The following is a 56,993-nucleotide window of genomic DNA, read 5'->3' as shown; positions in this document are numbered from 1 at the left end:
GATCCTGTGCGGCGTCCTCGCCGTGGCCGCGGGCGTGGGCTGGATCAGCGCCACCGGCGCCGCGATGATGCCGCAGGCGATCATGGCCTTCGCCGGTGCCGTCGTGTTCGGCACCTTCGGCGTCCGGTCCGGGCTCAAGCTCCGCGGCCTCAACCGCGTCCAGCTGCCGGCCACCCCGGCCGGCCCGCCCCCGCTGCCGCCCGCCGGGTCGGTGGCGCGCGAGCCGATGGAACGGCTGGCCGAGGGCGAGGCGTCGCTGTTCGAGCTGCTGCGCCAGCTGTCGGTGCCGTCCTCGGTGGGCACGATGCCGGTGTCCGAAGTGTCCGTCGCGGACGCCCGCCAGACGGCCGACCAAGCCGCGGCCGCCCTGCGCGGCCTGGCGGCTCGCATCCAGGCGATCGAACGCGGCCGCAACGCCGCCCCCGCCCGCGAGCGCGCGGCGCTCGACGCGGCGGTCGCCAAGCTCCGCGAGCAGCTCGACGACGGCCTCGAAGGCTACGGCGGCCTGGTCGCCGCGGCCGGCCACACCGTCGCCGCCGCGGGCGACGGCCTGATCACGTCCAAACAGGCCCTCACCGACGCCACGGACCGCCTGGCCGGCCTGGCCATGGCCCTCCGCGAACTCTCCTGACGGGACACCACCCGCACCCCACGTGATCCGCCGCGCAACCCACGTGACCAGCCCCGTAACCAGCGTGCTGGAACCCGTAACTCGCGTGATCCAGCCCGGAACTCGCGTGATCAGGCCCGTGACTCGCGAGTTCCGGCCCCAATCACGCGAGTCCCGTCTCTAGTCACGCGAGACTCGGGTTGCAGCACGCGAGCCGACCTTCCAGGTACGCGAGCCGACTGTCTGGGTGCGCGAGTCGACCCTCCAGGTCGCGTGTCGACCGTCCACACACGCGAGTCGACTGTCCACTCACGCGTGTTGACCCTCCCGTCACACGTGCCGGCGCGCCGATCACGCGAAAACGGCTCGCGCTGAGCCGTTCAGGTGCCCCGCTCTGCCATCCGGGTGCCGTCGTCCGGCTCCGGACCCGTCCGGTCACGCGGCGTGCGTGATCGTGCGTTTCACCCCGGCGTCGCCGCCTGTTCACCCCTTGGTCCCGAAACACGCGCGTAATCGGAAACCGGTAGCGACGGAAACGTGCACGACCTAACGTTTCTGTCATGCAAGCAGTGGTGGCACCCGACGGAAGGCCCGCCGTGCTCTGAGGTTCGCCGGCGCCGACCGTACACAGTGGACTTTCTCGCTTTCCGCCGAGGGAAGGACGCCCCGTGAACACGCTCCCGCCGGAACCGGACCCCGTCCCGACCACCCCACCCAGCGCGACCCAGCGCGTCATCGCGGCCTTCGAGCGCGTCTCCGAGGTCGATCGCCCCGAGCTTTGGACCACCCTGCGCGCCATCGAGGACGTCCTCGTCGACGCGAAGGCGGTCGACGAACGGGTGAAGGCGGGTGAAGTCCTGCCCTTGGCGGGCACCGTCGTCGCCGTCAAGGACGTGATCGACGTCGCCGGGCAGCCCACCACCGCGGGGTGCCCGTCGTTCGCCCGGGTCCCGGAGACCTCCGCCACCGTCGTCGCCCGGCTCACCGCGGCCGGCGCGGTCGTGCTCGGCAAGACCAACCTGGACCAGTTCGGCTACGGCCTCACCGGTACCCGCAGTCCGTACGGCGCGGTGACCGCGGCGTGGGACCGGACGAAGGTCGCCGGCGGCTCCAGCTGCGGCTCGGCCGTCGCCGTCGCGCTCGGCATCGTCGACCTGGCGCTGGGCACCGACACCGCGGGCTCCGGCCGGATCCCGGCCGCGCTGAACGCCGTCGTCGGGCTGAAGCCGACGCTCGGTCTGCTCCCGATGACCGGCGTCCTGCCGACGTCGCGCTCCTACGACAGCGTCTCGGTGTTCGCGACCGGCCTGGCCGCCGGCCGCCACGCGCTCGCCCTGATGACCGGCCCGGACGGCGTCGATCCCGGCACGCGCCCTTGGCCCGCCGACGTCCGCCTCGGCGCCGGCGACCACCCGCGGATCGCGATCCCGGACAAGGCCGGCCTGGCCCCGCTGAGCGCCGCGGCCCGGCTCGCGTTCGAGGACACCGTGACGCGGCTGGCCGTGACGGGCGCGATCGTCGAACCGATCGCCTTCGACGCCTTCCGCGAAGCCGGCGAACTGGTCTACACCGGCTCGCTCGACGCCGAGAGCTACGCCGTGATCGGGGAGTTCCTCGGCAAGGACCCGGCCGACTCCGACCCGACGGTCGCCACCCTGATCCACGCGGCCGGCGGCCACACCGCGCACGCGTTCGCCGCCGACAAACACCGGCTCGCCGAGCTGAAAGTCCGGGCCGCGCGGGCGCTCGACGGGTTCGACGCGCTCCTCGTGCCGACCGTGCCGGACCACCCGGACCTCGCCGAAGCACTGGCCGACCCGATCGGCGTGAGCCACCGCCTGGCCACCTACAGCTCGTTCGTGAACGTGCTCGACCTGGCCGCGGTCACCGTCCCGGTGCTGCCGGGCGACCGCCGCCCGTTCGGCGTCACCTTCGTGACGCGCGCGTTCGAGGACCAGATCGCCCTCGACCTCGCCACCGTCTGCACGGACGAGCCGATGACGCACTACCCGGAGCCCGGCGAGGACCTCGTCGTGTTCGGCGCGCACCTGCGCGGCCAGCCGCTCAACTCCCGGCTCACCGAGCTCGGCGCCCGGTTCACCGGCCCGGTCCGGACCGCCGAGCGGTACCGGATGGTGCTGCTGGCCACCGAACCGCCGCAGCCGGGCGTGCTCGAAGACGTCGACGGCCGTGGCCTGGACGGCGAGCGCTGGCGGCTGTCCCCGGCCGCACTGGGCCGGTTCGCCGCCACGCTGCCGGAGCCGTTCGTGCTGGCCCGCGTCGAGCTGGAGGACGGGTCCAAGGTCCTGGCCGTCCGGTGCGAAAAGGACGCGACGACGGCGGCACCGGGCCTGGAACGCTACGAGTCCTGGCGCGGCTACGTGCGCTTCACGTCTACCGTCGGGCCGCGAGGCCACGGCTGACGCGGCGCACCAGACCCGGCCCGTGCAGCGCGAACCCGGTGTAGAGCTGCACGAGTGACGCGCCGGCGTCCACCAGCCGGACGGCGTCGTCCGGGCCGAGGATGCCGCCGACGCCGATGATCGGCAGGCTCCCGCCGGTGTGGTCGTGCACGAAGCGCACGACCTCGGCCGCGCGGGTGGTCAGCGGCCGGCCGGACAGCCCTCCCGCCTGTCCGGCCAGGCCGCTCTCCGCGGCCGCGATGCCGTCGCGGGACAAGGTCGTGTTGGTGGCGATGATCCCGGCGACGCCGTGCTCGAGGCTGACCTCGAGCAGCTCGGCCAGCGCGTCGTCGGTCAGGTCCGGGGCGACCTTCACCAGCACCGGCGTCGGCGCGGCGCCACCGGCCAGCTCCACGGACGTCGACCGCAGCTCGCCGAGCAGCTCGGCCAGCGCCGCGCGGTCCTGCAGCTGACGCAGCCCCGGCGTGTTCGGCGAGCTGACGTTGATCGCGAAGTAGTCGGCGTACGGGTGCAGCGCACGCAGCGAGAACCGGTAGTCCTCGACGGCGTCCTCGAGCGGCGTGACCTTGGACTTCCCGATGCTGATCCCGAGTGGCACGCCCGGTTTGCCCTCTCGGGCGAGCTTTGCCGCGAGCGCCTCGGCGCCGTCGTTGTTGAAGCCCATGCGGTTGATGACCGCGTTGGTCTGGGGGAGGGTGAACAGCCGCGGCTTCGGGTTGCCCGGCTGCGCCAGCCGCGTCACGGTGCCGACCTCGACGAAACCGAAGCCGAGCCCGGCCCACGCGGGCAGCGCGCGGCCGTTCTTGTCCATCCCGGCGGCGAGGCCGACGCGGTTCGGGAAGCGCAGGCCCAGCACCGTCACCGGGTCGTCGACGCGGCTGACGCGGCTCAGCACGGAGGCGGCCTTGCCGAGGCGGGAGAGGACGCCGATCGTGCGCTCGTGCACCAGCTCGGGGTCGTGGTAGGACAGCCGGTACAGCGCCGGGCGGACGATCTTGTCGAAGAACACGCCCTCATGCTGCCAAATCGCCCGGAGCGCGCGACCGGAGCGTCACCTCGACGTGAACGAGCCCACTACTCGCGGTCCTTCCACTCGTTCTCGAGCATCGCGAAGACGAGCTCGTCGGTCCACTCGCCCTTGACGATCTCGTTCTCCCGCAGCCGCGCTTCCTCGCGCATGCCGAGGCGCTGCATGAGCGCGGCGGAGGCGGTGTTGCGACCGTCGCAGCGGCCGATGATCCGGTGCAGCCCCAGGTCTTCGAAGCCCAGGCGCAGCAGCTCGGTGGCGGCTTCGGCGGCCAGGCCCTTGCCGTGGTGGTCGGGGTGGAAGACGAACCCGATCTCGCCCTGGCGGTGCTCGCTGCTGAGCCACTCGAGGTTCAGGTCGCCGATCAGCTGCCCGGTCTCGGCCAGCTCGACCGCGACGGCCAGGAACTGCCCCTCGTTCGTCAACGTCGAGCTGTGCACCCGTTTCGCGAGCGCGGCGGCCGATTCGGCGCGGCTGCGCGGGCCCCAGTACAGGTAGCGGGCGACGTCGGAGCGGGACTGGAAGGAGTTCAGCGCGTCGAGGTCGTCGGGCGTGAACGGGCGCAGGAGCAGGCGTTCCGTGGTGATCGGGTAGTCGGGCCTGAGCATGGTTCCAGGCTAGCGACGGTTGACCCGTTCGGGGGACAGAACGGCGAAACCGGATCGGCGAAGACGGAGGTCGGATCGCCGGGCGGTCATCGACCGCCGATCGGCGGGATGACCTGCGCAAATGAGCGGTATTGGGGGTACCCCCAGGGGGTCTCTCGAACGCCGTCAAACGCTCGAGCCCGGGCCGGACCGGTGCCCGGGAACCCTGGGGGCCCGGTGACTGCCTGGTATTCGCTATCAGGCAAACACGGGAAGCAGGCGATGAGCCGAAGGTGGCTCCGTTGTATCGCTGCTCAAAGTCCCATCTCGTGCCATCCGCTAGCGGACAGTCACCTCACGAGTCCTGTTGGAATACAACTTAGGACCACCTCCTCTCTCGTGTACCGCCACGCTAAACGAAGTTCCCGCGACCCGGCAACGTCATTTGCCGGATCTCACTTTTCAGGAGAGCTTTCCGCACGTCACCGAGGAAGGACGCGTCGCGGAGCGCGAACACGAGGGTCTCCGCGCCGGCCTTGGTGCCCAGCGCGTGGACGGCTCAGGGAGCGAGGTCGCCGCGTTCGCTGCCGGTCCCGTGGAGCGGGGGCTTGAACGACGTCACGGGGTCGGCTCAGCGCGCGGGAGCGGGGCCGGACTGGCACTTCGGGCAGAACCACGTCGGCCGCTGCCGGACGTCGTGGCCCTGCGTGCGCACCAGGGTGGGGCCGCCGCACCGGAAGCAGCCCTGGCGGGTGCGCTCGTAGACCCAGTTCTTCCGGTTGCGGTCGAGGTGGCCGGTGGTGCTCTGGTCGAACCGCCCGGAGACGGCGTTGGCCAGCAGCAGCTTCCGGCCGAGCGCGACCGTCCGCGCGGCGTCCACTTCGGACACCGGCGTCCACGGCGTCACGCCGAGCAGGAAGCACATCTCGCACTTGTACAGGTTTCCGACGCCCGCCATCACGCGCTGGTCGAGCAGCGCCAGCCCCAGCTCGCGGGCCGGCTCGGCGGCCAGCGCGGCCGTCGCCCGGGCCGCGTGCTCGTCCGTCCACTGTGGATCGAGCAGGTCCGGGCCGAGGTGGGCGACGAGGTCGCGTTCCTTCGCCGCGGGCACGAGCTTGAGGTCGTGGACGCGGAACCCGATCACCTGGACGTCGGCCGCGGTCAGGACCACGCGGGCGTGGTGCCCGGGCCGGCGCCACTTCGCGCCGGCCGCGTAGACGTCCCACATGCCGTCCATCATCAGGTGCGAGTGCAGGGTCAGGTCGCCGGAGAAGCGCGTGAACAGGTGCTTGCCGACCGTGCCGACGCCGAGCACGTCCCGCCCGGCGAGGTCCACAGTGGCCAGTTGCGGCACGCGGAACTGGCCGCGCAGCAACGTCTTCCCGGCCAGTGCGCGGTCGAAGCGCTTCCCGACGAGGTAGACGGTGTCACCTTCGGGCACGGCTCACCCCGCGGATTCGGACACCTCGGCCGGGGCCGCCTCGGTCTCCGGCGCCGGACCTTCGGGCCAGTCGGGACCCTCGGGCTCCTCGCCGTGGACGCGGTGGCGCCCGGCGCGGTTGGAGCGCAGGATCTTCGCCAGCACCATGTTGAACGTCAGCGCGATCTCCTGCGCGCCGGGGGAGTGCCACTCGTGGATCGGGCTGCACGCGCCCTGGGCCTGCTGCACGGCCAGCCGGTCGGTGATCGCCGTCGGCATCACCAGCGGGCCGAAGTTCTCGCGCAGCTCGGCGATCCGGAACTGGTGCTCGTAGGAGCGCACGCGCAGCTTGTTGACCAGCACACCGATCGGGCGCAGGTCCGGGTTGAGCTCCTTGCGGATGTTCTCGATGGCTTCCAGGGCCCGGCGGGCGCCGGCGACGGCGTACATCGTCGGCTCGGTGACGATCAGCGCGCTGTCCGCGGCGACCAGCGCCGACTTCGTCAGCCGGCCCAGCGACGGCGGGCAGTCGAGGATCACCAGCTCGTACGGCGTCTCGCGCAGCGGCTCGCGGTGCAGCTCGTCGAGCGCGCGGGAGAAGTTCGCCAGCCGGTCGCTGTCGGCGTCCGGGTCGTTGAGCAGCTCCAGCTCCTCGGTGCCGACGAGGACGTCGACGTCCTCACTCCACACGCTCGGCGCGATCGCGCGCTCGAGTGTCGCGCGGGTGGGGTCCTCGAGCACGTCGGCGAGGGTGGCGTCGGTGTAGGGCGGGTCGAGCGAGGTCGTGGCGTTGCCCTGCGGGTCCAGGTCGACCACCAGGGTCCGCGTGCCCCTACGCAGGGCGGCGGAGGCCACACCGAGGGCGACCGTCGTCTTGCCGACGCCCCCCTTGAGGCTGAGTACGGCGACCGTGTGCACGACGACCAGCCTACGGGTGGTGGCCAGCGGGGCCACCGGGCCAGGCGTCGTGACTCCGGTTCACCCGAAGGGACCAGCCGGGAGAAAAGCCGGACCGGGCACTACTCTGTGCGACATGAAGACGGACACCGTGGCCGCCCGGGGTTCGGGCGCCGTTCGCCGGGTGCTCGAGGCCGAGATCGAGGCCGCCCGCGCCCGGGGCGCCGAGCACCCCGGCGTCGTCGACGTGGGCGGCGGCAGTGGCGGCTGGGCGGTGCCGTTCGCGGCGGCCGGCTGCCAGGTGACCGTCGTGGAGCCGAGCCCCAACGCGCTCGCGACGCTGAAGCGCCGGGCCGAGGAGAAAGGCGTCTCCGATCGGATCACGGTGATCGCCGACGACGCCGACGCGCTGGGCCGCCACATCCCGGCCGGCTCGGCCGACCTCGTGCTGGCGCACGGCCTCCTGGAGATCGTCGACGACCCGGCCGCGGTGCTGGCCGCCCTCGCGGCGGCGGTCGCCCCGGGCGGAGCGGTGTCGGTGCTGGTGGCCAACCGCCACGCGGCGGTGCTGCACCGGGCCCTGGCGGGCCGGGTGGCGGCAGCGCAGCAGCTGCTGACGAGCGTCGACGGCATCGCCCCGGGCGACACGGTCCTGCGCCGCTTCGACGGCGACGGCCTCAAGGCCCAGCTGGAAGCGGCGGGCCTCGAGGTGACCCTGCTGCAGGGCGACCGCGTGATCGCGGACCTGGTCCCGGGCGGCGTCCGCGACGAGGACCTGGCGGCGTTCGAGCAGACGGCGGCCTCGTCCCCGGCACTGCGGAACATCGCGGGCCGCCTCCACGCGCTGGCCCGCCACCCGGCCTGACGCCCTGGCGCGCGGGTTTCGGACGGCGCGCTCGGGTCACACCGTGGTGCCCGCCTCGCCCGCCCGGAACTGTCGGGGGTGGGCGGTAGCGTCCTCCTCGTGGGGCGAAACGCTGAACTTCCCGGCGGCATGGGCCGGTTCCGGGTCCGGCCGGGGGAACCGCTGCCGGACGACGCCGGCTGCGGAATGCTGCATGTCGACATGGATGCTTTCTTCGTGTCCGTCGAGCTGCGGACGCGGCCCGAGCTGGCCAGCAGGCCCGTCGTCGTGTCCGGGGGTGGCCCGCGGGCCGTCGTGGCCGCCGCGAACTACCCGGCGCGCAAGTTCGGCGTGCGCTCGGCGATGCCGTTCTCGACCGCGAAACGCCTCTGCCCGCACCTGATCAACATCCCGCCGACCGCGGGCCTCTACGGCGAGGTCTCCCGTGGCGTGATGGGCATCTTCCGCGACCTCACCCCGCTGGTCGAACCGCTCAGCCTCGACGAAGCCTTCCTGGACGTCAGCGGCGCGCTACGCCGCCTCGGCGCGACACCGGCCCAGCTCGGCGCGCGGATCCGCGGCCGCGTCGCGGCCGAACACGGCATCACCTGCTCGGTCGGCGTCGCGAAGGTCAAGTTCGTCGCGAAGCTGGCTTCGGGCATGGCGAAGCCGGACGGCATGGTCGTCGTGCCCGCCGCGGAGACCCTCGCGTTCCTGCACCCGCTGCCCGTCTCGGCGCTGTGGGGCGTCGGCGCCCGCACCGAGGAGCACCTGCGGCGGCTCGGCCTGGACACCATCGCCGACGTCGCCGCGTTCCCGCCCGACCGGCTGCGCAAGTCGCTCGGCGTCGCGGCCGGCGAGCACCTCTACCGGCTGGCCCGCGGCATCGACGAACGCGAGGTCGTCACCGAGTCGCCGGACAAGTCGATCGGCGCCGAGCACACCTTCGACGTCGACCGGCACGACCGCGCCGAGGTCGGCCTCGAGCTGCTGCGCCTGGCCGAGCGGGTCGGCGCCACGCTGCGCGGGCGGGAGGTGCGCGGCCGGACCGTCTCGATCAAGGTGCGGTTCGCGGACTTCCGGACCATCACCCGGGCCCGCACGCTCGTCTCGGCCACCGACGTCGCCCGCGAGATCCACGCCGTCGCCGTGGCGTTGCTCACGGAGCACGCGCCGACCGGCGCCGTCCGGCTGATCGGCGTCCGGGTCGAAGGGCTCGAAACCGGCGAAGCGGGCGAGCAGCTCGTGTTCGATTCACCGGCGCCGCGGTGGCGGGACGCCGAGGTCGCGGCCGACGTCGCCCGCTCGAAGTTCGGCTCCGCGGCCATCCGGCCGGCCTCACTCCTGGCGCCGCGGGAGCCCTGAACCGGTCACGATCGGCGATCGTGACGGTCCGTCAGCCCCCTCGGCCCGGATTTACCCCAATTCGATCCCTTCTGGATGCGGGATCGGGTAGTCGTCCGGGCGCGGGCCTCGTATCCTGGACAGTGCCACCCCGCCTGGGGTTGGCTGTTGGGTCCAGAACGTTGCGCGGCCCGGCGCCCGCGACAGCTGTGCCGGAGGAGGAAAGATGCCACTCTCCGAGCATGAGCAGCGGCTGCTCGATCAGATCGAGCGCGAGCTCTATGCCGAGGACCCCAAGTTCGCATCCACGGTGCGTGGCACCCGGTTGCGTCGCCCCGCTCGCCGACGGCGTATTCAGGGCATCGCCCTGTTCGTAGTGGGCGTGGCCCTGCTGGTGCTGGGCGTGGTGGTGCCGCAGTTCCGGGTGGCCGACATCCCGCTGATCAGCGTGCTCGGGTTCCTCGTGATGTTCTTCGGGGTCATGTTGGCCGTCACATCGATCCGGCACGGCGCCGAATCGGACGGCAAGGGCGGTGGACCGGGCTCACGAGGCGGCAAGCAGCAAGGCCGCCGCAGCTCGTTCACCCAGCGGATGGAGGAGCGCTTCCGCCAGCGCTTCGAAGAGCAGTAGCGCCGCAAGACCACGAGATCCGCGTCCCGCCCGCCCGGTGGGACGCGGATCTTCTTGTGTGCTCAGCTACGTTTGAGGACCGGTTCGCCGCCGCGGTGACCGTCGGTGACCCCCCGGACGGGTGAGCCCCACGTGCCCCGCTCCGCGACCCGCGTGACCAGCCCCGGATCCCGTGTGAGCGGAACCGGATCCCGCGTGATCAGGGGCGAAACTCACGTGATTCCCGGCGGATCTCGCGTGATTCCCGGCGGATCTCGCGTGCTGCCTGGAACGGTCAGTCGCGGTTGCGGAAGATCGAGCGCGGGAAGAGGCGGCCCTTCCAGGACAGCGGGGCGTTGCGGTGCAGGCTCCGGCGCAGGTGGTCGAACGCCGAGGGGAGCGTCGGGTCGCTTTCGCCGTCCTGGCCGTACCAGGAGCGCTCCACGACCCCGATGACCGTGCGCAGGCCTTCGCGGCCTTCGTCGTCGAGGTGGTGCTTCTTCGCCAGCTTCTGCCCGGCCACCCGGACCGTGTCGCCCGGCGGGATGGGCAGCCCGCGGTCGGCGCACTCGGCCCGCAGCTCCGACCACGCCGCGTCCGCCGCGCCCGGCCGTTGCCCGACGATCTCCTGCAGCCGTCGCCGCCGGCCGACGTCGCGGGCCGCCGACGGGCCGAGCAACGCGGCCAGCAGCAGCACCACGATCAAGCCGAACCACCACGACAGCAGCGACGAGAGCACGCCCAGCACGGCCACCCACAGCACCGTGGTGATCAGCGGCATCCAGTTCGTCAGCACCGCCCCGAGCCCGGTCCGGGCCGGCGCGCTCTCCGGCGTGACCCCCGGCCGTCTCCGGTAGAGGATTCCGCCGACGACCACCAGCAGGGTCGCCAGGATCGCGAAGCCGGCCAGCACGTACACCAGGATCCACGCCCAGGCGGGCGTGCCGTCGTCGGTCTGCTGGGTGTCCTGGGCCTGTGCGTTCGGCCCGGTGTCGCGGGGCACGCCGGTCGGCGCGGCGCTCGACTGCACCGTGCTCGGCGCGACCTGCGTGTCGTCCGGCTGGTCGCCGTTCTCGCCGCCGGCCTGCAGGTACGACGGGGTGATGCCGCGGCCGTCGGACAGCGGGGTCGGGTCGAACGTGACCCAGCCCTTGTCGCCGAAGTACACCTCGACCCACGCGTGCGCGTCCTGGGTGGTGATCGACAGGTAGTCGTTGACCGGGACGCCCGGGGTGAAGCCGATCGCCACCCGCGACGGGATGTTCGCCACCCGCAGCATCACGGCCATCGCCGAGGCGAACTGCTCGCAGAAGCCCCGCTTGCCCTTGAGGATGAAGTCGGCGAGGGCGTCGGCGTCGTTGGCCGGCGCGGTCTGCGTGTCGTAGACGAAGCCGTTCTGCGCGGTGAAGTACTGCCAGATCGCGCTGGCCCGGTCGAAGTCGTTGGACTTGCCCGCGATCAGCTGGTCGGTCTTCGCGCGGACGCGGTCGTCGACCCGCTCGAGCTGGGTGTAGCGCGGCGGGAGGTCGTCGACCTTGTCGGTGACACGCAGCTCCTGCGCCGTCGGCTCCTTCAGCGACGCGTATTCGGTGTAGGACGGCGGGACCTCGCTGCGCGTGGTGAACACCGTGCCGCTGACCTGGTCGTAGAGGTAGCCGCTGCCCGCGCCGTCGATCGCGCGCGGCGCGCCGTAGACCGGCAGCCAGTTGTCGCGCCAGCTCGTCGGCTCGACGTCGACCCGCCGGGCCGGGCCGGCGCCGTCGTCGCCCGGGGCGGGCGGCAGCTGCGGCGTGATCGGGATGCCCTGCTGCGACCGGCCGTCGTCGTGGATGCCCCAGCCCTTGTTGGGGTAGTAGGTGTCGAGCGTCATCGCGCGCAGCAGCCGCCGGTCGGTGCCGAGGCCGCGGACCTTGAACAGCTCCCGGTTCGCGCCCTGGTCGAGCATGCCGCGCAGCTCGGTGAACGGCTGGATGCCGAACCCGCCGGCGCCCGCGCCCGGGCCGTCGCCACCGTTGCCGAACGGGATCCGCCCGACCGTGCCGACCCAGGTGATCGCCCCGCCGAAGAGGCCGAGCACGACCGCCGCGGCCACGACCGCGACCGGCGCCGACAGCACACCCGGCTTGCCGCTGCGCCCGGGGGCGTCGCGGGTGCGCCAGCGCTGGTGCCGGTGGTTGCCGTCGACGGCGAGCAGGCCGGCGAACGCGGCCCCGCCGAGCAGGAACGTCCACCAGGGCAGCATGTCCTCGGACAGCGCGGCCGGCACGGCGTAGACGCAGAGCAGCACGAGCCCGGTCGCGGCGGGCGCCGCGGCGGCCACCGTCAGCGTGTCGACCAGGACGGCGACCAGGCCGATCAGGATCGTGATGAGACAGAGGATCGGCTGGCTGCCCTCGACCGGCGGCAGCCCGACGCGGATCTGCTCGGCCGCCGCCGAGAGCGTGTTCCCGAGCTCGGTGAAGGCGTCCGGGCCCGGCACGACCAGCAGGATCCCGTGCGTGGTGAAGGCGCCGGTGATGAGGAAGAGCAGGACCAGCAGCTGGCCGAGACCGACCAGCACGGTCGGCACCTGCAGCGAGCGCAGCGCGAGCCCGGTCGCGCCGATCAGCAGGACGGCGACGAACAGGTAGCCGAACCAGGCCAGGCCGGCCACGACGCTGGTCACCGACGTCGCCGCGCACAGCGTCGCGATCGCGGCGCAGGCCGGGGCGAGCAGGCTGGCGCGCCACGCGGAGAGCGGGTGCTGGGAGGACGGACGCCGGGGCGGGGTGGCCGACGGGCGCGGCGGGGCGGCGGTGCTCATCGGTTCCCGCCGATCAGGGTGCCGCGGCGGGCGCCGGCCTGGCAGAGCTCGGCCCACACCTGCGGCATCGGCGAGCCGGGTCCGGCGATCACCACGCCCCAGCCGGCGGCGCGCAGCAGCGCGGCCGAGTCCTCGGTGGCGGCGGCCCGCTGCTCGGGCGCGCTCACCCCGGCCGACCACGTGGGCGTGTCGAGCAGGACGGCGAGGCTGCGGATGCCGCGCGGGCGGAACTGGGTCAGCTCGTGGACGGCTTCGGTGCTGACGGTGCCGAGCACGGCGATCAGCTCCTGGCCGTCGGCCGGGTCGCGGGCCAGCGTGATGTCGCGCTGGTGCGCCGGCTGCAGCGCGGCGAGCGCGTCGAGCACGATGTGGTCGTAGTGGTCGCCGCCGTCGCCGGGGGTGTCGGCCAGCGTGACGCCGTGCTCGCTGACCAGCCGGACGCGGTGCCCGGCGCGGCGCAGGTGCAGCGCGGCCGACGCGGTGAACGACACCGCCCACTCCAGGCTGGCGGCGGGACCGGAGCCGTGGTGCGCGGCGGCGCGGTTGTCGAGCAGCACCGTGGTGCCGCCGCGCCAGGGCCGTTCCTCGACGCGGACCATGATCTCGTCGCGGCGGGCGGTCGAGCGCCAGTGCACCTTCCGCAGGTCGTCGCCCTGGCGGTACTGCCGGACGATGACGTCGGCCTCGCCCTGCCCGGCGTGCAGCCGGACGGTGCCGTCGTCGCCGACGCCGATGCCCGCGCCGCTCGGCAGCCCCCACAGCGCGACAACGCGGGGGACGACGACCAGCCGCGAGTGCCCGATCAGCTCGCGCTCGAACTCGCACAGCCCGAACGGGTCGGTGATCGTCGCGCGCAGCGGCCCGACCTGCTGGATCCCGCGCAGCACCGGCTGCAGCGGGTAGCGCAGCGCGACGCGCCTGTCGTGCGGGAGCCGTTCGACGACGAACCGCGGCCGCGAGCCCAGCGCGTACGGCACGCCGTCCTCGAGCAGGATCTCGCCGGCCGGCAGCCGCCCGCTGCGCCACAGCTCGAGCTGCACCTCGCCGTTCGCGCCGACCGCGACGCGCTGGGGGTGCAGCGCCCGGGTGGCGCCGATCCGCAGCCGGGTCGCCGAGATGAACACGGCGACCAGCAGCGGCAGGGCCACCACGAAGACGGCGACCCGCAGCAGGTCGCGTTCGTTGAGGACGAACGAGCACACCGCGGCCGCGAGCCCCGCGGCCAGCAGGCATCGGCCGCGGGTGGTCAGGCCGGACAGGGCACGCAGCATGCGGTTCTCTTCACCTTCGCCGAAGGGACTACTGGCGCGGGCCGGAGCCCTGGGGCACCGGGACGCGGTGCAGGACCGCCCGCACGACGTCGGTCGCCGAGCGGCGGGCCGCGTGGGCCTCGGTGGTGAGCATGAGACGGTGCGCCAGCACGGGGACCGCGACGGTGTGCAGGTCGTCCGGGACGACGTAGTCGCGGCCCGACAGCGCCGCCTGGGCGCGCGCCGCGCGGACCAGGTGCAGCGTCGCGCGCGGGGACGCGCCGAGCCGGATCTCCGGCAGCTGCCGCGTCGTCGCGACGAGGTCGACCGCGTAGCGGCGGACCTCGGGGGCCAGGTGCACGCCGCGGACCGTCTCGATCAGCCGGTGCACGGTCTCGCCGTCGGAGACCGGCTGCAGGTCCTCGATCGGGTTGTGCCCGGCGTGCTCGTCGACCATGGCCAGCTCGGCCTGCTGGTCGGGGTAGCCGATGGAGACCCGCGCGGTGAAGCGGTCGCGCTGGGCTTCGGGCAGCGCGTACGTGCCTTCCATCTCGATCGGGTTCTGCGTCGCGATCACCATGAACGGCTCTTCGAGCTTGTAGGTCGAGGTGTCGACGGTGACCTGGTGCTCTTCCATGCACTCCAGCAGCGCCGACTGCGTCTTCGGCGAGGCGCGGTTGATCTCGTCGCCCACCACGATGTTCGCGAACACCGGGCCGGGGCGGAAGTCGAACTCGCCGGACTGGCGGTTGTAGATGGAGACGCCGGTGACGTCGCTCGGCAGCAGGTCCGGGGTGAACTGGATGCGGCTGACCGTGCAGTCGATGGACCGGGCCAGCGCCTTGGCCAGCGACGTCTTCCCGACGCCGGGCACGTCCTCGACCAGCAGGTGGCCTTCGGCGAGCAGGGTGACCAGTGCGATCCGGATGACGTCGGGTTTGCCGACCAGCACCCGTTCGACGTTGGCGGCGATCTTCCGGGCGGCCTCGTGCAGTTCGTCCAGCGACACTCTGCCCGGCCGGGCGTTCACCCGGCCGTTGCCCGAGGCGTCCGCCGGATAAGGCGGTCGCCCGGATGCCTGCTCGCCCGATCCGGGCGTCGCAGACTGGATTCTCGACGTCACTCGACCTCCTGGTGGCGCATGGCTGGGCGCGGAGTGCGCACCAGCCGGGCCGGTCGGCCCCCTGGCTGCTGTCCGCGCAGCGACCAGCCTTCCATCCAGTGTGTCAAACCCGGGCGAACCGAGGGGCGGAACCCCGCGAAGCCGCCGGCCGGACAGTCGCGATGGCGGTCGATGACACTGCGCAAGCAGGGACGATACTCCGATCGGGTGCAGTGTCACCCGATTCCGGGTGCTCCTGCTGACGCCCTGCACTGTCGTACGCTCTTCTTGTCAGAGGTCGCCCGACTGTTTCCGCTTTCGGAGAGGCGCAACCGCTTATGAGCGAGGTGCGAACGCAGCCGCCGTTCGACGTCCGCGGGTTCGCGGTCGCGCCCGAGCTGGCGACCGACGCCTACGCGAAGCTCGGCCAGCTGCAGGACGTCGTCGGCGAGATGGTCCGCGAGGCCAAGGTGCTCGGCCGCAGCGTTCCGCTGGGCGGCGGGTACGCCGGGGAGATCGGCAAGTTCATGGCCGAGTACGGCATCGGCGGGCAGGGCTCGGCCGTGCAGCAGCTGACCGCGTTCGGCAAGGAGCTCGAGACGCTCAAGCACCGGATCGGCCAGGCGCTGGCGAAGTACCAGCACGCCGACGAGACGGCGGCGGACGGCGTGGACTGCACGGGTGGCTGACAGCGTGCACAAGAAGTATCTGTGGGCGCCGGCCCTCTTGCTGCTCGCCGCTTGCGGGCAGCAACCCGCGCTGCCGGCCGTCGCGGGCGGCGCCTCCACCGTGGCGCCGTCGACGTCGCGGCCCCCGGCCGAGCCCGGCACGCTGGCCGCGCTCGACCCCTGCACGCTCCTCTCGCCGCAGGACCGCTCGGCGGCCGGGGTGAGCGTGCTCGGCAAGCCGAAGGACATCGCCGGCGCGCGGGCGTGCGACTGGACGGTGCCCGCGAGCTTCGGCGTCACCGTGACCCTCGACGAGCGCAACGGCCTGGCCGACCTCGCCGTCGCGAAGAAGACGGCCACCAGGACCACGGTCGGCGCCCACCCGGCGCTGCGCGTCTCGGACAAGAAGGCCGCCGACGGCACCTGCGCCGTGCTGCTCGGGGTGGGGGACTCCGGCAGCGTCCAGGTCGACGTCAGCAACTCCGGCTTCACCGACACCACGCTCGCGTGCCGCCGCGCGGGCACGGTGGCCGGGCTGGTCGAACCCAAGCTGCCCTGACCCGACGACCGGAAGGTGTGCCGTGCCCGACGCCGAACCCCCCGTCCCCGCCGCGCGGTACGAGTCCTACAGCCACGAGGCGATGGCCGCCGAGGTCGAGCGGGACAACGACCCGGTCGCCGCGGGCGAGGTGGGCGCCCGCTGGGACGGGCTCGCGAAGCGGCTGCACGAGTCGACCGCCGACTTGGCCGCGTTGATCGCCGGCACGCACGAGACCTGGCAGGGGCCGGGCGGTGACGCGGCGCGCGCTTCGCTCGGCCGGGCCGCGCAGTGGCTGTCGCACTCCGCCGCCGTGTCGGCGTCGGTCGGCACCGCGGTCGGCGCGCAGGCGGACGCGGCCGCGCGGGCCCGGGCCGACATGCCGCCGCCGGTGACCTACGACCCGGCGGCGATGATCCGCGACGCCGCCGGCGCCGGCAACATCCTCGTGCTGGCCGGGCTGGCCGACGAGATGGAGGCGCGCCGCGCCGAGGCGGAAGCCGCGCGGCAGAAGGCGATCGATGTCCTCCGGACCCGGGACACGGCCCTGCACGGGCACGTCCCGGCCGAGACGTTCGCGGCCCCGCCGGCGCTGGGGCAGGCTTGATCCGCGTCTCCGCGTCGGCGTTCGACATCCTCTGGACGGACCTCGGCCACGACCGGCCGCCGGAGCCGCTCGGCGTGCGCAGCGTCGGCGGCACCGACGAGGAGCGCGAAGGGGTCCGCAAGGCGGTCTACGAGAACCTCGCCGGGCGCGGGCTCTACGACGGGACCCGGCTGGAGCCCGCGCTGGCGCACCGGCTGGAGCTGCTCGCGGCGGGGGAGGTGTTCGTCGCCTGCGAAGCACTGGCCGACATGACGGCGGCGGTGCCGTTCCGCGCGGTGGCGGCGGTCCGCGGCCGCCGCGGCGTGCTGGCGACCCAGCCGGAGCAGACGATCAGCCTGGACGGCATCCGCGAAAGCGAGCTGTGCACGGCGATCGTCGACGTCCTGCCGGAGCTGACGGCGGGCCCGGGCTACGGCGTCAGCCTCGCCGCGGCCGCGCTCGCCACCGGCGTCGAAGACCCGGTGTTCGCCGAGCGCGGCGCGCGCTCGGCGGCGTCGTCGGCCCAGCTGCGGGAGGTGCTGGCGATCCAGGCCCGCCCGGTGTACGCGGCGGGCCAGTTCAGCGTCAGCCGCCGGGCCGCGTCGGGCCGGGTCGAGCGCACGGGCGGCTTGACGTGGTTCGACACCGACGTCGGCGCCTACTGCGCGACGAAGACCGCGGGCCGCGGCGGGCAGGAGTGGGTGACCGTCACCCCGGTCGACAGCGCCCGCCTCGCGTCCCGCGTCGCCGCCCTGCTCACCCCCGAAGCCTGACCCGGGTGCCCGAAGGGGCACGAACCGTGGCCGGACGGGCAGTCCCGGTGACCAAGCCCGGGACCCGCGTGATCGACGGCGGAAGTCACGTGACCGGAGCCGTGACTCGCGTGATCGAGGGCGGAACTCGCGAGTTACGGGTCCCGTCACGCGAATGGCGGCTGCAGTCACGCGAGTTCCGGGTTCCGTCACGTCGGTGTGCTGGTCACCCGGGTTCCCCGCTTCGCGCCACCCGCGTCCCCACCGGACCCCACCCGGATCCCCACCGCACCCCACCGGAGTCCCCACCCGGCCCCACGGCGGGTGGTACTGGTTCTTTCGCGGCCGTTATGCGGACGTTTCGGGGGCAGCTGAGGTTGCTTTGGTCCACCACCGCGGGGGATCTTGGCCACGGTGCCCCACCGCACCCCCCACTCACCCCCACCTTGCTGACCAGCGCAAACGGGAGACACGACGGAGTGAGACGCGGTTTTGTCGCGTTGACTGTGGTGAAAAGTGGGGTACGGTGGTGGCCAGTGGGGCGGAAGGGAAGCCCCGGAGCCGCAGCCAGTGGTCCGCCACCGGATGCGGTAGGGAGGTGGAGGCCGTGTTCCTCGGCACCCACACCCCGAAGCTGGACGACAAAGGGCGGCTCGCGCTGCCCGCGAAGTTCCGCGACGCCTTGGCCGGCGGGCTGATGCTCACGAAGGGGCAGGACCACTGTCTCTTCGTCTTCCCCCGCGCCGAGTTCGAGCAGATGGCGCGCAAGGTCGCCGAGGCCCCGTTCACGAACGAGGCCGTCCGGGCCTACCAGCGTTACCTGTTCGCCGGGACGGACGAGCAACGCCCTGACGGGCAGGGGCGCATCAGCATCGCGCCCGAGCTCCGCCGCTACGCGGGGCTCAGCAAGGAATGTGTGGTGATCGGGGCGATCACCAGGCTGGAGATCTGGGACGCCGAAGCGTGGCAGGGGTACCTGGAGGAACACGAAGACAGCTACGCGAAGGCTCGAGAGGAAGTACTGCCGGGCGTCTTCTAGGCGCGTGGTCGCGGTGCACCCACGTCGTCGGGGGACGGGGGTACGCCACCGCCCGCGCACCGTGGAGACGCCCACCCGGATGCCGTGAGGCCTCTGTCCGCTCAATGGCCCTGGTGCACCTTCCCCGGTACCAGGTCAGCAGCGGGCGGACAGGGACCTGACGGCATCCGCTGCATTTCCCCCCGAGTCGCCCACGGAAAACGGGCACCGAGAAAGGGGGAGGGGACATGACGGCACCCGAGCACGTCCCGGTGCTGCTCGATCGCATCGTCGAGCTGTTCGCTCCCGTGTTCGCCGACCGCGACGCGATCCTCGTGGACGCGACCGTCGGGCTCGGCGGGCACTCCGACGCCATCCTCGAAGCCTTCCCGCGCCTGCGGCTGGTCGCCCTGGACCGCGACCCCGCCGCGCTGGAGAAGTCCGCCGAACGCCTGGCCCGCCACGGCGACCGCGTCGACTTCGTGCACACGATCTACGACGAGCTGCCCGAGGCACTGGCCGGGCTGGGACTGTCCCGTGTGGACGGCATCCTGTTCGACCTCGGCGTCTCCTCGATGCAGCTGGACCGCGCCGAGCGCGGGTTCGCCTACTCGAAGGACGCGCCGCTCGACATGCGGATGGACCCGACGACCGGGTTCACCGCCGCCGACGTCCTCAACACCTACGCCCCCGGCGAGCTGATCCGGATCCTGCGCGACTACGGCGAGGAACGGTTCGCGCAGCGGATCGTCCGGTCGGTCGTGAACGCCCGCGAGAAGGAGCCGTTCACGATGAGCGGGCGCCTGGTCGAGCTGCTCTACGACGCCGTCCCGGCGGCGAGCAGGCGGACCGGCGGGCACCCGGCCAAGCGGACGTTCCAGGCGCTGCGGATCGAGGTCAACGGCGAGCTCGAAGTGCTGCGCCGGGCCATGCCCGCGGCGCTGCGCGCGCTCGCCGTCGGCGGCCGGATCGTCGTCGAGTCCTACCAGTCACTGGAAGACCGGCTGGTCAAGCAGGCACTGGCCGAGCTCGCGAAGTCCCGCACGCCGGAAGGACTTCCCGTGGAGCTGCCGGGGCACGGACCGGAGCTGAAGCTCCTGACCCGAGGGGCCGAAAAGGCCGGCGAAGAGGAGACCGAACACAACCCGCGCGCCGCTTCGGTGCGGTTGCGGGCCGCCGAGAGGATCGGAGAGCCGCGATGACCGCTCCCACGAAGCGCCGGGCCGGCGGGCCCGCGACGCGCAAGCGTGACAGTAGTGTCGCGCGCGGGACCACCGTCGAGGTGGAAACCGAGCCGAAGACCGACGAGCCGGGCCAGGCCGCGCCCCGGCGCGCGTCGCGCGGGCGGACGTCCGCGGCCGAGCGCGCCTACGCCCGCCGCGCCCAGCGCGCCGACCTGCTGAAGGAGCGCGAGCCCCGCACCGCGCCGAAGGCGAAGCCGGCGGAGCGCCGGGAGGACGTGCCCAAGCCCAAGCTGAAGCTCCGGCTGCCGAAGTCGCGGGCGTCGTTCGTGCTGCTCATGATGGCGCTGCTGGCCGCCGGCGTGGCGACCACGCTGTGGCTGACCACGCAGGCGATCGCCGACTCCTACCGCCTCGAGCAGCTGCGCACCACCAACTCGAACCTGGCGGAGACGAAGGAGCAGCTGCAGCGCGACGTCGCCAAGGCCGAGTCGCCCGCGTCGCTGGCCCCCGCCGCCCAGCAGCTGGGCATGGTGCCCGGTGGCGACCCGGCGCGGATCCTCGTCGGGCCCGACGGGAAGACGTCGCTGGTCGGCGAGCCCAAGAAGGCCAAGGCGGACACCCCGGCGGTGCCGGCCGCGCCGCCGGCCGCCCCCGCCGCGGGCACGCAGTCGCAGCAGGGCGCGCCGATCGAGGGTGACCAGCCCGCGGTGCCCGCCGAAGACCAGCCGGCGCCGCCGCCGGCCCAGCCCGGGGGTCAGTGATGGCCGCGAGCCGGGGCGGCCAGGCCCGGGCGCGCAACGCGGGCAGCGCGCGGCGGACCTACGCCGCCGGGACCCGGAGCGCGGCCGCGAGCCGGGGCAACGGCGGCCACCGCAGCCGGTTCTCCGCGGTGCGCCTCATCCTGGTCGCCGTGCTCGTCGTCGCGGGCGCGAAACTGGTGCAGGTGCAGTGGTTCGAGGCCGGCGAGCTGTCGCTGGCCGCGGAGAAGCAGCGCACCCAGACCATCGACATCCCGGCCCAGCGCGGGTCCATTGTGGACCGCAACGGCGCCAAGCTCGCGTTCAGCGTCGAGGTCCGCACGCTGTCGGTGAACCTCAAGGCGTTCCACAAGAGCATGGACGACCTGGCCGTGAAGACCCCCGGCACGAAGAAGACGTTCGACACCGAGACCGCCGCGGCCGCGAAGTACATCGCCGCGAAGGTGCCGAGCCAGCTCACCGAGCAGCAGCTGCTGGACCTGTTCCACAAGCAGGCGTCCTTCACCTACCTGGAGAACAACGTCGAGCCGTCGGTCGCCGCCGACATCGTCAAGCAGTTCCCCTGGATCGGCGTCGAGAAGCGCGCGCTGCGCGAGTACCCGGGCGGCAGCCTCGCCTCCAACATCGTCGGCGCCGCGAACTGGCGCTCCGACGACCCGGTCGTCTCCAAGCACAACCTGCACGGCCTGGTCGGGCTGGAACTGGTCCGCGACAACGACCTGGCGGGCACGCCGGGGCGGATGCTGGTCAACACCAAGAACGGCAGCGACAACGTCGTCATCCCGGGTACCGAGCGCGACCTGCAGGCCGCCGTCCCGGGGTCGGACCTCGAGCTGACCATCGACTCCGACCTGCAGTACGAGGTGCAGCGGCAGCTGACGGACTACGTCCAGCAGTCGCACGCCAAGGGCGGGCAGGCCGTGGTCATGGACGCGAAGACCGGCGAGGTCTACGCGCTGGCCAACGACAAGTCGTTCGACCCCAACGACCAGTCGACGTGGACGACCGACGACCTGGCCAACCCCGCGGTCACCACGCCGTTCGAACCCGGCTCGGTGAACAAGATCGTCACCGCCACCGGGGCGATCGAGTACGGCGTCGCGACGCCGGAGTCGACCACCGCGGTGCCCGGCGCGCTGCAGATCGCCGACAAGACGGTGCACGACGCCTGGACCCACGGCACGCAGAACTTCACCACCGCCGGGATCTTCGCCAAGTCGTCCAACATCGGGACGCTGCTGCTGGCGCAGAAGATCGGCCCGGACCGCTACTCGGACCTGCTCAAGAAGTTCGGGCTCGGCCAGCGCACCGGCGTCGGCCTGCCCGGCGAGAGCGCGGGTGTGGTGCCGGCGCAGAGCCAGTGGTCGGCGACCACGTTCGGCAACCTGCCGATCGGGCAGGGCCTGTCGATGACCGTGCTGCAGATGGCCGGGATGTACCAGGCGATCGCGAACGACGGCCTGCGCGTCGAACCGCGGATCGTCAAGGCGAAGGTGAACCCGGACGGCACCACGGTGCCCGAGCCGGCGCCGAAGTCGGTGCAGGTGGTTCCCGCGCCGACGGCGAAGACGGTGCGCGACATGATGCGCGCGGTCGCGCAGAACGGCAAGGGCCTGCAGAAGGGCACCGCGCCGACGGCGGCGGTCGAGGGGTACCAGATCTCCGGCAAGACCGGCACCGGCCAGCAGGTCGACCCGCGGACGAAGGCCTACAGCGACCACCTCTACAACATCACCTTCGCCGGCATCCTGCCCGCCGACCACCCGCGGTTCGTCGTCGGCATCCGGCTGGACGCGCCGGACACCACGCTGCCGGTGGGCCACTCCGCCGCGCCGCTGTTCCACACCATCGCCTCGTACCTGACGCAGCGGTTCCAGATCCCGCTGTCCGACGGCCCGGCGCCGGAGGTCCCGCTCATCGAACCGTGAGCCGAACCGTGAGCACGGTCCGTGAAAGCCCCCTCACCGCGGTGAGGGGGCTTTCCGTGCTCACCGTCCACATCGGCCCCGCGCGTGCGGGAAACTGTTGCGCCGCAAGAGGGTCTGCCGGCGCGTCTAGCACATGTGCCGGGCGCGCACGCAATCGCCGTACCGCGTGAGGGCCCCCGAACCGGCCGCCGGTAGCCTCTTGGCCGTGTCCGTGTCCTCGTCCAGTTCCCCGGTGCCGGAAAGCCCGGTGAAAGCGGTCCCCGCACCGCCGCGCCCGGCGCGCATCGTCCCGGTCCCGCTGGCGACGCTGCTCGCCAGGGCGGACGCCCGCCTGATCGCCGGCTCGCCCGACGCCGCCGACCTCACCGTCACCGGCACCACGCTGCGGGCCCAGCACGTGCTGCCCGGCGACCTGTTCGCCGCGCTGCCCGGCGCCCGCGCGCACGGCGCCGACTTCAGCGACCAGGCCGTCGCCGCCGGGGCCGTCGCGGTCCTCACCGACGCCGCGGGCGCCGAACGGCCCGCGCTGCGCGACGCCGGCGTCCCGATCCTCGTGCACGCCGACCCGCGCGCCGCCCTCGGCGAGATCGCCGCCTGGATCTACGGCGAGCCGTCGCTGCGGCTGTCCGTGCTCGGCGTCACCGGCACCTCCGGCAAGACCACGACGTCCTACCTGGTCGACGCCGGGCTCGAGGCCGCCGGGCTGACCACCGGCATGATCGGCACCGTCGAGACCCGGATCGCCGGCGAACGGCTGGTCAGCGGGTTCACCACGCCGGAGGCCCCGGACCTGCAGGCGCTGCTCGCGGTGATGCTGGAGCGCGGCGTGACGCACGTGGCGATGGAGGTCTCCAGCCACGCGCTCGCGCTCGGCCGGGCCAACGGCACCCGGTTCACCGTCGGCGCGTTCACCAACCTCTCCCAGGACCACCTGGACTTCCACAAGGACATGCAGGAGTACTTCGCCGCGAAGGCGCTGCTGTTCGACGGCCGCTCGACCACCGAGGTCGTCGTGGTCGACAGCGCGTGGGGACAGGCCCTGCTCACGCCGCAGACGGTCACCGTGACCACGGATCCCGGCACCGACGCCGCGTGGAAGGCCACCGACCTCGAAGCCACCCCGCACGGCGAGCAGACGTTCACCCTGCACGGCCCGGACGGCGTCAGCGCGCCCGCCCGGATCCCGCTGCCGGGCGAGTTCAACGTCGCCAACGCCGTGCTCGCCGCCGCGATCCTGAGCACCGCCGGGGTGAGCCTGGAACACATCGTCGCCGGGCTCGCCCGGGTGCAGGTGCCGGGCCGGATGGAGCGGGTGCACGTCGGCCAGGAGTTCACCGCCGTCGTCGACTACGCCCACAAGCCGGCCGCGGTCGCGCAGGGCCTGGACGCGCTGCGCGCCCGCACCGACGGCCGGATCATCACCGTGCTCGGCTGCGGCGGCGACCGGGACACCGCGAAGCGCCCGATGATGGGCGAGGCGGCGGCCCGCCGCAGCGACGTCCTGATCGTCACCGACGACAACCCGCGCTCCGAGGACCCCGCGGCCATCCGCGCGGCGATGCTGGCCGGCGCCCGCGGGGTCGGCCCGGCCGAGGGCGGCGAGATCGCCGAGATCGGCGACCGCCGCGAGGCCATCGCGCGCGCCGTCGCGCTCGCCGGCCCGGGCGACATCGTTTTCCTCGCCGGCAAGGGGCACGAGACCGGCCAGGAGGCCGGCGGCGTCGTGCACCCGTTCTCCGACCGCGACGAGCTGGCCGCGGCCATCCGCAACAAACTCGAGGTGAGTGTGTGATCGTGCTCAGCCTGGCCGAGATCGCCGACGTCGTCGGCGGCCGGCTGCACCGCGCCGACCCGGGCGCCCAGGTGACCGGCAGCGTGGAGTTCGACACCCGGAAGCTCGTCCCCGGCGGCCTGTTCGTCGCCCTGCCGGGGGAGAAGGTCGACGGCCACGACTTCGCGGCGAAGGCCGTCGAGTCCGGTGCCGTCGCCGTGCTGGCCGCCCGGGAGGTCGACGCGCCCGCGATCGTCGTGCCTCCATTGGGGGCGGGGGAGGCCCACGAGCGGTCGGTCGCGCTGACCGGCGACCAGGACGGCTCCGGCGCGGCGGTGCTGGGCGCGCTCGCGAAGCTCGCCCGCCACGTCGTGCAGCGCCTGGCCGAAGGGAACCTGACCGTCGTCGGCGTCACGGGCTCGTCGGGCAAGACGTCCACCAAGGACGTCATCGCGCAGCTGCTCGAGCCGCTCGGCCCGACCGTCGCGCCGCCCGGGTCGTTCAACAACGAGCTGGGCCACCCCTGGACCGCCCTGCGGGCCGACGCGAGCACCCGGCACCTGGTGCTGGAACTGTCCGCGCGCGGGCCGGGGCACATCGCCCACCTCGCCGAGATCGCCCCGCCGAAGATCGGCGTGGTGCTCAACGTCGGCTCCGCGCACGTCGGCGAGTTCGGCTCCCGCGAAGGCATCGCGAAGACCAAGGGCGAGCTGGTCGAGGCGCTGCCCGAAGACGGCGTCGCGGTCCTCAACCTGGACGACCCGCTGGTCGCGGCCATGGCGAGCCGGACGAAGGCCCGCGTGGTGTTCGTCGGCGAGACCGCGTCCGCCCACATCCGCGCGGAGCGCATCACCCTCGACGACGAGGCCCGCGCTTCCTTCCGGCTGGTCACCCCGGCCGGCGACGCCGACGTCACGCTCCCGCTGCACGGCGAGCACCACGTCGGCAACGCGCTGTCCGCCGCGGCGGTCGCCCTCGAACTGGGCGCGACCCCGGCGGCGATCGCCGCGGGGCTGTCGTCGCTCGAACGGCGGTCCGCGCGGCGCATGGAGGTCGTCACCCGCGCCGACGGCGTCACGGTCCTCAACGACTCCTTCAACGCCAACCCCGAGTCGATGCGGGCCGGCCTGAAGGCCCTGGCGGCGATGACGCGCGAGAGCGGCCGCCGGTCCTGGGCCGTGCTCGGCGTGATGGGCGAGCTCGGCGCGGACACGATCCCCGCGCACGACGAGATCGGCCGGCTCGTCGTGCGGCTCAACATCGCCAAGCTCGTCGTGATCGGACCCGAGGCGGCGGCCATGCACCAGGGGGCCACCCAGGAGGGCTCCTGGGGCGAGGAAGCGAAGCTGGTACCCGACGTCGAGGCCGCCGCCGCCCTGCTGCATGATCAGCTCCGTCCCGGGGACGTGGTGCTGGTCAAGGCCTCCAAAGCCGCCGGTCTCTGGCGGGTGGCCGAAGCTCTGCTCGACCCCGGGAACTCCCCCCAAGACAACCGAGAACGCTCGAACGGTGGTGACGCGTGATCAGCATCCTGATCGCGGCCGCTGCGGGCCTGCTGGTCTCCATCCTGCTCACGCCCTACCTGATCCGGGTCTTCTCCCGGCAGGGCTTCGGCCAGGAGATCCGCGAGGAAGGCCCCCAGGGACACAAGTCCAAGCGCGGTACCCCGACCATGGGCGGTGTCGCGATCATCATCGCGATGGTCGTCGGGTACTTCGCCGCGCACCTGATCAACTGGATGTTCAACGCCCGCAGCGGCGCGCCGACGGTCTCCGGGCTGCTCGTGCTGATGCTCGCGGTCGGCCTGGGCGTCGTCGGGTTCCTCGACGACTTCATCAAGATCCGCAAGCAGCGCAACCTCGGGCTGAACAAGACCGCGAAGCTGGTCGGCCAGCTCGTCGTCACCATCGCCTTCGCGGTCCTGGCCCTGAACTTCCCGAACGAGCAGGGCATCACGCCGGCGTCGGAGAGCCTCTCCTACGCCCGTGACCTCGCGCTGATCACCTTCCCGTCGGTGATCTTCGTGATCTTCTGCTACATCGTGATCTCCGGCTGGTCGAACGCGGTGAACTTCACCGACGGCCTCGACGGCCTGGCCGGCGGCGCGGCGGCGATGGTGCTGGCCACCTACGTGGTCATCTCGTTCTGGCAGGAGCGGCTCTCCTGCGCGAACGGCCCGGCGGCCGCCTGTTACGACGTCCGAGATCCACTCGACCTGGCGGTGGTCGCCGCGGCGGCGGCCGGCGCGTGCGTCGGGTTCCTCTGGTGGAACGCGGCCCCGGCGAAGATCTTCATGGGCGACACCGGCTCGCTGGCCCTCGGCGGCCTGGTCGCCGGGCTGTCGATGACCACCCGCACCGAGCTGCTCGCCATCGTCATCGGCGGCCTGTTCATGGTCGAGATGATCTCGGTGGTCGCGCAGATCGCGGTGTTCCGGACCACCCGGCGAAGACTGTTCCGGATGGCCCCCTTCCACCACCACTTCGAACTGGCCGGGTGGGCCGAAACCACGGTGATCATCCGGTTCTGGCTGTTGTCGGCGATCTGCTGCATGTTCGGCCTCGGCCTGTTCTACAGCGAGCAGCTCGGAGGCTGACGTGGAGATCGACGGTCGTCACGTCCTGGTCGCCGGTGCCGGTGTGACCGGCAAGTCGATCGTTCCCGTGCTGGTCGAGCTGGGCGCGCGCGTCACCGTCACGGACGGCAACGCCGAGCGCCTGGCCGAGCTCGAGGGCCTGGGCGCCGAGCTGGTGCCCGGGCTGACCGAGCCGCCGTCCGACGTCGTCCTCGTCGTCACCAGCCCCGGCTGGCGCCCGACGTCGCCGCTGCTGGTGGCCGCGGCCGAGGCGGGCGTCGAGGTGATCGGCGACGTCGAGCTGGCCTGGCGGGTCGGGCAGCTGCGCGAGCACCCGCCGTCGTGGCTGGTCGTCACCGGCACCAACGGCAAGACGACCACCGCGGGCATGCTCGAGTCGATCCTGCGGGCCGCCGGCGCCCACGCCGTGGCCTGCGGGAACATCGGCTACGCGGCGCTCGACGCCGTCCAGGCCGGGTACACCGTGCTGGCCGTGGAGCTGTCGAGCTTCCAGCTGCACTGGTCCTCGACCCTCGCCCCGGACGCCGCCGTCGTGCTGAACCTCGCCGAGGACCACATCGACTGGCACGGCTCGATGGGCGACTACGGCGCCGCCAAGGGCCGCGCGTACGCCAACGCCAAGGTCGTGGTGCACAACGCCGACGACGAGTGGTCGAAGCGGCTCGCCGGCGAGCACGCGCCCGAGAGCGCCCGCCGCGTCGCGTTCCGGCTGGACACGCCGTTCGCCGGCGAGCTCGGCCTGGTCGAGGACCTGCTGGTCGACCGCGCCTTCACCGCCGACCCGGCGGTCAGCGCCGAGGAGCTGGCCACGATCGCCGACGTCCGCCCGGCCGGCCCGCACAACGTCTCGAACGCGCTGGCCGCGGCCGCGCTGGCCCGCGCCCACGGCGTCACGTCCGACGCCGTGCTGAAGGGCCTGCGCGACTACCAGCCGGCGCCGCACCGGGCCGTCGAGGTCGCCGAGGTCGCCGGCATCCGGTACGTCAACGACTCGAAGGCGACCAACCCGCACGCGGCCGCCGGGTCGCTGCGCGCGCACGAGAGCATCGTGTGGATCGCCGGCGGCCAGCTCAAGGGCGCCTCGGTGGACGAACTGGTGAGCAGCATCGCAGGCCGCCTGCGCGGAGTTGTGCTACTCGGAGTGGATTCACCCGTGATCGCCGCCGCGGTTGCGCGACACGCGCCGGATGTCCCGGTGAACAGCCTCCATCCGGGTGACCATGAACCCATGACTGCGGCGGTGAGTGCGGCCAGCGCGATGGCCCGGCCAGGTGACGTGGTGCTGCTCGCACCCGCCGCGGCGTCGTTGGACATGTTCCGCAATTACGGTGAGCGCGGCGACGCGTTCGCCGCCGCGGTGCGCGTCCTCCACGACGACGCAGCGGGGGCGCCGAGTGACGGCAGTTGAGCAGGCCAAGAAGCGGCAGCCACCGCCGAAGCGGCCGCGCCGGGAGCGCAAGGAGAGCGGCTTCGTCGTCTTCCGGACCGCGCTGACCGCGTGGCTCTCGCGCCCGCTGGCGTCCTTCCACCTCGTGCTCGCCCTCACCGGCGTGCTCACCGTGATCGGCATCGTCATGGTGCTCTCGGCGTCGTCGGTCGGCTCGTACGACCCGAAGACCGGCAGCGGCGTGTACGCGCTGTTCACCAAGCACCTGGTCTTCGTCGCGCTCGGCGGTGTCGTGTTCTGGGTGGGCATGCGGGTCAAGCTCGAGCGGATCCGGCGGATGTCGGCCACCGCCACGGTCGTCTGCCTCGGCCTGCTGGTCCTGGTGCTGACCCCGCTGGGCTCGACCGTGAACGGCTCGCAGGGCTGGTTCCGGATCGGCGACTTCACCTTCCAGCCGGTCGAGGCCGCGAAGGTCGCGCTCGCGTTCTGGGGCGCGCACATCCTGGTGATCAAGTACAACGTGATCCACCAGTGGCGGCACCTGCTGGTGCCCGTGGTGCCGATCGCGCTGCTGATGTTCGCCCTGGTCATGCTGCAGCCCGACCTCGGCGGCACGGTCACCCTCGCCGTGGTGCTGCTGGCCCTGCTGTGGTTCGCCGGCGCGCCGAAACGGCTGTTCGGCGTCATCCTCGCGGGCGGCCTGGCCGGCGTCCTCGTGCTGGCGCTGATCGCGCCCTACCGCCTCGCGCGCGTCATGTCGTTCCTCTCGCCGGACCCCGACACCAGCGCCGCCGGCTTCCAGGCCAACCAGGCCAAGCTCGCGCTCGCCGACGGCGGGTTCCTCGGCAAGGGGCTCGGCCAGGGCGCGTCCAACTGGGGCTACCTGCCGAACGTGCAGAACGACTTCATCTTCGCCCTGATCGGCGAGGAGCTCGGGCTGGTCGGCTGCGTCGTCGTGCTCGCCCTGTTCGGCGGGGTCGCCGTCGTGGGCCTGCGGATCGCCACCCGCAACATCGACCCGTGGATCCGGATCGTCTCCGGCACGCTGACCGTGTTCCTCGTGGCGCAGGCCGGCATCAACATCGGCTACGTCGTCGGCCTGCTGCCGGTCACCGGCGTCACGCTGCCGCTGATCTCCTACGGCGGCACCTCGCTGGTGATCACCATGCTCATCATGGGCGTGCTCGCGAACGCCGCCCGGCACGAACCGGAGGCGGTGGCCGCGCTGCGGACACAGGGGCCGGGTAAATTCGGACGTCTGCTGCGGCTGCCCGCGCCCGACCCGTACCGCCCGCCCGCCACGCGCAAGGGGGCGGCGCGCGCCGGGGCGAAGGCGGCCAGGCCCGCGCCCCGTGCGGCGCGGCCCGCCCCGGCGCAGGAACGGCGCAAGTCGGTCCGCGAGCCGGTGCGCCGCAGCGCGGCACGGACGAGCACGGCCACGTCTCGCGGGGCCGCGCGGACAACAGCGAGCCGTGGTACCCGGAGTACCGCGAACCGGAGAGGTCATTGGTGAGTAAGCCCGTCAAGGGAACCGAGCGAGCCGCCGCGGGCAGGGCGCCCGTGGTCGTGGTCGCCGGTGGTGGCACCGCAGGACACATCGAACCCGCCCTCGCCCTGGCCGACGCCGTCATGCGGCTGCGCCCGGACGCGACGGTCGTCGCGCTCGGCACCGAGCGCGGCCTGGAGAACAAGCTCGTCCCGGCCCGCGGGTACACCCTCGAGCTGATCCCGCCGGTCCCGCTGCCCCGCAAGCCCACGCCGGAGCTGCTGCGGCTGCCCCTGAAGGTCCGCGACTCGGTGCGCAAGACCCGCGAGGTGCTGGAGCGGGTCGGCGCGGACGTCGTCGTCGGCTTCGGCGGGTACGTCGCCCTCCCGGCCTACCTGGCCGCGCGCGGGCGCACCCCGATCGTCGTGCACGAGGCCAACCAGTCGCCGGGCCTGGCCAACAAGGTCGGCGCGCGGTTCGCCGCGCGCGTCGCGGTCGCCGTCCCCGGCACGCCGCTGCCCAAGGCCGAGGTCGTCGGGATCCCGCTGCGGCGGTCGATCACCTCCCTCGACCGCGCCGCGCTGCGCGCCGAAGCCCGCGAGTACTTCGGGCTGGACCCGGACGCGCCGACGCTGCTGGTGTTCGGCGGTTCGCAGGGCGCGCAGTCGATCAACAGCGCGGTGTCCGGCGCGGCGAAGGAGCTGGCCGACGCCGGCATCGGCGTGCTGCACGCGCACGGCCCGAAGAACACTCTGGTCGTGCAGGAGTTCCCGGGGAAGCCGGCGTACGTGCCGGTGCCCTACCTGGAGCGGATGGACCTGGCCTACGCGGCGGCCGACGTCGCCGTGTGCCGCTCGGGCGCGATGACCGTCGCCGAGGTGACGGCGGTCGGGCTGCCCGCGGTGTTCGTCCCGCTGCCGCACGGCAACGGCGAGCAGGCGACCAACGCCCGCCCCGCCGTCACGGCCGGCGCGGCGCTGATGGTCGAGGACGCCGACCTCACCGCGGCGAAGATCGCCGAGCTGGTCGTCCCGCTGACCGTCGACGCCGACCGGGTCGCCAAGATGGGCGCCGCCGCGGTCGGCATGGGCCACCGCGAGGCCGACGAGCTGCTCGCCAAGATCGTCCTGGAGGCCGCAGGTGCCTGAGCTCCCCGAAGAACTGCGTCGCGCGCACCTGATCGGGATCGGCGGTGCCGGCATGTCCGGGATCGCGCGGATCCTGCTGGCCCGCGGGGCTTTCGTGTCCGGTTCGGACGCCAAGGAGTCGCGCGCGCTGCTGTCGCTGCGGGCCCAGGGCGCCGAGCTGTTCATCGGCCAGGCCGCGTCGAACCTCGACGAGCTGGCCGAACGGCCGTCCGCGGTCGTCGTCTCGACGGCGATCAAGGAGACCAACCCCGAGCTGGCCGCGGCCCGCGCCGCCGGCATCCCGGTGCTGCACCGGGCGCAGGCGCTGGCCGGGCTGATGGAAGGCCACCGCGTCGCCTGCATCGCGGGCACGCACGGCAAGACGTCGACGACGTCGATGCTCACCGTGGCGCTGCAGCACTGCCGGCTCGACCCGTCGTTCGCCATCGGCGGCGACCTCAACGAGTCCGGCGCCAACGCCCACCACGGCGAGGGCGGCGTCTTCGTCGCCGAGGCCGACGAGAGCGACGGCTCGTTCCTGACCTACTCGCCGTCGGTCGCCGTCGTGACCAACGTCGAGCCGGACCACCTGGACCACCACGGCACCGCCGAGGCCTACACCAAGGTGTTCACCGAGTTCGTCGGCCGGATCGTGCCGGGCGGGCTGCTGATCGTCTGCGGTGACGACGCCGCGGCCGACGAGCTGGGCGACCAGGCCGCGGAGCTGGGCGTCCGCGTCCGGCGCTACGGCCGCACGGTCACCGGCGAGGGCGACGCCCGCATCCTCGACTACACGCCGGCCCCGGACGGCGGCGTCGTCCGCCTGGATCTGGACGGTGCGGAGCTGTCCGTCCGGGTCGCGGTGCCGGGGGAGCACATGGCGCTCAACGCGGTCGCCGCGCTGCTCGCCGGGCTGGAGCTGGGCGCCCCCGCGGCCGAACTGGCCGACGGGCTCGCCGCGTTCGGCGGCGTGCGCCGCCGGTTCGAGTTCAAGGGCCGCTCCGGCGACGTCCGCGTCTACGACGACTACGCCCACCACCCGACCGAGGTGGCCGCGCAGCTGCGCGCGGTGCGGACCGCGGCCGGGACAGGCCGGGTCGTCGTCGTGTTCCAGCCGCACCTGTACTCGCGGACCAAGCTGTTCTCGGCGGAGTTCGCTTCGGCTTTGTCCCTGGCGGACGAAGTGGTCGTGCTGGACGTCTACGGCGCGCGCGAAGAGCCGGAGCCGGGTGTCAACGGCGCGCTGATCGCGGACGCCGTGACGGTGCCGGTGCACTACGAGCCCGCGTTCGACGTCGCGGCCGAACTGGTCGCCGGGCTGGTGAAGGGCCACGACCTCGTCGTCACCATGGGCGCCGGCGACGTCACGCAGCTGGGCCCGGAGATCCTCGCCGAGCTGGACAAGCGCTGACGCCATGAGTTCGACCAGCCAGCGCCGCCGTCCGTCCGAAGAGGACGAGCGGGATCGCGCTGCCCTGGCCCGGGAGCGGCGCGGCCGGCGGTCCGAAGAGGAACGCCGCCGGACCCGCGCCGCCTCCACGCGGCCGCAGGCCCGGGCCCGCGCCACCCGCCCGAACCGGCGCGTCGAGATCCGGCGCCGCTGGGTCGCGCTGCTGAGCGTGCTGACGTTGGTCGCGCTGGTCTACCTGCTGTTCTTCAGCTCGATGCTCGGCGCGAAGGACGTCTCGGTGACGGGCTCGCGCACGGTGACGGCCGACCAGATCCGCGCGATGGCGGCGGTCCCGCTCGACAAGCCCCTGCTGCGGCTGAGCACCGACGAGATCCGCGACCGGGTGGCGGGCATGCCGGGCATCGCCACGGTCGAGGTGTCGCGCTCGTGGCCGAACACGGTCGACATCACGGTGACCGAGCGCACGGCGATCGCGTTCTTCGACAGCGGCCCGGGCGGCGACGGCGTCCACCTGGTCGACGGCGGCGGAGTCGTCTTCAAGACTGTCCCGGCCCGCCCGGCGGGCCTGCCGGAACTGAAGCTGCCCAAGGTCTCGGCGGACGACCCGGTGACCCGGGCGGTGACGGCGGTCCTGGGCGTGATCCCGGAGCAGCTGCTGAAGCAGGTGACAACGGCGACGGCCAAGACCCCGGCGAGCGTGGAGTTCACGCTGTCGAGCGGCAAGATCGTCCGCTGGGGGACCGCGGAGCAGACGGACCGCAAGGCCAAGGTCCTGGCGGCGCTGCTCACCCAAGAGGGCAAGGTCTACGACGTCGCGGCACCCGAGCTGCCGACGATCACGTCCTGATTTCCGCTCGACCTCTTCCCCGAAACTCATGTGCCCTGAGTTCTCGTATGCCGTACGATTTCGTACGGCATACGAGAACGAGGAGGGCATCATGACGATCCTGGTGACCGGCGCGACCGGCAGCGTCGGGCGGCTGGTCGTGGACGAGCTGCTGGCGGCCGGTGCGGACGTGCGCGCGCTGACCGTCGATCCCGGGCGGGCTGCCCTCCCGGAGGAGGCCGAGGTGGTCGTCGGCTCCTTGGCCAGGCCGGACGAGCTGCCGCTGAAGGGCGTCGACGCCGTGTACCTGGCTCCGATGGCTCGGACCGTGCGGCGGTTCTGCGAGCTGGCGGCCGGCGCGGGCATCGAGCGGGTCGTCGCGCTGTCCGGCAGCAGCATCGGCGATGGGCACGCGGCTTCCAGCGGCAACGCCTACGCCGCCGCCGAAGCGGCGGTCGAGCAGGCCGGGTTCGCGCGGACCTTCCTGCGGCCCGGGTCCTTCATGAACAACACCCTCGACTGGGCCGGCATGGTGCGCGGGAGCGAGGTCGCCATGGCCTACGGCGATTCGACGCAGACGCCGATCGACCTCGGTGACATCGCCGCGGTCGCCGCGCGTGTGCTGACCACCGACGGGCACGTCGGCGCCACCTATGTCCTCAGTGGACCCGAGGCGATCAGCCTGCGCCGGCAGGTCGCGACGCTCGAAGCCGTGCTGGGCAGGGAGATCCGGTTCCGCGAGCTGACTCCCGGCGAGCAACGCGCGCGGTGGCTCGGCTTCGGCGTCCCGGAAGAGGTCGCCGACTGGCTGCTGACCGGCTTCGAAGCGACCACGCGCACCCCGGAGGTGCCGACCGGCGTCGTCGAAGAACTGCTGGGGCGCCCGGGAACGACCTACGCGGAATGGGTCGCCGCGCGCCGGGAGCACTTCGCCTGACGGAAACCCGCTCAGATCCAGCCGCGTTCCTTGGCCAGCAACGCGGTCTGGAACCGGTTGGCCGCACCGAGTTTGGCCATCACGTCGGCGACGTGCTTGCGGAACGTCCGCACCGACACGCCCATCTCGCGCGCGCCGAGCTCGTCCTTGTCCGCTTGGCAGAGGATCGCCAGCACCTGCTTCTCGGTGGTGCTCAGGCCGGCGCGCGCGGTCGGGTCGGCGGCGCCCACCGGCGTCGCCTGCCGCCAGACGCGTTCGAACAAGCTCACCATGGTCGCCACCTGCCCCGGCTGCGACACGACGACGGCGCCGCGCTTGCTGTCCTTGACGTCGATCGGGGCGACGAAGACCGCGCGGTCGAACAGGATCAGCCGTTCGAGCCGGCCGCCTTCGGCCGTGCGGACCTCGGCGCCGTGCGCGCACAGGTCGAGCAGGTAGGACCGGGTCCGCTCGTCGTCGAGGATCTCGGCTCGCACCACCGTGCGCATCCGGACGCCGCGGCGCAGGCAGCGCAGGTCGAGCGGCCGCGCGGCCGAGATCGTCTCGGGGCTCCACGGCCCGCTCGGCTGCAGGTCCATGATTTCCCTGCGGGCGAAGAAGGCCAGCTCGTCGAGCTTCTCCCGGACGCGGTCGAGACCCTGGACGTGCTGGACGTCCGGCCGGGTCCCGCGGGGCGCGGCGGCGGTGAAGTCCTCGCACAGCGGGCCGATCCGGCTCCGGCACGCGTCGAGCCGGCCGACCTGGTCCCGCAGCCGGGCGATCTCGAGCGAGATCAGGTTCTCCAGGGCGATCGCCGGGTCGAGCCCCTCGAACGTCTGCGCGTCGACCTGCCGGACCAGCCCGAGCCGGACGAGCTCGCGGACGATCCCGGCGGTTTCCGCGCGGTCGAGGTGCAGGGCTTCGGCGAGACCGGCGGCGGTCATCGTCTTGTCCCGCAGGCAATGGCGGTACGCGCGCTCGGCGGTGGCGTCGAGCCCGAGGTCCGCGAGGGTCATGGATCGCTCCCCTGGGTAGCAGCCCAAGGGCGTACGGTAGCAGTTTCGCGATACCCGGACAGCGGCCATGCGCTGACAAGAACGGGGGAAATTCGCCGGGCTGCGGTGACTTTGCGTCAGCGCCGGGTGCGGGTCATCCCGGCGAGGGCGAGCAGCGGCAGCACCCCGGCGAACACGGCGACCGCCGTCCAGCCGCCGAGGTGGTAGGCGATCGAGCCGGCCTGCGAACCGATGGCGCCGCCGACGAAGAACGTCGCCAGGTAGATGCTGTTGATCCGGGCACGCGCCGACGGGTCGAGCTGGTAGATCGTGTGCTGGCCGACGACCAGGGTGGCCTGCACCGCCGCGTCGATCGCGATCGCGGCGATGGCCAGCAGGACGACGCTGTGCGCGCCGAGCCCGGCGACCGCGAACGCGGCTGCGCACACGATGAACGCGATCGTGGTGAGCCGGGCGCCGTGCCCGTGGTCGGCCCAGCGCCCGGCGAGCGGGGCGATCAGCGCGCCACCGGCACCGGCGAGGGCGAAGAGGCCGACGCCCAGCTGGGAGTAGTTGAACGGCGGGGCGGTCAGCACGAACGCGATCGTCGTCCAGAAGGCGCTGAACGCGCCGTACATCGCCGACTGGAAGAGCGCGCGGTGGCGCAGCGCGGGGTGTTTCCGCACCATCGCCAGGGTCGATCGGATCAGCTGCCCGTAGCCGACGTCGGTCTTGGGCGCCCGCTTCGGCAGGCTGAACCGCAGCACGACGGCGAGCACGGCCATCGCCACGGCGGAGATGAGGAACACCACGCGCCAGCTGGTGACCTCCGCGAGCAGGCTGGCGATCACGCGCGAGAGCAGGATGCCGAACACGAGCCCGCTCACCACGCGTCCGACGATCCGCCCGCGGATGGCGTCGGGGGCCAGGTCGGCGGCGAACGGGATGAGGATCTGCACGACCACCGACGTCGCCCCGACGAGCAGGGAAGCCAGCAGCAGCACGGCGAACCCGGGTGCGAAGCCGGTGCCGACGAGCCCCGCGCAGGTGACGGCGAGCAGCGACGAGACGAGCGTGCGGTTCTCCAGCCGGTCGCCGAGCGGGACGAGCAGGAGCATGCCCGCGGCGTACCCGATCTGCGTTGCGGTGACGATCCCGCCGGCGGCGGCCTCGCCGACCCCGAAGGTGTGCCGCAGCTCGGCGAGCAGCGGCTGGGCGTAGTACAGGTTGGCGACCGTCAGTCCACAGGAGACGGCCAGCAACAGCACCAGCCAGCCGGGCGGTGCTTCCTGCTGCGGCTTCGTCTCGGTCATCGTCACCCCTCGGGAACCGGTTTGATCGGTTCCCGGACGGTACCAGTCAAACCGGTTCCCGAGGTATGGTGACGTGCATGACAGAGCGGTTCCGGTCGGGCGCGGGCAGGTTGTGCCTCGATTTCGTGCGCACGCTGCGGTATCGAGGCACGTCGGATGCTACGGAGGAGCTGCCGGACGGCGCTTCCTTGCGTGCGTGGATCGAGGAGTTCGGCAAGTTCGGAGAGGCCGTCGTGCCGGAGGAGTCGGTCCGCGACGCCCGGGTGCTGCGCGAGGCGATCCACGAGCTGGTCTCGGACGGCGCCGCATCGTGCCGCCCGGCGACCCGTCAGCGCCTGAACCGCTTCGCGGCGGCACCGGTCCCGGCGCCGGCGCTGACCCCGTCGGGCGAACTCCGCTGGCGCGCCGGGGATCCCGCGTCGGCGATGCTCGCGGTGCTGGCCCGCGACGCCCTGGACCTGGTGACCTCCCCGGCGTTCGACCGGATCCGCCACTGCGCGGGCGCGCGGTGCGGAGCGCTGTTCCTGGACACGTCGAGGCCGGGAACGCGCCGGTGGTGCTCGATGGACGTCTGCGGGAACCAGGCGAAGAAGTCGACTTATCGAGCCAAAGCCGCCCACTGACGGCGAACGGCCGCCCCGCCGGAGCGGGACGGCCGTTGCGCTGGGAAACCTCAGACGAGTGCCGCGTCCAGGGTGATCGTCGTGCCCGCGAGGGCCTTCGACACCGGGCACGTCTTCTCCGCCGTCTCCGCGTACTCCGCGAACTTCTCCGCGCTCACGCCGGGCAGGGCCGCGCGCAGCGTGATCGCGATGCCGCTGATCTCGAAGCCGCCGCCGGCGGCCGGGCCGAGGGTGACCTCCGCGCTGACGTCGATCGAGTCCGCCGTCAGCTGCTCGGCCTCCAGCACGCCCGACAGGTTCATCGCGAGGCACGACGAGTGCGCCGCGGCGATGAGCTCTTCGGGGCTCGTCTGGCCGTCCGGGTTGCCCGCGCGGGTCGGGAACGAGACGGAGAACGTGCCGGCGTTGGACGAGTCCAGCGTGACCTCGCCCTTCCCCTTCTGCAGTCCGCCGGTCCAGTGGGTGGTCGCGTCACGGCTGGGCATGGGTGCCTCCAGGTGGGTACGCGGCGGCCGACTCCGTCAGCCGCCGCAGGGTTTCGATCAGCTGTCGCCGCTCGGTGTCGTCGAGGCCCAGTGCGCAGCCGATGGCCGGGGGGACGCCGGTGGCGCGCTCGCGCATCGACCGGCCCTCCTCGGTCAGGCCGACCACCACGGTGCGTTCGTCGGCGGGCCGCCGCGTCCGCGTCACCAGTCCGTTGGCCTCGAGTCGTTTGAGCAGCGGGGAAAGCGTGCCGTAGTCCAGGTGCAGCCGTTCGCCGATCTCCTTGACCGGCCGGTCGCCGGACTCCCACAGCACCAGCAGCACCAGGTACTGCGGGTACGTGAGGCCCAGCTCGCCGAGCAGGGGACGGTACGTGTCCGTCACGGCCCGGGACGCCGCGTACAGCGCGAAGCAGGCTTGCTCGTCCAACGAGAACTCATCCGGCACGGCCGCAAACCTAGCCCACGATTACATCGTGCGCAAGGTATTTGGCCCGCGGAAATGTCGGACCCTTCTGGCAGAGTCCCGGCCATGACCGAACGACCGGACCGCCCGAAGATCCCGCTCACCGGCGGCGAGCGGGAGATCCTCACCAGCCTGCTCGACTACCACCGCGCCACCGTCGCCTGGAAGAGCGGCGGGCTGAGCCTCGAGCAGGCCCGGCGGGTCCACCTGCCGAGCGAGCTGACGACCGTCGCCGGGCTGCTCGCGCACCTCACGCTCAACGAGTGGTACTGGTTCGCCGTGGTCGTCGACGGCGAACCGGACACCTGGGAGGAGAAGCTGGAGCAGGACCCGGACGCGGAGTTCCGGGTCGCGCCCGAAGCGACGGTGGAGCAGCTGCTCGCCGACTACGAAACCCAGTGCGTCCGCAGCCGCGAGATCGTCGCGAAGCACGACCTCGCGGACGAGGTGACCTACAAGGACGAGACGTTCAACGTCCGCTGGGTCGTCGCGCACATGATCGAGGAGACGGCCCGGCACGTCGGCCACCTCGACGTGCTGCGCGAGCTGACCGACGGGCTCACGGGGGAGTGACGCGCTTGGGGGGCAGGGGGAAGAACCCGCTGGTGCGCTCGACGTAGTGCGCGTACGCCGGGCGCGTGCGGGCCATTCCCTTCTCCAGCAACGGTTTCCCCGTACCGCGGGCCAGGGTGTAGGTCATCGCGATCGGCGAGAGGATCGTCAGCGCGCCCGGCCACGTCGAGCACGCGAGGAGATAGAGGCCCCACCAGACGCACGCGTCGCCGAAGTAGTTCGGATGCCGCGTGTAGCGCCAGAGCCCGGTGTCGAGCACCTTGCCCTTGTTGCCGGGGTCGGCCTTGAAGCGGCGCAGCTGGTCGTCGCCGACCGTCTCGAAGCCGAACCCGACCAGCCACACGGCGACGCCGAGCCAGCCCAGCACGCCGATGCCCGTGCCGTACTGCGCGAACTGCACCGGCAGCGACACGAAGTACAGCACCACGGCCTGCACCAGGTACACACGCAGGAACATCTTCGCCGGCGAAGCGTGCTTGGCCATCCGCACGTACCGCGGGTCCTCCGGCAGCTTGTGGTTGCGCAGGTGCAGGTGCGCCGAGAGGCGCACGCCCCACACGACGGTCAGCGCCGTCACCACCAGCCGCAGCGACAGCGGCCCGTCGCCGAACGGGAACGCGGCCAGCGCGACGATCGCGAAGCCGAGCCCCCAGAACGTGTCGATCGTGTCGTAGCGCTTGCGCGCCCGCGCGATCCCGAAGGTCACCACCACCGCCACGACCGTGACGCCGGCGGTGACCAGCAACGTGCCGCCCAGGGGCATCAGTTCCACTCCCGGGTCGCCGGCATGCCGCTGACGCCGTTGACGTCCGGTCGCACGCTCAGGATCTGGTCCACACCCATCCGGTTCTCCTCGAACGCCAGCGCCCCGCCCACCAGGTACAGGCGCCACACCCGCGCGCCGGACTCCCCGATGAGCGCGACGACGTCGGCCCAGTTCTCCTCCAGGGTGTCGGCCCAGGCCCGTACCGTCCAGACGTAGTGCTCGCGCATCGCGTGGACGTCACGCACCTCGAGCCCGGCGGTTTCGAGGTGTTCGACGGTCCGGCCGACCGGGCGCATGGTCATGTCGGGCGCGATGTAGCGCTCGATGAACGCGCCGCCGCCGGGGGCGACGTTCCCGCGGGACATCTGCTGGATCAGCACGCGCCCGCCGGGCTTGACCATCTTGTGCAGCGTCGCGGCGTAGGTCGGGTAGTTGACCTCCCCGACGTGCTCGCCCATCTCGATCGACGCCACCGCGTCGAACGGCGCGTCCGGCAGTTCGCGGTAGTCCTGGCGCCGGACCTCGACGCGGTCCTCGAGGTCGTGCTGGGCGAGGCGGCCGCGGATGTGCTGCAGCTGCTCGGCCGAGAGCGTGATGCCGACGGCGTGCACGCCGTGGTGCTTGGCCGCGTGGACCAGCAGCGAGCCCCAGCCGCAGCCGACGTCGAGCAGCCGCATGCCCGGGCGCAGGCCCAGCTTGCGGCAGATCATCTCCAGTTTGTCCGACTGCGCCTCCGCCAGGCCGTAGCCCGGCTCGTCGGAGGTGAAGTACGCGCTGGAGTAGGCCATCGAGTCGTCCAGCAGCAGCTGGTAAAAGGCGTTGCCCAGGTCGTAGTGGTGGGCGATGGCGGACTTGTCGCGCAGCAGGCTGTGCAGCTTCCCGGACAGCCGGGCCTCTTCGACGGGCGGCTTCGGGGGCAGGCCGATGACGCCGAGCGCACCGGCGAGCTTGGCGGCCTCCGCCCACTCGCGCGGGCCCAGCTTCACCCGCTTGAGCTCACCCGCGCGGGTGAGGGACCAGATGCGGCGGAAGCCGTCGGCGAGATCGCCTTCGACGTCGAGGTCACCGGTGACGTAGGCGCGGGCGAGACCCAGCTCACCCGGCGCGAAGAGCAGGTGGCGGAGGGCGCGGCGGTTGCGCAGCACCACGGTGGGCGCGTCCACTGGTCCGGCGCGGGTTCCGTCCCACGTCCGGAGGCCGATGGGGAGCTGCCCGCCGAGGAGCTTTTCGGCGAACGAGGCGAGGCGGTGCGCGGTGCTGTTCGGCATGTCCGGGATTCGCTCCCTGCTGCGCGGTGGATTGGTGCCGCGCTCATCCAATCCACATCGGCGGCGGCGGCGAAGTACCGGTGTGGAGATCACGGGAGAACGCATCGCCGTCATCGGCAGCGGGGTGGCCGGACTGACTGCCGCCTACCTGCTGCAACGCAAGTACGAGGTCCTGCTGTTCGAGGCCGACGACCGGCTGGGCGGGCACGCGCACACCCACGACGTGCCCAGCGCCCACGGCGGCACCATCGGCGTGGACTCCGGGTTCATCGTCCACAACGAGCGCACCTACCCGACGCTGCTGCGGCTGTTCGGCGAGCTCGGCGTGCAGACGCGCGACACCGAGATGTCGATGAGCATCCGCTGCGACGGCTGCGGCCTGCAGTACGCCGGCGCGAAGGGGCTGCCCGGGCTGTTCGCCCAGCGCGGCAACGTCGTCCGCCCGCGCTACGTGCGCATGCTCGCCGAGGTGAAGCGGTTCCACCGCCACGCGAAGCGGCTGCTGGAGGCGAAGGACGCCGGTGATGTGACGCTCGGCGCGTTCCTCGCCATCGGCGGCTACTCCCGCTACTTCGTCGACCACTTCATGCTGCCGGTGGTCTCGACGGTCTGGTCCGCCGACCGCAGCGACACCCTGCGGTACCCGGCGCGCTACCTGTTCGAGTTCCTCCGCAACCACGGCATGCTGAGCGTCAAGAACTCGCCCGCCTGGCGGACCGTCGTCGGCGGCTCCCGCGAATACGTCGAACGCGCGGCCAAGCAGCTCACCGCCGTGCACCTGTCGACGCCAGTGCGGTCGGTGCTGCGCACCGCGGGCGGCGGCGTCGAGATCCGCGACGACGCCGACACCCCGCACCGCGTCGACCGGGTCGTCATCGCCACGCACGCGGATCAGGCGCTTTCCTTGCTGGCCAACCCGTCCGACACCGAACGCGACGTGCTCGGCGCGTTCCGCTACTCGGAGAACGAGGCCTGGCTGCACACCGACACCAGCGTGCTGCCGTCGCTGGCCGACGCCCGCGCGGGCTGGAACTACCGGGCCCCCGAGTGCGGCGCGCCGACCGGCGCGGTCCAGGTCAGCTACGACATGAACCGCCTGATGCGGCTGGACGAGCCGACCGGGTACGTCGTCACGCTCAACCCGGGCGAGGGCACGGGCCGCACCGGGCTGGTCGCCAAGATGCGTTACGAGCACCCGGTCTACACACCGGAAGCCGTTGCGGCGCAACGGCGGCTGCCCGAGCTGAACGACGGCGTGATCGCCTACGCCGGCGCCTACCACGGCTGGGGCTTCCACGAAGACGGCTGCGCCTCCGGGGCGCGCGCTGCCGAAACCCTGGGAGTCACCTGGTGACGACCGCGCTCTACGACGCCACCGTCGCGCACGTGCGCCGGATCGACCCGCCGCACGCCTTCGCGCACCGCGTGTACCTGTGGCTGGTCGACCTCGACGCGCCGCCGCGGTTGCCGTGGTGGGCGCGCCCGTTCGCCGGTTTCGACCGCCGCGACCACTTCGTGGCCGGCGACGACCGGGGGATCCGGGAGAAGCTCGACGGGTGGCTCGCGGAGCGCGGGGTGGACCTGCGCGGCGGCAAGGTCGTGATGCTGGCCGCCGCGCGCGTGCTCGGGTACGTGTTCAACCCGATCAGCGTCTACTGGTGCCACGGTCCCGACGGCGCGCTCGAGTGCGTCGTCGCCGAGGTGCACAACACCTACGGCGGCCGGCACGCCTACCTGCTGCACCCGGACGAGGCCGGGCTCGCGCGCGCGGAAAAAGAGTTCTACGTCTCGCCGTTCCAGGAGATGGACGGCGAGTACCGGATGCGCCTGCCCCACCCGGAAGCGTTGCTCGACCTCACGGTGGCGTTGCGCCGCGGGGGCACCACACCGCTGGTCGCTACGCTTCGGGGAGTTCGCCGCCCGGCGAGCCCGCGGTGGCTGGCCCGGCTGGTCCTGGCCCGGCCCCTGCTGCCGCAGCGGGTGTCCGCGCTGATCCGCCGCCACGGGATCGCCCTGTGGCTGCGGAAGGCGCCGGTCATCCCGCGCACCCCGCAGAACGCCGGAGGACAGCTGCATGGATGAGGCGGCTCGCCAGCGCCACATGGCCCCCGTGCCCGCGGACGAACCCGAGGGGCAGGCCGGCCCCAGCGCCGAGGAGCTGATGGTGCGCGTCGCCAAGGGCGACGAGCGGGCGTTCGAGCTGCTCTACGACCAGTTCTCCGGGCCGATCTTCGGGCTCGTCCGCCGGATCGTGCGCGACTCCGCGCAGTCCGAAGAGGTCGCGCAGGAGGTGCTCGTCGAGCTCTGGCGCACCGCGACGCGCTACTCGCCCGAGAAGGGCTCCGCGCTGAACTGGGCGATGACGCTGGCGCACCGCCGCGCCGTCGACCGCGTCCGCTCGGCGCGCGCCAGCACCGAGCGCGAGCAGAAGGCGACCTTCGAAGCCGCCCGCGGCCGCCCGTTCGACGAGGTGGCCGAATCCGTCACCGCGAGCCTGGAACGCTCCCAGGTCCGCCGGTGCCTGTCCTTCCTGACCGACCTGCAGCGCGAGTCCGTGCTGCTGGCCTACTACCAGGGCTACACCTATCGCGAGGTGGCCGAAGTGCTGTCGACGCCGCAAGGAACGATCAAGACGCGGTTGCGGGACGGCCTGATCCGCCTGCGGGACTGTTTGGGGGTGACCGCGTGAGCACACCGGAGATGCACACGCTGGCGGGGGCGTTCGCGCTCGACGCCGTGTCGGACATCGAGCGCGCGGAGTTCTCGCGCCACCTCGAGCAGTGCGAGTCGTGCGCGCAGGAGGTCGCCGAGCTGCGCGCGACCGCGGCCCGCCTCGGCGCGGCGATGGCCGAAGAACCGCCGCCGGAGTTCAAGGACCGCGTCATGGTGGCCATGCACGCGACCCGCCAGCTGCCGCCGCGCACCCGGCCCGGCTCGCCCGAGCGGCACCGCCGGTCGGGGCGCGCCCCGCGCTGGGCCGTGCTCACGGCGGCCGCCGCGGCCGTCGTCGGGCTCGCCGCGGGCGGGGTGTTCGGCGGGATCGCGCTGACCCAGCAGCAGGAGCTGCAGACCGCGCAGACCCAGCTCGACCAGGCGAAGGCGCAGTACGCGCCGGTGGCGGCGCTGCTCTCGGCGCCGGACGCGAAGACCGGCCACGGCACGTCGCCCCTCGGCGGCGGTGCCACGGTGATCGCGTCGCGCTCGCTCAACCGCGTGATGGTGATGGACGCCGGCCTGCCCGCGCCCACCGAAGGGCACGTCTACCAGGCCTGGCTGATGGCGGGCACGACCCCGCCGCGCCCGGCCGGGCTGATCACCGGCGCCGAGGACGGCTCCCTGGTGGTCGCGGACGGCATCGGCGGCGCCGAGCAGGTCGGGCTGAGCGTCGAGCAGACCGGGGGATCGACGACCGGGGCACCGTCGTCGACCATCGCGCTGGTCATGCCGATGCCGGCCTGATCCGGGGCTGATCTGCGGTTTGATCCGGGGCTGTTCCACGGCCGATCCGGGCCGGTTCGCGGGCCATAGCAGACCGGGCGCGGGGGCCACTTCCGGCTCCTCGCTCTTGCGCGCACGAACGTGTTGTGGCAAAACACCTTTGCGACACACGGCGTGCCTACTGGATTAGAGCCTGCCTGGTGCCTACCGTCCTGCCTAACGTCGGCGGTTGACATAACTCTCAATCTGGGGTTTAGGTTGAGAGTTGATCACCGGCCGGCGGGCTGTACGGGCACAACGATCAGGAAGGCGGACTTCGATGACGCCCCCGCACAACTACCTTGCGGTGATCAAGGTGGTCGGCATCGGCGGTGGCGGCGTGAACGCCGTGAACCGCATGATCGAGGTCGGCCTCAAGGGTGTCGAGTTCATCGCGGTGAACACCGACGCCCAAGCACTGCTCATGTCCGACGCCGACGTCAAGCTGGACATCGGCCGCGAGCTGACCCGTGGCCTCGGCGCGGGCGCCGCCCCCGAGGTCGGCCAGAAGGCCGCCGAAGACCACCGTGAAGAGATCGAAGAGGTCATCAAGGGCGCCGACATGGTGTTCGTGACGGCCGGCGAAGGCGGTGGCACCGGTACCGGTGGCGCCCCGGTCGTGGCGCAGATCGCCCGCAAGCTGGGCGCGCTGACCATCGGCGTCGTGACGCGCCCGTTCACCTTCGAGGGCAAGCGCCGCGGCAAGCAGGCCGAAGACGGCATCCAGTCGCTGCGCAACGAGTGCGACACCCTCATCGTGATCCCGAACGACCGGCTGCTGCAGCTCGGCGACATCGGCGTCTCGCTGATGGACGCGTTCCGCTCCGCGGACGAGGTGCTGCTCTCCGGTGTCCAGGGCATCACCGACCTGATCACCACCCCGGGCCTGATCAACCTCGACTTCGCCGACGTCAAGAGCGTCATGTCCGGCGCGGGCTCCGCCCTGATGGGTATAGGGAGCGCACGCGGTGAAGGCAGAGCCATCCAGGCCGCGGAGAAGGCGATCAACTCGCCCCTCCTCGAAGCCTCCATGGATGGTGCGCACGGCGCACTGCTTTCGATCGCGGGTGGTTCGGATCTGGGCCTGTTCGAAATCAACGAAGCGGCGTCACTGGTGCAGGAGTCCGCGCACCCGGACGCGAACATCATCTTCGGCACGATCATCGACGACTCGCTCGGCGACGAGGTGCGCGTCACGGTGATCGCGGCCGGCTTCGACGCCGGCGCGCCGACCCACAAGAAGCTCGACCCGTCGACCTTCGGCTCCGGCTCGCGCCAGGGCGCGGGCACGGCGTCGGCCTCGGCCGGGCAGGTCTCGAACCAGCAGGGGCCGCCGTCGGGGGCCACCCCGGTGCCGTCCGCCTCGGGTTCGGGCTACCCGGTCGCGCCGCCGCGGTCGCACACGCCGCTGCCGTCGGCCGGCGGCCAGAACACCGGCGGGCTCCCGCAGCCCGGCGGCGGTTCGCGCGGCTACTCGCCGATGGGCTCCAACGCGACCCAGGGCAGCCTGCCCGGGCGCGCCATGCCGGTGCACGACGACCCGTCGGACGACGAGGTCGACGTGCCGCCGTTCATGCGGCGCTAGAAACTGTGGTCCGTGAAGGCCTCCTTACCGGCTCCAAAGGCCGGGAAGGAGGCCTTCACGGCGTTTGGGAGGATGGCACCATGCGGGTTCGGCGAGTGGTCACGACCAGGGCGGGCGGCGCGTCACGGCCGCCGTACGACACGTTCAACCTGGGGGACCACGTCGGCGACGACGACGGTGACGTCTACGCGAACCGCAAGCGGCTCGCGGCCGAGCTGGGCCTGGCCGAGGACAAGCTGGCCTGGATGGAGCAGGTCCACGGCCGGACGGCGACCACTGTGGACGGCTCGGAGACCGGCGCCGCCGAGGCGACCGACGCGCTGGTGACCGCGACGCCGGGCGTCGCGCTGGTGGTGCTCGTCGCCGACTGCGTCCCGATCCTGCTGGCCGACGCCGAGGCCGGGGTGGTCGCGGCGGTGCACGCGGGCCGCGTCGGCACCCGGGTCGGCGTCGTCCCGGCCGCCGTGGCGGCGATGCGCGAAGCGGGCGCCGAGCCGCGGCGGATCGAGGCGCTGCTGGGCCCGGCGATCTGCGGCGACTGCTACGAGGTGCCGGCCGCGATGGCCGCCGACGTCGAGAAGCACGTTCCCGGCACCGCCTGCAAGACCCGCAAGGGCACGCCCGGTCTCGACCTGCGCGCCGGGCTCTGGCAGCAGCTCGCCGGCCTGGGCGTCGGCAAGATCGGCGTCGACCCGCGGTGCACGAACGAGGACAAGACGCTCTTCAGCTACCGGCGCGACGGGACGACCGGGCGGCTCGCGGGCATCACCTGGATCGAGGCATGACCGACCGCATGACCGACCGCAAGGCCGAGCTGGCCGCGAACCTGGCCGAGGTCGAGGCGCGGATCGCGGCCGCGTGCCGCGCCGCCGGGCGGGCCCGCGACGAGGTCCGGCTGATCGCCGTGACCAAGACCTTCCCGGCGTCGGACGCCGCGCTGCTCGCCGACCTCGGTGTCACCCACGTCGGCGAGAACCGCGACCAGGAGGCCGGGCCGAAGGCGGCCGAGGTCGCCGAACTGCGCCCCGGGTCCGCGCTGCGGTGGCACATGGTCGGCCGGCTGCAGCGGAACAAGGCCCGGTCCGTGGTGGAGTGGGCGCACGAAGTGCAGTCGGTCGACTCGGCCCGGCTCGCCGACGCGCTCGCCAAGGCCGTGCACACCGCGCGTTACGCCGGTAAACGTGACGAACCGCTCGACGTCCTGATCCAGGCGAGCCTCGACGACGACACCGAGCGCGGCGGCTGCCCGCTCGGCGAGCTCGCGGCGCTCGCCGAGCACGTAACTCACACGGGTGAACTGCGGTTTCGTGGCCTGATGGCCGTCGCGCCGCTCGGCGCCGATCCCGGGGAAGCCTTCGAGAAGCTCGCCCGCGCGGCGGAAAGCCTCCGAAAAGATCACCCGAATGCCGCAGAAGTCTCCGCCGGGATGAGCCATGATCTCGAGCAGGCGATCACGCACGGCTCAACCTGTGTGCGTGTCGGAACCGCACTGCTCGGCGGGCGCGGTTTAGCCTCGCCGTAGGGAGCTCGTGTGCCGGTCACGTTTAGTGGTCGTCCATACGGGGCACTGACGGCGTGGAGAAGCGTTGGTGCGGGAGCGGCTAGGGCTAGGGAGAGGCATGAGCGCGCTGCAGAAGCTGAAGGCCTACTTCGGGATGGTGCCCGCTGACGACGACGGTTACGACGTCGAAGAAGATTATCGACGCGGCTACGCGGACGACGAGTACGACTCCTACGAGGAGCCTGCTCCTCGGTCGCGCTCACGGTACCGCGACAGCGAGGACACGTACGACGAGCCCGTCAGCCGAGCCCGTTCACGCTCCGTGCCCGGGTCGGAGCCCGCGGTCCACGGCGCGCTCGCCATGGACCGGCAGCCGGAGCCCGTGGCGCGCCTGCGACCGGTCACCGAGCCGGTCGTGCGCCAGCCGGTGCGTGACCCCTTGAGCCGGATCACGACACTGCACCCGACGAGCTACGCGGAAGCGCGCGCCATCGGCGAGCACTACCGCGAGGGCATCCCGGTGATCATGAACCTCACCGAGATGGACAACGCGGACGCCAAGCGGCTCGTGGACTTCGCCGCCGGGCTCGCTTTCGCGCTGCGCGGGTCGATGGACAAGGTCACCAACAAGGTGTTCCTTCTCTCACCGCCCGATGTGGACGTGACCGCGGAGGACCGCCGGCGGATTGCCGAGGGCGGATTGTTTCTGCGCGGCTGAAGTCGCGCGGACCGCTGAGCGCAAGCAAACGTGATTTTGTCGACCCGATGCCGCGTCGACCCCCTCAACTGCGTCTTCGACGAGGACGCCCGGTTAGAGTAGGTACGTGGAAGCTGTGTGGCTGGTCGTCTGGTACGTGCTGTTCGCGTTTTGGCTGTTGCTGACGGCACGTATCGTGGTCGAACTCGTCCGCACCTTTGCACGGGAGTGGCACCCGGCCGGAGGGGTTGCGGTGACGCTCGAGACCATCTACACAGTGACGGACCCGCCGGTTCGCCTGTTCAGGCGAATCATCCCGATGGTGCGGATCGGCGGCGTCGGACTGGACTTATCGATTATGGTTCTGCTGTTGGTTGTGTTCTTCGCGATGCAACTGGCGACTCCAAGTTGATCGGGGAGACTTGGGTGGACCCTGCAGGCCATGGAGTGCGTGAGGTGATCTGATGTCGTTGACCCCCGCTGACGTGCATAACGTCGCGTTCAGCAAGCCGCCCATCGGCAAGAGGGGCTACAACGAGGACGAGGTGGACGCGTTCCTCGACTTGGTGGAGACCGAGCTGGCCCGCTTGATCGAGGACAACAACGAGCTGCGCCAGCAGATGGAGCAGCTCGACGCCGAGCTCGAATCGACTCGTAGCGAGCTCGACAGCGCGAAGTCGGCACAGCCCCCGATGCGCGAAGAGCCGTCCCGGCGTCTCGCGCCGGTGCCGCCGCCGGCGTCCGCGATGGAGCAGACCCAGGCCCACTCGATGGTGGCCGACAGTGGCGAGCCCAACGTGCAGGCGGCCAAGGTCCTCGGGCTGGCCCAGGAGATGGCCGACCGGCTGACCGCCGAGGCGAAGACCGAGTCCGACGGGATGCTGGCCGAGGCCCGCACCAAGTCCGAGCAGCTGCTCTCGGACGCCCGGGCGAAGTCCGACTCGATGGTCAACGAGGCGCGCACGCGCGTCGACACGATGCTGAACGACGCGCGGACCCGTGCGGAGACGTTGGAGCGCCAGGCGCGCGACAAGGCCACCACGCTGGAACGCGAGTCGCAGCGCAAGTACACCGAGACGATGAACAGCCTGAACTCCGAGAAGGGCGGGCTGGGCAAGAAGATCGAAGAGCTGCGCACCATCGAGCGGGAGTACCGCACGAGGTTGCGCGGGTTCCTCGAGTCCCAGCTGCGCGAGCTCGACGACCGCGGCTCCGCCGCACCGGCCTCGGCCTCCTCGAACTCCGGGCAGTCGTCCGGATCGTCGAGTGGCGGCCAGGGCTACTCGTTCGGCCCCCGGGCCGAAGCGGGCTGATTTCTCCGGGCACACCCCGCCGGCGCCGGTAGTTCTACGGCGCCGGCGGGGTTCTGCCACGGTCAGGAGTCGATCCGGTACCGCACGTGGGCGGGTCGTGGACCGAACCCGGCCCGTTCATGCTGTAATTCACCGTGCTCTACATCGTGCTGGTACTGGTACTGGCGGCTCTGGGGTTGCTCGTCTCCGCGCTCATCACGGCTTCTTCGCTGTGGGCGTGGGTTTCCATCGGCCTCTCGGTGCTCGCCGGGGTGATCCTCGTCGTCGACTGGCTGCGCCGTCGCCGGCGATCCGCGACGCCCGCCGCCGCGCCTGCTTCCGTCGTCGAGCCTTCGGAGCCGGCGGAACCGGCGTCCGACGCGAAGCCGAGCCTGTTCAAGGAGCCGGAGAAACCGGTCGAAGAGGACCAAACCGTCCTCATTCCCGCCGCCGGTGAGCTGGGGGATCCGGCCGACACGCCCGAACCCGACGTCGCCGAAGAGCCCGCCGCCGAGACTTCCGAGTCTCCTGAGGCACCCGCTGCTTCCGCCGCCACGGCCGCGTCCGCGGCTTCCGTGGCGGAAAAACAACCAGACGACGCCGAACCCGGCGAGGAATCGACGTCGGACGCGGACATCGCGTTGCTGGCCGACATCGAGGACGAGGTCGTCGTCGTCGACGAGCACCCCCGCTACCACGTCCGGGGCTGCACCTGGGTCGGCACCCGCGACACGATCCCCATCGGCATCGGTGAAGCCCGGCAGCTGGGCTTCACCCCGTGTGCTCGGTGCGCCCCGGACGCGACGCTGGTGGCCGCGCACCGCTGACCACCCCGAGGCAGGTTTCGAGCAGCGCCCGCTCGCCTGCCGGCGTCAAGCGCAGCGTGCGGTGCGCCCGGGCCCGGCGGGTCACCCACCCCGCGTCCACGAACCGCGTCGCGACGGCGGCGGCCCGGGAACCCAGCGTGTACGGGTGTTCCCGCAGGGGAGCCGAAATCCGGTCGCCCGCGCGGCGGCGCGTGGTCCGCTCACCGTCCACGGTGGCCAGTGCGCCCCGGGCCGGCAGCGCCGAGGTGACGGCGACCCCGAGCCGGCCCGCGAGGTGGTCGTAGCACGTCCTCGCCGTGCGCAGGGCCTCCGCGTCGACGTCACCGGCTGGGCCGGGGAGAACCGGGCAAGCGCCTCCAGCAGCTCGGCGGGTTCCGGGCCGGCCTGACCGCCCGCTTCGGTCCGCGCCCGCTGATGCTGTCGGGGTTGGCCCTGGGCGCGCTCGGGATGCTGAACCTGGTGCTGGCGCCGGAAAGCGGCGGATATCCCGCCCTGCTGCTGACCCTCCTGAGGCTGGGCGTGGGCCTCCTGACGACGGCGACGGCCTGCGGTCGCGGAGGTGCACCCGAGCGTGCGGGCATCGCGAGCGGGTCAACAACACGGCCCGTCAGACGGGCTGCGCGCTGGGCGTGGCGGATGGTCGGCGAACCGACCCGGACGGCGACTTTCGTGACGGGCCTGCACACGGCGGGCGTGATCGCGGCGGCCTTGTGGCTGACGGCAATCCTCGTGACGCTGGCCGGCGTGCGAACCCGTGAGGCTGTGTCCTAGTCCGGCAGTTCTGCCAGCAGCGCCTCGACATCCCTCCGTTTGCGGCTCGCGTGTTCCGGTAGCAGTGCCAGCGTCTCGGTCAGCTTTTCCCGGGCCTCGGCGAACTTTCCGAGTTCGCATAGCAACTGTCCACACAGGAACTCCGCCACCACGATCATCGGGGTCGCGTCGATCGCGCGCAGCTCGGCCACCGCCGTGGTTGCCCGGGTGTACGCCGCCGCCGGGTGGCCCAGCTCCGACAACGCTCGGGCGCCGTCGAACGTGGTCATCGCGCGTTCCCACGCCGCGTCCGGGTCCGTGGGGTTCGGCTCGGCCGCATCCGCTGCGGCCAGCGCCGTCAGCGTCCGGTCGGTGTCGCCGCTCTGGAGCCAGGACAGCAGCGCTCGACGCAGCGTGCGGAGTTCGGATGACTTCAGGCCTGCTTGCTCGAAGTGCCCCGCCGCTCGGGTGTACTCGGTCGCCGCCTCGGCGTCGCGGTCCAGCTCGGCGAGGACGTCCGCCAGCGCCTCTCTCGCGTCGCCCGCGACGACCGGCGCGGCGACGGCGAGGTACTCGGCCGCCGCACCGAACAACGCCCAAGCCTGCTCCGGGCGGCCGAGAGCGCGATACGCGTGGCCCAGCAGCATCCGGCCGTTCGCCTGGTCCCGCTCGGCCCCGGCCTGCGCCAGCACTGGCTCCGCGTCGGTGACGGCCGCCGCCGCGTGCTCCGGGCGGTCGACGTCCAGGTACGCCCGTGCGAGGTCGATGCGGGTGGCGGCCGCGTCGACCGGTTTGCCCGCCGCGGTGAAGTCCGTGATCGCCGAGTGGAACGCCGCGATCGCGTCTTCCGGGCGGTCCAGCCGCCGGGCCAGCCTCCCTCGGAGTCGGCTGACCTGGGCCTGGATGCCCAGGTCCGTGCCGGCGTCGATGCCGGTGGTGGCGGTGAACGCGCCTTCGACGTCGCCCTGGCTCCGGCGGAATCGCGCGATCAGCAGCTGGGCGTGCGCGGTGCGCTCCGGGGACCCGGCTTCGGTGTACCGCGCCGCGGCCTCCGCGGCCAGCTCGATCGCCCGCGGAAGGTCGCCCAGGTTGGCGGACAGGACCGCGTGGCGGGCCAGCCACAGCCCCGCCAGCTCGGGTCTGCCAGTCGCGTGGATGGGGGTCTCGGCGCGGTCGAGGACTTCCCGGGCGCCCGGGAAGTCCTGCCGCGCGAAGTGCGCGGTGGCCAGCCGCAGCAAGGCGAAGCTGTGTCCTTCGGCGTCGCCGAGTGCCGCCACCCGGTCGGCGACGGCTTCGAGCGCGGTCTCGGCGGCCGCCGGCGCGAGCAGCAGGAGCCGGGCGCCCCGCGCCGACTCGGCCAGCACGGCGTTGTCCGCCTCCTCGGCCGCCGCGACGGCCCGCTCCAGGTCTCGCGACGCGGCAGCCGGGTCGTCGCGGTTCGCCGCCGCCATCAGCCGCAGTGCCAGCAGCTCGCCGGTGGGCTCGGGACACAGCTCGTCGAACCGGGCCCAGATCGCGTCGGTGGCCCGGCCCAGCAAGGACTCCCGCGCGGCGAAGTCCGCCAGTTCCGCACCGGACAAAACCATGAAACGTCCCCCGTGTTTCCCCCGCTGCACGCCGAAAGCGGCGCCCGGCGATGCTAACGGCGACACGTCCGCGAAGGCGCCTCCATTTCCGGCGATGCCCCTCGTGACAACCCGGTTGCGCGGAGCGGTTAACCTGGTATCAGCACAGCGTCGATCCGGCCATCACCGGGGAGCTTCCGGAAGAACCGAGCCTCACCGCTCGCAGTAGAACCGGACGGGTGCGGCCCGTGACAGCCGTGGAACGAGCGGCCCGGCAGCCTTCATCGCCAGGCAAGCGGGGTGGTACCGCGGAACGCCGGAAGGCGTCTCGTCCCCGTGTGGGTGACCGGGAGCCGGTCGTCCGTACGAGAGTGACGAACCGAGGAGCACCCGGATGTACCCCCAGGCCAAGCTCGGCGACAGCGCCGGAGTGCCGTCGCAGCCGTCCTTCCCCGAGCTGGAGACCCACGTCCTCGCCTACTGGGAGAGCGACCGGACCTTCCAGGCGAGCATCGACGCGCGCCCCGCCGGCGAGCACGGTGACAACGAGTACGTCTTCTACGACGGCCCGCCGTTCGCCAACGGCCTGCCGCACTACGGCCACCTGCTCACCGGGTACGTCAAGGACCTGGTGCCGCGCTACCAGACGATGAAGGGCCGCAAGGTCGAGCGCCGCTTCGGCTGGGACACCCACGGCCTGCCCGCCGAGCTCGAGGCGATGCGCCAGCTCGGCATCACCGAGACGTCCGAGATCGAAGAGATGGGCATCGCGAAGTTCAACGAGGCTTCGCGCGAGTCCGTGCTGCGCTACACCGGCGAGTGGCGCGACTACGTCACCCGCCAGGCGCGCTGGGTCGACTTCGACAACGACTACAAGACGCTCGACGTCACCTACATGGAGTCGGTGCTGTGGGCGTTCAAACGCCTGTGGGACAAGGGACTCGTCTACGAGGGCTACCGCGTCCTGCCCTACTGCTGGCGCGACGCGACGCCGCTGTCCAACCACGAGCTGGGCATGGACGCCGACGTCTACCGCAACCGCCAGGACCCGGCCGTCACGGTCGGGTTCCGGATGGAAGGCAACGACAATGAGCTGGACGGCACCTACCTGCTGATCTGGACGACCACGCCGTGGACGCTGCCGTCGAACCTCGCCACCGCGGTGCACCCCGAGGTGCAGTACGTCGTCGTCGAGAGCGAGAACTTCCCCGGCAAGCGGTTCCTGCTCGCCGAAGCGCGCGTCGCCGCGTACGCGCGTGAGCTCGGCGAGGAGCCGGCAGTCGTCGCGCGCTACACCGGCGCGCAGCTGCTCGGGAACCGTTACGCACCACCGTTCCCGTACTTCACCGGCACCGAGAACGCGCACCGCGTGCTGGCGGCCGACTACGTCACCACCGACGACGGCACCGGCGTCGTGCACATCGCGCCCGCCTACGGTGAAGAGGACAAGGCCGTCACCGACGCCGCCGGGATCCCGCCGGTCACGCCGGTCGACGCGCACGGCAAGTTCGACGACACCGTGCCCGACTACGCCGGGCAGCAGGTGTTCGACGCCAACCCGAACATCGTCCGCGACCTCAAGAACGGCACGGGTTCGGCCGGGCAGCAGGGTTCCGTGCTGCTGCGCCACGAGACCTACGACCACTCCTACCCGCACTGCTGGCGCTGCCGGAACCCGCTGATCTACCGCGCGGTGTCGTCGTGGTTCGTCGCGGTGACGCAGTTCAAGGACCGGATGGTCGAGCTCAACCAGCAGATCACCTGGTACCCGGAGAACGTCAAGGACGGCCAGTTCGGCAAGTGGCTGGAGAACGCGCGCGACTGGTCGGTCTCGCGCAACCGCTACTGGGGCACGCCGATCCCGGTGTGGCAGTCGGACGACCCGGCCCACCCGCGCACCGACGTCTACGGCTCGCTCGACGAGCTGGAGGCCGACTTCGGCGTGCGGCTGGACAACCTGCACCGGCCCTACATCGACGAGCTGACCCGGCCGAACCCGGACGACCCGACCGGGAACTCCACCATGCGCCGCGTCCCGGACGTCCTCGACGTCTGGTTCGACTCGGGCTCGATGCCCTACGCCCAGGTGCACTACCCGTTCGAGAACGCCGAGTGGTTCGAGCACCACTACCCGAGCGACTTCATCGTCGAGTACATCGGCCAGACCCGTGGCTGGTTCTACCTGCTGCACGTGCTGGCCACGGCGCTGTTCGACCGGCCGGCGTTCCGCACCTGCGTCTCGCACGGCATCGTGCTGGGCTCGGACGGCGCGAAGATGTCCAAGTCGCTGCGCAACTACCCGGACGTCAACGAGGTCTTCGACCGCGACGGCTCCGACGCCATGCGCTGGTACCTGATGGCGAGCCCGATCCTGCGCGGCGGCAACCTGGTCGTCACCGACAAGGGCATCCGCGACGCCGTCCGCCAGGCCGTGCTGCCGCTGTGGAACTCGTACTACTTCCTCGCGCTGTACGCGAACGCCGAGGGCGTGGAAGGCAAGTGGCGCACCGATTCCCCGCACGTCCTCGACCGGTACGTGCTGGCGAAGACGCACGAGCTGGTCACCGACGTCGAGTCCGCGATGGACCACTACGACGTCGCGGGCGCGTGCCAGACCGTCCGGGACTTCCTGGAGACCCTGACCAACTGGTACGTCCGGCGCTCCCGCGACCGCTTCTGGGCGGGTGATCAGGACGCGATCGACACGCTGCACACGGTGCTGGAGGTGACGTCGCGGGTCGCGGCGCCGCTGCTGCCGCTGACCACCGAGGTGGTCTGGCGCGGGCTCACCGGCGGCCGCTCGGTGCACCTGACCGACTGGCCGAACGCGCTCGACCTGCCCGCGGACGCGGCGCTGGTGACGGCGATGGACCGGGTCCGGCAGGTGGCGTCGTCGGCGCTGTCGCTGCGCAAGAGCAACAAGCTGCGCGTGCGGCTGCCGCTGTCGTCGCTGGTCGTGGCGGCCGACGACGCCGAGTCGCTGGGCGTCTTCGCCGACATCCTGCGTGACGAGGTGAACGTCAAGGCGGTCGAGCTGACCGCCGACGTCGCCGCGCACGGCGGGTTCGAGGTCGCGGTGAACGCGCGCGCCGCCGGGCCGCGGCTGGGCAAGGACGTCCAGACCGTGATCAAGGCGGTCAAGGCGGGTGACTGGTCGCTGCAGGGCGGCAAGGTCGTCGCGGCCGGGATCGAGCTGCAGGAAGGCGAGTTCGACCGCCGGCTGGTCGCCAAGGGCGGCGGCGCGGCGGCCGAGCTGCCCGGCGGCTCGGGGCTGGTCCTGATCGACACCGAGGTGACGCCGGACCTGGCGGCCGAAGGCCTGGTCCGCGACCTGGTCCGGGTCGTGCAGCAGGCCCGCCGCGACGCCGGCCTCGACGTCGCCGACCGGATCGCGCTGACCATCGACGCGCCCGACGATGTCGTCGAAGCGGCGACGCGGCACGAGAAGTTCCTGGCCTCGGAGACGCTGGCGACGTCGGTGACCTACGCGGCGGTGGATGGCGGCTTCGCCGGGACGGTCGGTGACGGTACGAAGGTGACTGTCTCGGTCGCCAAGGCTTGAACCCGTCGTGAGTGGTAATGAGGGTTAGAACCCTCATTACCACTCACGAGGCCGGTCACGAATCGGTCGCTTTCTCACCCGAAAGGGCCGGGAATCGGCAAGCTGGGCCCTTGTGCGCGCGGGAGGCGCGCACTGGGGAGGGGTACGCGAGAAATGAGTCCTGGCAGAAAACGCGGCATTCTCATCGGCGGCGCGCTGGCGGTGGTCGCGGTCGTGGTGGCGGCGTTCTTCCTCTTGAACAGCGGGAGTGCGCCCGAAGCGGCCGCCGGCCCGGGTGAGACGGCCGTCGCAAGCCCCGGCGCGCTCGACCCGAACTCGGCGATCACCGAGTACCTGCAGGATTTCGCCGAGAACAACCCGGACGCCGCGGCCCGGCTGACCGACGACAACACGGCGGCGGCGGTGGCGCTGCGGGACGCGCGCAACACGCTCCAGCCGTCGGCGCTGTCCGCGAAGCTGACCGTGCTGCAGCCGACCCCGGCCGGGGCGAAGCAGACGAGCGGGACCTACCACCTGGCCTGGACGCTGAAGGATCGTCAGGTCTGGTCCTACGACGTGCCGTTCACACTGGCCCAGGCCGGCGGCAAGTGGCTCGTGCACTGGGCGCCGACGCTGCTGCACCCGAAGCTCGAAGCGGGCCAGCGGCTGGCGATCAGCACGGCCGTCCAGGACAGCACCGCCGTCGCCGACCGCGACGGCAAGCCGCTGATCATCAGCGGGGCCGGCGGCCTGCGCCCGGCCGACGGCAACCCGGCGCCGCTGCTGCGGTCCGCGTTGCTCGGCCAGGCCACGGCCGCGGCGGGCACCGGGTTCGCGGTCGTCCGCACCGACACCAGCGGCAAGAACCTGGAGACGCTCTTCGGGAAGGCGTCGGACGAGGGCGCGAAGCCGCTGACGTCGAGCCTGAGCGTGGGCGCGCAGCAGTCCGCGCAAGCCGCGGTCGACGGCTACTCCGGGTCCGCGATGCTCGTTGCGCTCGACACCGGCTCGGGCGACATCCTCGCCGTCGCGCAGAACGCGGCCGCCGGCCTCTCGCCGAAGGCCCTGAACGGGCTGTACGAGCCCGGATCGTCGTTCAAGATCGCCACTTCGGTCGCGGCGATCCAGCAGAGCGGCCTCAACGCGGCTTCGCCGGTCGACTGCCCCGGCGTCGCAACGATCGGCACGCGCACGGTCAAGAACGAGGGCTTCGAGCTGGGCGCGACGAACCTGCAGACGGCGTTCGCGCGCTCCTGCAACACCACGTTCGGTCAGCTCTCGCTGAACCTGCCCGCGGACGGGCTCGTGAAGGCGGCGAACGAGCTGGGCCTCAACGCCGACTACGAGATCCCGGGCCTTAAGACCGAGCTCGGCAAGGTCGAGCCCGCGGCGAGCAAGGACGA

General features: G+C 72.2%; 52 protein-coding genes (2 of these 52 cut by a window edge). 38 read left to right on the top strand and 14 right to left on the bottom strand.

Annotation, left to right across the window (positions count from 1 at the left end):
• Both pspM and atzF read left to right on the top strand, forming a co-directional pair.
• Nucleotides 1–631 carry the 3' portion of a phage shock envelope stress response protein PspM gene (pspM, locus tag OG439_RS23440; RefSeq protein ID WP_326943034.1) on the top strand. Its footprint begins 377 nt before the window's first position, so only the last 631 of its 1,008 coding nucleotides appear in the window; the start codon falls outside the window, past its left edge; the stop codon is at nt 629–631.
• A 647-nt stretch (nt 632–1,278) separates the two neighbouring features.
• Nucleotides 1,279–3,033, top strand: a complete 1,755-nt coding sequence (atzF, locus tag OG439_RS23435; RefSeq protein ID WP_326943033.1) for an allophanate hydrolase — start codon at nt 1,279–1,281, stop codon at nt 3,031–3,033.
• Here the strand turns inward: atzF and OG439_RS23430 are convergent.
• The 4 genes from OG439_RS23430 to OG439_RS23415 all read right to left on the bottom strand — a co-directional run bounded on the left by OG439_RS23430 (nt 3,005) and on the right by OG439_RS23415 (nt 6,985).
• Entirely contained in the window at nt 3,005–4,042 is a 1,038-nt protein-coding gene (locus OG439_RS23430; RefSeq protein ID WP_326943032.1) for a quinone-dependent dihydroorotate dehydrogenase, read from the bottom strand. The genes atzF and OG439_RS23430 overlap by 29 nt on opposite strands.
• A gap of 65 nt (nt 4,043–4,107) precedes the next feature.
• Complete coding sequence (locus tag OG439_RS23425; RefSeq protein ID WP_326943031.1) at nt 4,108–4,668, bottom strand: GNAT family N-acetyltransferase; 561 nt, start codon at nt 4,666–4,668, stop codon at nt 4,108–4,110.
• A 610-nt stretch (nt 4,669–5,278) separates the two neighbouring features.
• On the bottom strand, nt 5,279–6,088 hold the full coding sequence (locus OG439_RS23420; protein ID WP_326943030.1) for a DNA-formamidopyrimidine glycosylase family protein: 810 nt from the start codon (nt 6,086–6,088) through the stop codon (nt 5,279–5,281).
• A 3-nt stretch (nt 6,089–6,091) separates the two neighbouring features.
• A complete protein-coding gene (locus OG439_RS23415; protein WP_326943029.1) occupies nt 6,092–6,985 on the bottom strand; it encodes a ParA family protein in 894 nt (297 codons plus the stop codon).
• Between the two features lie 115 nt (nt 6,986–7,100).
• Between OG439_RS23415 and OG439_RS23410 the strand changes: the two genes are divergently transcribed.
• From OG439_RS23410 to OG439_RS23400, 3 genes are all read left to right on the top strand, one after another.
• Nucleotides 7,101–7,829, top strand: coding sequence for a class I SAM-dependent methyltransferase (locus OG439_RS23410; RefSeq protein ID WP_326943028.1), 729 nt, complete (start codon nt 7,101–7,103; stop codon nt 7,827–7,829).
• A gap of 129 nt (nt 7,830–7,958) precedes the next feature.
• A complete protein-coding gene (dinB, locus tag OG439_RS23405) occupies nt 7,959–9,173 on the top strand; it encodes a DNA polymerase IV (protein WP_326951602.1) in 1,215 nt (404 codons plus the stop codon).
• Between the two features lie 205 nt (nt 9,174–9,378).
• The gene (locus OG439_RS23400) at nt 9,379–9,783 is read left to right on the top strand and encodes a DUF3040 domain-containing protein (protein ID WP_326943027.1); all 405 of its coding nucleotides are present in this window, start codon (nt 9,379–9,381) and stop codon (nt 9,781–9,783) included.
• A 274-nt stretch (nt 9,784–10,057) separates the two neighbouring features.
• Here OG439_RS23400 and OG439_RS23395 read toward each other — a convergent pair whose 3' ends face one another.
• From OG439_RS23395 to OG439_RS23385, 3 genes are read right to left on the bottom strand one after another with little or no spacing between them, the layout of a single operon-like run.
• The gene (locus tag OG439_RS23395; protein ID WP_326951455.1) at nt 10,058–12,565 is read right to left on the bottom strand and encodes a DUF3488 and transglutaminase-like domain-containing protein; all 2,508 of its coding nucleotides are present in this window, start codon (nt 12,563–12,565) and stop codon (nt 10,058–10,060) included.
• Entirely contained in the window at nt 12,562–13,836 is a 1,275-nt protein-coding gene (locus OG439_RS23390; RefSeq protein WP_326951454.1) for a DUF58 domain-containing protein, read from the bottom strand. Before OG439_RS23390 ends, OG439_RS23395 begins: the two co-directional genes overlap by 4 nt.
• Nucleotides 13,837–13,864: 28 nt before the next feature.
• Complete coding sequence (locus OG439_RS23385) at nt 13,865–14,938, bottom strand: AAA family ATPase (RefSeq protein ID WP_247054601.1); 1,074 nt, start codon at nt 14,936–14,938, stop codon at nt 13,865–13,867.
• 317 nt (nt 14,939–15,255) lie between these two features.
• On the opposite strand from OG439_RS23385, the gene OG439_RS23380 reads away from it, so the two are divergent.
• The 17 genes from OG439_RS23380 to OG439_RS23300 all read left to right on the top strand — a co-directional run bounded on the left by OG439_RS23380 (nt 15,256) and on the right by OG439_RS23300 (nt 33,890).
• Nucleotides 15,256–15,606, top strand: coding sequence for a hypothetical protein (locus tag OG439_RS23380; RefSeq protein WP_247054599.1), 351 nt, complete (start codon nt 15,256–15,258; stop codon nt 15,604–15,606).
• A complete protein-coding gene (locus OG439_RS23375) occupies nt 15,599–16,144 on the top strand; it encodes a DUF3558 domain-containing protein (RefSeq protein WP_326951453.1) in 546 nt (181 codons plus the stop codon). The genes OG439_RS23380 and OG439_RS23375 overlap by 8 nt, the downstream gene beginning before the upstream one ends.
• Nucleotides 16,145–16,226: 82 nt before the next feature.
• Nucleotides 16,227–16,730 carry a PPE domain-containing protein gene (locus OG439_RS23370; protein WP_326951601.1) on the top strand — a complete coding sequence of 168 codons (504 nt, stop codon included), beginning with the start codon at nt 16,227–16,229 and terminating at the stop codon, nt 16,728–16,730.
• Nucleotides 16,727–17,482, top strand: coding sequence for an ESX secretion-associated protein EspG (locus tag OG439_RS23365; protein ID WP_326951452.1), 756 nt, complete (start codon nt 16,727–16,729; stop codon nt 17,480–17,482). Before OG439_RS23370 ends, OG439_RS23365 begins: the two co-directional genes overlap by 4 nt.
• A 586-nt stretch (nt 17,483–18,068) precedes the next feature.
• Nucleotides 18,069–18,500: a division/cell wall cluster transcriptional repressor MraZ gene (gene mraZ, locus OG439_RS23360; protein ID WP_247054593.1), complete on the top strand. Its 432-nt coding sequence runs from the start codon at nt 18,069–18,071 to the stop codon at nt 18,498–18,500.
• 227 nt (nt 18,501–18,727) lie between these two features.
• Entirely contained in the window at nt 18,728–19,681 is a 954-nt protein-coding gene (rsmH, locus tag OG439_RS23355; protein WP_326951451.1) for a 16S rRNA (cytosine(1402)-N(4))-methyltransferase RsmH, read from the top strand.
• Nucleotides 19,678–20,424, top strand: coding sequence for a hypothetical protein (locus tag OG439_RS23350; protein WP_326951450.1), 747 nt, complete (start codon nt 19,678–19,680; stop codon nt 20,422–20,424). The genes rsmH and OG439_RS23350 overlap by 4 nt, the downstream gene beginning before the upstream one ends.
• The gene (locus OG439_RS23345) at nt 20,424–22,349 is read left to right on the top strand and encodes a peptidoglycan D,D-transpeptidase FtsI family protein (protein ID WP_326951449.1); all 1,926 of its coding nucleotides are present in this window, start codon (nt 20,424–20,426) and stop codon (nt 22,347–22,349) included. Before OG439_RS23350 ends, OG439_RS23345 begins: the two co-directional genes overlap by 1 nt.
• Nucleotides 22,350–22,596: 247 nt before the next feature.
• Nucleotides 22,597–24,141 carry a UDP-N-acetylmuramoyl-L-alanyl-D-glutamate--2,6-diaminopimelate ligase gene (locus tag OG439_RS23340; RefSeq protein WP_326951600.1) on the top strand — a complete coding sequence of 515 codons (1,545 nt, stop codon included), beginning with the start codon at nt 22,597–22,599 and terminating at the stop codon, nt 24,139–24,141.
• A complete protein-coding gene (locus tag OG439_RS23335) occupies nt 24,138–25,643 on the top strand; it encodes a UDP-N-acetylmuramoyl-tripeptide--D-alanyl-D-alanine ligase (RefSeq protein ID WP_326951448.1) in 1,506 nt (501 codons plus the stop codon). Before OG439_RS23340 ends, OG439_RS23335 begins: the two co-directional genes overlap by 4 nt.
• Nucleotides 25,640–26,716 carry a phospho-N-acetylmuramoyl-pentapeptide-transferase gene (mraY, locus tag OG439_RS23330; protein WP_247054583.1) on the top strand — a complete coding sequence of 359 codons (1,077 nt, stop codon included), beginning with the start codon at nt 25,640–25,642 and terminating at the stop codon, nt 26,714–26,716. Before OG439_RS23335 ends, mraY begins: the two co-directional genes overlap by 4 nt.
• A 1-nt stretch (nt 26,717) precedes the next feature.
• Nucleotides 26,718–28,124: a UDP-N-acetylmuramoyl-L-alanine--D-glutamate ligase gene (murD, locus tag OG439_RS23325; protein WP_326951447.1), complete on the top strand. Its 1,407-nt coding sequence runs from the start codon at nt 26,718–26,720 to the stop codon at nt 28,122–28,124.
• The gene (gene ftsW, locus OG439_RS23320) at nt 28,111–29,616 is read left to right on the top strand and encodes a putative lipid II flippase FtsW (protein WP_247054578.1); all 1,506 of its coding nucleotides are present in this window, start codon (nt 28,111–28,113) and stop codon (nt 29,614–29,616) included. Before murD ends, ftsW begins: the two co-directional genes overlap by 14 nt.
• Nucleotides 29,613–30,737 (top strand): undecaprenyldiphospho-muramoylpentapeptide beta-N-acetylglucosaminyltransferase, encoded by a 1,125-nt coding sequence (murG, locus tag OG439_RS23315; protein ID WP_326951446.1) that lies wholly within the window; start codon nt 29,613–29,615, stop codon nt 30,735–30,737. Before ftsW ends, murG begins: the two co-directional genes overlap by 4 nt.
• Complete coding sequence (murC, locus tag OG439_RS23310; protein WP_326951445.1) at nt 30,730–32,127, top strand: UDP-N-acetylmuramate--L-alanine ligase; 1,398 nt, start codon at nt 30,730–30,732, stop codon at nt 32,125–32,127. Before murG ends, murC begins: the two co-directional genes overlap by 8 nt.
• A 4-nt stretch (nt 32,128–32,131) precedes the next feature.
• On the top strand, nt 32,132–32,974 hold the full coding sequence (locus OG439_RS23305; RefSeq protein ID WP_326951444.1) for a cell division protein FtsQ/DivIB: 843 nt from the start codon (nt 32,132–32,134) through the stop codon (nt 32,972–32,974).
• 91 nt (nt 32,975–33,065) lie between these two features.
• The gene (locus OG439_RS23300; RefSeq protein WP_326951443.1) at nt 33,066–33,890 is read left to right on the top strand and encodes an NAD(P)H-binding protein; all 825 of its coding nucleotides are present in this window, start codon (nt 33,066–33,068) and stop codon (nt 33,888–33,890) included.
• Nucleotides 33,891–33,901: 11 nt separating this feature from the next.
• On the opposite strand, the gene OG439_RS23295 is transcribed toward OG439_RS23300, so the two are convergent.
• Both OG439_RS23295 and OG439_RS23290 read right to left on the bottom strand, forming a co-directional pair.
• Nucleotides 33,902–34,885, bottom strand: a complete 984-nt coding sequence (locus OG439_RS23295; protein ID WP_326951442.1) for a LuxR C-terminal-related transcriptional regulator — start codon at nt 34,883–34,885, stop codon at nt 33,902–33,904.
• A 116-nt stretch (nt 34,886–35,001) separates the two neighbouring features.
• Nucleotides 35,002–36,177, bottom strand: coding sequence for an MFS transporter (locus OG439_RS23290; protein ID WP_326951441.1), 1,176 nt, complete (start codon nt 36,175–36,177; stop codon nt 35,002–35,004).
• Nucleotides 36,178–36,242: 65 nt separating this feature from the next.
• Here OG439_RS23290 and OG439_RS23285 point away from each other — a divergent pair, with 65 nt between their 5' ends.
• Nucleotides 36,243–36,800, top strand: coding sequence for a CGNR zinc finger domain-containing protein (locus tag OG439_RS23285; protein WP_326951440.1), 558 nt, complete (start codon nt 36,243–36,245; stop codon nt 36,798–36,800).
• A 50-nt stretch (nt 36,801–36,850) separates the two neighbouring features.
• Here the strand turns inward: OG439_RS23285 and OG439_RS23280 are convergent, their stop codons facing one another.
• On the bottom strand, nt 36,851–37,285 hold the full coding sequence (locus tag OG439_RS23280) for an OsmC family peroxiredoxin (protein ID WP_326951439.1): 435 nt from the start codon (nt 37,283–37,285) through the stop codon (nt 36,851–36,853).
• A complete protein-coding gene (locus OG439_RS23275; protein ID WP_326951438.1) occupies nt 37,272–37,730 on the bottom strand; it encodes a MarR family winged helix-turn-helix transcriptional regulator in 459 nt (152 codons plus the stop codon). Before OG439_RS23275 ends, OG439_RS23280 begins: the two co-directional genes overlap by 14 nt.
• 84 nt (nt 37,731–37,814) lie before the next feature.
• On the opposite strand from OG439_RS23275, the gene OG439_RS23270 reads away from it, so the two are divergent.
• On the top strand, nt 37,815–38,321 hold the full coding sequence (locus tag OG439_RS23270; RefSeq protein WP_326951437.1) for a DinB family protein: 507 nt from the start codon (nt 37,815–37,817) through the stop codon (nt 38,319–38,321).
• On the opposite strand, the gene OG439_RS23265 is transcribed toward OG439_RS23270, so the two are convergent.
• A complete protein-coding gene (locus OG439_RS23265) occupies nt 38,308–39,084 on the bottom strand; it encodes a DUF1295 domain-containing protein (RefSeq protein ID WP_326951436.1) in 777 nt (258 codons plus the stop codon). The genes OG439_RS23270 and OG439_RS23265 overlap by 14 nt on opposite strands.
• A complete protein-coding gene (locus OG439_RS23260; protein ID WP_326951435.1) occupies nt 39,084–40,355 on the bottom strand; it encodes a cyclopropane-fatty-acyl-phospholipid synthase family protein in 1,272 nt (423 codons plus the stop codon). The genes OG439_RS23265 and OG439_RS23260 overlap by 1 nt, the downstream gene beginning before the upstream one ends.
• A gap of 82 nt (nt 40,356–40,437) precedes the next feature.
• Between OG439_RS23260 and OG439_RS23255 the strand changes: the two genes are divergently transcribed.
• The 12 genes from OG439_RS23255 to OG439_RS23200 all read left to right on the top strand — a co-directional run bounded on the left by OG439_RS23255 (nt 40,438) and on the right by OG439_RS23200 (nt 50,505).
• Entirely contained in the window at nt 40,438–41,709 is a 1,272-nt protein-coding gene (locus OG439_RS23255; RefSeq protein WP_326951434.1) for an NAD(P)/FAD-dependent oxidoreductase, read from the top strand.
• On the top strand, nt 41,703–42,437 hold the full coding sequence (locus tag OG439_RS23250) for a DUF1365 domain-containing protein (RefSeq protein WP_326951599.1): 735 nt from the start codon (nt 41,703–41,705) through the stop codon (nt 42,435–42,437). The genes OG439_RS23255 and OG439_RS23250 overlap by 7 nt, the downstream gene beginning before the upstream one ends.
• Nucleotides 42,430–43,044 (top strand): ECF RNA polymerase sigma factor SigK, encoded by a 615-nt coding sequence (gene sigK / locus OG439_RS23245; protein ID WP_247054553.1) that lies wholly within the window; start codon nt 42,430–42,432, stop codon nt 43,042–43,044. Before OG439_RS23250 ends, sigK begins: the two co-directional genes overlap by 8 nt.
• Nucleotides 43,041–43,814 (top strand): anti-sigma factor, encoded by a 774-nt coding sequence (locus tag OG439_RS23240; protein ID WP_442788183.1) that lies wholly within the window; start codon nt 43,041–43,043, stop codon nt 43,812–43,814. Before sigK ends, OG439_RS23240 begins: the two co-directional genes overlap by 4 nt.
• Before the next feature lie 298 nt (nt 43,815–44,112).
• Nucleotides 44,113–45,417 (top strand): cell division protein FtsZ, encoded by a 1,305-nt coding sequence (ftsZ, locus tag OG439_RS23235; RefSeq protein WP_247054548.1) that lies wholly within the window; start codon nt 44,113–44,115, stop codon nt 45,415–45,417.
• Nucleotides 45,418–45,497: 80 nt separating this feature from the next.
• Nucleotides 45,498–46,202, top strand: coding sequence for a peptidoglycan editing factor PgeF (gene pgeF / locus OG439_RS23230; RefSeq protein ID WP_326951433.1), 705 nt, complete (start codon nt 45,498–45,500; stop codon nt 46,200–46,202).
• 8 nt (nt 46,203–46,210) lie between these two features.
• Nucleotides 46,211–46,939, top strand: coding sequence for a YggS family pyridoxal phosphate-dependent enzyme (locus tag OG439_RS23225; protein ID WP_326951597.1), 729 nt, complete (start codon nt 46,211–46,213; stop codon nt 46,937–46,939).
• Nucleotides 46,940–47,036: 97 nt separating this feature from the next.
• Entirely contained in the window at nt 47,037–47,636 is a 600-nt protein-coding gene (locus OG439_RS23220) for a cell division protein SepF (RefSeq protein WP_247054543.1), read from the top strand.
• 115 nt (nt 47,637–47,751) lie between these two features.
• Nucleotides 47,752–48,027, top strand: a complete 276-nt coding sequence (locus tag OG439_RS23215; RefSeq protein WP_013224824.1) for a YggT family protein — start codon at nt 47,752–47,754, stop codon at nt 48,025–48,027.
• A gap of 52 nt (nt 48,028–48,079) precedes the next feature.
• Entirely contained in the window at nt 48,080–48,928 is an 849-nt protein-coding gene (gene wag31 / locus OG439_RS23210) for a DivIVA-like cell division protein Wag31 (protein WP_247054541.1), read from the top strand.
• Between the two features lie 134 nt (nt 48,929–49,062).
• On the top strand, nt 49,063–49,734 hold the full coding sequence (locus OG439_RS23205; RefSeq protein WP_326951432.1) for a hypothetical protein: 672 nt from the start codon (nt 49,063–49,065) through the stop codon (nt 49,732–49,734).
• A gap of 426 nt (nt 49,735–50,160) precedes the next feature.
• Entirely contained in the window at nt 50,161–50,505 is a 345-nt protein-coding gene (locus OG439_RS23200; protein WP_326951431.1) for a hypothetical protein, read from the top strand.
• On the opposite strand, the gene OG439_RS23195 is transcribed toward OG439_RS23200, so the two are convergent.
• The gene (locus tag OG439_RS23195) at nt 50,502–52,070 is read right to left on the bottom strand and encodes a hypothetical protein (RefSeq protein WP_326951430.1); all 1,569 of its coding nucleotides are present in this window, start codon (nt 52,068–52,070) and stop codon (nt 50,502–50,504) included. The genes OG439_RS23200 and OG439_RS23195 overlap by 4 nt on opposite strands.
• 373 nt (nt 52,071–52,443) lie before the next feature.
• Between OG439_RS23195 and ileS the strand changes: the two genes are divergently transcribed.
• Nucleotides 52,444–55,611 (top strand): isoleucine--tRNA ligase, encoded by a 3,168-nt coding sequence (ileS, locus tag OG439_RS23190; protein ID WP_326951429.1) that lies wholly within the window; start codon nt 52,444–52,446, stop codon nt 55,609–55,611.
• A 153-nt stretch (nt 55,612–55,764) separates the two neighbouring features.
• Nucleotides 55,765–56,993, top strand: the 5' portion of a protein-coding gene (locus tag OG439_RS23185; RefSeq protein ID WP_326951428.1) for a penicillin-binding transpeptidase domain-containing protein. It continues 400 nt past the right edge of the window; 1,229 of the gene's 1,629 nt are visible here — the first part of the coding sequence; the start codon lies at nt 55,765–55,767; its stop codon lies beyond the right edge, outside the window.

The sequence above is a fragment of the Amycolatopsis sp. NBC_01307 genome, assembly GCF_035975215.1.
In the GTDB taxonomy this organism is placed as follows: domain Bacteria; phylum Actinomycetota; class Actinomycetes; order Mycobacteriales; family Pseudonocardiaceae; genus Amycolatopsis.
This window is presented reverse-complemented; position numbering and strand designations above follow the sequence as displayed.

What these genes read in the sequence shown, in the direction of transcription:
- OG439_RS23425 (WP_326943031.1), bottom strand. Translation starts at nt 4,668, where the DNA reads ATGCTCAGGCCCGACTACCCGATCACCACGGAACGCCTGCTCCTGCGC.
- OG439_RS23410 (WP_326943028.1), top strand. Translation starts at nt 7,101, where the DNA reads ATGAAGACGGACACCGTGGCCGCCCGGGGTTCGGGCGCCGTTCGCCGG.
- dinB (WP_326951602.1), top strand. Translation starts at nt 7,959, where the DNA reads ATGGGCCGGTTCCGGGTCCGGCCGGGGGAACCGCTGCCGGACGACGCC.
- OG439_RS23400 (WP_326943027.1), top strand. Translation starts at nt 9,379, where the DNA reads ATGCCACTCTCCGAGCATGAGCAGCGGCTGCTCGATCAGATCGAGCGC.
- OG439_RS23395 (WP_326951455.1), bottom strand. Translation starts at nt 12,565, where the DNA reads ATGAGCACCGCCGCCCCGCCGCGCCCGTCGGCCACCCCGCCCCGGCGT.
- OG439_RS23390 (WP_326951454.1), bottom strand. Translation starts at nt 13,836, where the DNA reads ATGCTGCGTGCCCTGTCCGGCCTGACCACCCGCGGCCGATGCCTGCTG.
- OG439_RS23380 (WP_247054599.1), top strand. Translation starts at nt 15,256, where the DNA reads ATGAGCGAGGTGCGAACGCAGCCGCCGTTCGACGTCCGCGGGTTCGCG.
- OG439_RS23370 (WP_326951601.1), top strand. Translation starts at nt 16,227, where the DNA reads ATGGCCGCCGAGGTCGAGCGGGACAACGACCCGGTCGCCGCGGGCGAG.
- rsmH (WP_326951451.1), top strand. Translation starts at nt 18,728, where the DNA reads ATGACGGCACCCGAGCACGTCCCGGTGCTGCTCGATCGCATCGTCGAG.
- OG439_RS23350 (WP_326951450.1), top strand. Translation starts at nt 19,678, where the DNA reads ATGACCGCTCCCACGAAGCGCCGGGCCGGCGGGCCCGCGACGCGCAAG.
- OG439_RS23345 (WP_326951449.1), top strand. Translation starts at nt 20,424, where the DNA reads ATGGCCGCGAGCCGGGGCGGCCAGGCCCGGGCGCGCAACGCGGGCAGC.
- OG439_RS23305 (WP_326951444.1), top strand. Translation starts at nt 32,132, where the DNA reads ATGAGTTCGACCAGCCAGCGCCGCCGTCCGTCCGAAGAGGACGAGCGG.
- OG439_RS23300 (WP_326951443.1), top strand. Translation starts at nt 33,066, where the DNA reads ATGACGATCCTGGTGACCGGCGCGACCGGCAGCGTCGGGCGGCTGGTC.
- OG439_RS23295 (WP_326951442.1), bottom strand. Translation starts at nt 34,885, where the DNA reads ATGACCCTCGCGGACCTCGGGCTCGACGCCACCGCCGAGCGCGCGTAC.
- OG439_RS23290 (WP_326951441.1), bottom strand. Translation starts at nt 36,177, where the DNA reads ATGACCGAGACGAAGCCGCAGCAGGAAGCACCGCCCGGCTGGCTGGTG.
- OG439_RS23285 (WP_326951440.1), top strand. Translation starts at nt 36,243, where the DNA reads ATGGTGACGTGCATGACAGAGCGGTTCCGGTCGGGCGCGGGCAGGTTG.
- OG439_RS23280 (WP_326951439.1), bottom strand. Translation starts at nt 37,285, where the DNA reads ATGCCCAGCCGTGACGCGACCACCCACTGGACCGGCGGACTGCAGAAG.
- OG439_RS23270 (WP_326951437.1), top strand. Translation starts at nt 37,815, where the DNA reads ATGACCGAACGACCGGACCGCCCGAAGATCCCGCTCACCGGCGGCGAG.
- OG439_RS23265 (WP_326951436.1), bottom strand. Translation starts at nt 39,084, where the DNA reads ATGCCCCTGGGCGGCACGTTGCTGGTCACCGCCGGCGTCACGGTCGTG.
- OG439_RS23260 (WP_326951435.1), bottom strand. Translation starts at nt 40,355, where the DNA reads ATGCCGAACAGCACCGCGCACCGCCTCGCCTCGTTCGCCGAAAAGCTC.
- sigK (WP_247054553.1), top strand. Translation starts at nt 42,430, where the DNA reads ATGGATGAGGCGGCTCGCCAGCGCCACATGGCCCCCGTGCCCGCGGAC.
- ftsZ (WP_247054548.1), top strand. Translation starts at nt 44,113, where the DNA reads ATGACGCCCCCGCACAACTACCTTGCGGTGATCAAGGTGGTCGGCATC.
- pgeF (WP_326951433.1), top strand. Translation starts at nt 45,498, where the DNA reads ATGCGGGTTCGGCGAGTGGTCACGACCAGGGCGGGCGGCGCGTCACGG.
- OG439_RS23225 (WP_326951597.1), top strand. Translation starts at nt 46,211, where the DNA reads ATGACCGACCGCAAGGCCGAGCTGGCCGCGAACCTGGCCGAGGTCGAG.
- OG439_RS23220 (WP_247054543.1), top strand. Translation starts at nt 47,037, where the DNA reads ATGAGCGCGCTGCAGAAGCTGAAGGCCTACTTCGGGATGGTGCCCGCT.
- wag31 (WP_247054541.1), top strand. Translation starts at nt 48,080, where the DNA reads ATGTCGTTGACCCCCGCTGACGTGCATAACGTCGCGTTCAGCAAGCCG.
- OG439_RS23195 (WP_326951430.1), bottom strand. Translation starts at nt 52,070, where the DNA reads ATGGTTTTGTCCGGTGCGGAACTGGCGGACTTCGCCGCGCGGGAGTCC.
- ileS (WP_326951429.1), top strand. Translation starts at nt 52,444, where the DNA reads ATGTACCCCCAGGCCAAGCTCGGCGACAGCGCCGGAGTGCCGTCGCAG.